Source organism: Candidatus Borrelia fainii, assembly GCF_027925085.1.
In the GTDB taxonomy this organism is placed as follows: domain Bacteria; phylum Spirochaetota; class Spirochaetia; order Borreliales; family Borreliaceae; genus Borrelia; species Borrelia turicatae.
In genome coordinates this window covers 807,397-865,067 of sequence record NZ_AP027070.1, presented here as the reverse complement: position 1 = coordinate 865,067, position 57,671 = coordinate 807,397, and the positions used below count along the sequence as shown (strand labels likewise).

Annotated in this window: 54 protein-coding genes (2 of these 54 only partly in view); 7 read left to right on the top strand and 47 right to left on the bottom strand. The window is 29.1% G+C overall.

Annotation, left to right across the window (positions count from 1 at the left end; translation table 11 throughout):
• The 11 genes from QMG63_RS04000 to murI all read right to left on the bottom strand — a co-directional run.
• Nucleotides 1–339 carry the 5' portion of a V-type ATP synthase subunit K gene (locus QMG63_RS04000; RefSeq protein ID WP_281861911.1) on the bottom strand. Its footprint begins 96 nt before the window's first position, so the window shows 339 of its 435 coding nt (coding positions 1–339); its start codon is at nucleotides 337–339; its stop codon lies off the left edge, out of view.
• A 14-nt stretch (nucleotides 340–353) separates the two neighbouring features.
• Nucleotides 354–2,174 (bottom strand): V-type ATP synthase subunit I, encoded by a 1,821-nt coding sequence (locus tag QMG63_RS03995; RefSeq protein ID WP_281861909.1) that lies wholly within the window; start codon nucleotides 2,172–2,174, stop codon nucleotides 354–356.
• 10 nt (nucleotides 2,175–2,184) lie between these two features.
• The gene (locus tag QMG63_RS03990) at nucleotides 2,185–2,781 is read right to left on the bottom strand and encodes a V-type ATP synthase subunit D (RefSeq protein ID WP_281861907.1); all 597 of its coding nucleotides are present in this window, start codon (nucleotides 2,779–2,781) and stop codon (nucleotides 2,185–2,187) included.
• The gene (locus QMG63_RS03985) at nucleotides 2,781–4,085 is read right to left on the bottom strand and encodes a V-type ATP synthase subunit B (RefSeq protein WP_281861905.1); all 1,305 of its coding nucleotides are present in this window, start codon (nucleotides 4,083–4,085) and stop codon (nucleotides 2,781–2,783) included. Before QMG63_RS03985 ends, QMG63_RS03990 begins: the two co-directional genes overlap by 1 nt.
• Nucleotides 4,086–5,825 (bottom strand): V-type ATP synthase subunit A, encoded by a 1,740-nt coding sequence (locus tag QMG63_RS03980; RefSeq protein ID WP_281861904.1) that lies wholly within the window; start codon nucleotides 5,823–5,825, stop codon nucleotides 4,086–4,088.
• Nucleotides 5,826–5,836: 11 nt separating this feature from the next.
• Entirely contained in the window at nucleotides 5,837–6,385 is a 549-nt protein-coding gene (locus tag QMG63_RS03975) for a DUF2764 family protein (protein ID WP_281861903.1), read from the bottom strand.
• 10 nt (nucleotides 6,386–6,395) lie between these two features.
• Nucleotides 6,396–6,992: a V-type ATP synthase subunit E gene (locus tag QMG63_RS03970; RefSeq protein WP_281861901.1), complete on the bottom strand. Its 597-nt coding sequence runs from the start codon at nucleotides 6,990–6,992 to the stop codon at nucleotides 6,396–6,398.
• Nucleotides 6,993–7,102: 110 nt separating this feature from the next.
• Nucleotides 7,103–7,498 (bottom strand): hypothetical protein, encoded by a 396-nt coding sequence (locus tag QMG63_RS03965; RefSeq protein ID WP_281861899.1) that lies wholly within the window; start codon nucleotides 7,496–7,498, stop codon nucleotides 7,103–7,105.
• Nucleotides 7,499–9,835, bottom strand: a complete 2,337-nt coding sequence (locus QMG63_RS03960) for an endonuclease MutS2 (RefSeq protein ID WP_281862116.1) — start codon at nucleotides 9,833–9,835, stop codon at nucleotides 7,499–7,501. It lies immediately after the preceding gene.
• Nucleotides 9,807–10,748, bottom strand: coding sequence for a ribosome small subunit-dependent GTPase A (rsgA, locus tag QMG63_RS03955; RefSeq protein WP_281861897.1), 942 nt, complete (start codon nucleotides 10,746–10,748; stop codon nucleotides 9,807–9,809). Before rsgA ends, QMG63_RS03960 begins: the two co-directional genes overlap by 29 nt.
• Nucleotides 10,745–11,509 carry a glutamate racemase gene (gene murI / locus QMG63_RS03950; RefSeq protein ID WP_281861895.1) on the bottom strand — a complete coding sequence of 255 codons (765 nt, stop codon included), beginning with the start codon at nucleotides 11,507–11,509 and terminating at the stop codon, nucleotides 10,745–10,747. Before murI ends, rsgA begins: the two co-directional genes overlap by 4 nt.
• A gap of 141 nt (nucleotides 11,510–11,650) precedes the next feature.
• On the opposite strand from murI, the gene asnS reads away from it, so the two are divergent.
• Entirely contained in the window at nucleotides 11,651–13,036 is a 1,386-nt protein-coding gene (gene asnS / locus QMG63_RS03945; RefSeq protein WP_281861894.1) for an asparagine--tRNA ligase, read from the top strand.
• A 23-nt stretch (nucleotides 13,037–13,059) separates the two neighbouring features.
• Nucleotides 13,060–13,602, top strand: coding sequence for a hypothetical protein (locus QMG63_RS03940; protein ID WP_281861892.1), 543 nt, complete (start codon nucleotides 13,060–13,062; stop codon nucleotides 13,600–13,602).
• Here QMG63_RS03940 and QMG63_RS03935 read toward each other — a convergent pair.
• The 7 genes from QMG63_RS03935 to QMG63_RS03905 form a co-directional block, all read right to left on the bottom strand.
• Entirely contained in the window at nucleotides 13,599–14,189 is a 591-nt protein-coding gene (locus QMG63_RS03935) for a phosphoribosyltransferase (RefSeq protein WP_281861891.1), read from the bottom strand. The genes QMG63_RS03940 and QMG63_RS03935 overlap by 4 nt on opposite strands.
• Before the next feature lie 366 nt (nucleotides 14,190–14,555).
• Nucleotides 14,556–15,998 carry a trypsin-like peptidase domain-containing protein gene (locus QMG63_RS03930; RefSeq protein ID WP_281861890.1) on the bottom strand — a complete coding sequence of 481 codons (1,443 nt, stop codon included), beginning with the start codon at nucleotides 15,996–15,998 and terminating at the stop codon, nucleotides 14,556–14,558.
• A 58-nt stretch (nucleotides 15,999–16,056) separates the two neighbouring features.
• The gene (gene map / locus QMG63_RS03925) at nucleotides 16,057–16,809 is read right to left on the bottom strand and encodes a type I methionyl aminopeptidase (protein ID WP_281861888.1); all 753 of its coding nucleotides are present in this window, start codon (nucleotides 16,807–16,809) and stop codon (nucleotides 16,057–16,059) included.
• A gap of 4 nt (nucleotides 16,810–16,813) precedes the next feature.
• Nucleotides 16,814–18,466 carry a tetratricopeptide repeat protein gene (locus QMG63_RS03920; RefSeq protein WP_281861886.1) on the bottom strand — a complete coding sequence of 551 codons (1,653 nt, stop codon included), beginning with the start codon at nucleotides 18,464–18,466 and terminating at the stop codon, nucleotides 16,814–16,816.
• On the bottom strand, nucleotides 18,453–18,887 hold the full coding sequence (gene nusB, locus QMG63_RS03915) for a transcription antitermination factor NusB (protein ID WP_281861885.1): 435 nt from the start codon (nucleotides 18,885–18,887) through the stop codon (nucleotides 18,453–18,455). Before nusB ends, QMG63_RS03920 begins: the two co-directional genes overlap by 14 nt.
• 26 nt (nucleotides 18,888–18,913) lie before the next feature.
• Nucleotides 18,914–19,924, bottom strand: a complete 1,011-nt coding sequence (locus QMG63_RS03910; RefSeq protein ID WP_281861883.1) for a peptidylprolyl isomerase — start codon at nucleotides 19,922–19,924, stop codon at nucleotides 18,914–18,916.
• Between the two features lie 94 nt (nucleotides 19,925–20,018).
• Complete coding sequence (locus QMG63_RS03905) at nucleotides 20,019–21,212, bottom strand: thiolase family protein (protein WP_281861882.1); 1,194 nt, start codon at nucleotides 21,210–21,212, stop codon at nucleotides 20,019–20,021.
• 176 nt (nucleotides 21,213–21,388) lie between these two features.
• Between QMG63_RS03905 and QMG63_RS03900 the strand changes: the two genes are divergently transcribed.
• The gene (locus tag QMG63_RS03900; protein ID WP_281861881.1) at nucleotides 21,389–22,744 is read left to right on the top strand and encodes a hypothetical protein; all 1,356 of its coding nucleotides are present in this window, start codon (nucleotides 21,389–21,391) and stop codon (nucleotides 22,742–22,744) included.
• A gap of 83 nt (nucleotides 22,745–22,827) precedes the next feature.
• Here QMG63_RS03900 and dnaB read toward each other — a convergent pair whose 3' ends face one another.
• From dnaB to QMG63_RS03870, 6 genes are all read right to left on the bottom strand, one after another.
• Entirely contained in the window at nucleotides 22,828–24,213 is a 1,386-nt protein-coding gene (gene dnaB, locus QMG63_RS03895; RefSeq protein ID WP_281861879.1) for a replicative DNA helicase, read from the bottom strand.
• 16 nt (nucleotides 24,214–24,229) lie between these two features.
• Complete coding sequence (gene rplI / locus QMG63_RS03890) at nucleotides 24,230–24,724, bottom strand: 50S ribosomal protein L9 (protein WP_281861877.1); 495 nt, start codon at nucleotides 24,722–24,724, stop codon at nucleotides 24,230–24,232.
• Nucleotides 24,725–24,733: 9 nt separating this feature from the next.
• Nucleotides 24,734–25,027: a 30S ribosomal protein S18 gene (gene rpsR / locus QMG63_RS03885; protein WP_281861875.1), complete on the bottom strand. Its 294-nt coding sequence runs from the start codon at nucleotides 25,025–25,027 to the stop codon at nucleotides 24,734–24,736.
• A 12-nt stretch (nucleotides 25,028–25,039) separates the two neighbouring features.
• Nucleotides 25,040–25,477, bottom strand: a complete 438-nt coding sequence (locus tag QMG63_RS03880; RefSeq protein ID WP_281861874.1) for a single-stranded DNA-binding protein — start codon at nucleotides 25,475–25,477, stop codon at nucleotides 25,040–25,042.
• A gap of 14 nt (nucleotides 25,478–25,491) precedes the next feature.
• Complete coding sequence (rpsF, locus tag QMG63_RS03875) at nucleotides 25,492–25,893, bottom strand: 30S ribosomal protein S6 (protein WP_281861872.1); 402 nt, start codon at nucleotides 25,891–25,893, stop codon at nucleotides 25,492–25,494.
• Between the two features lie 342 nt (nucleotides 25,894–26,235).
• Entirely contained in the window at nucleotides 26,236–27,930 is a 1,695-nt protein-coding gene (locus tag QMG63_RS03870; protein WP_281861871.1) for a PTS transporter subunit EIIC, read from the bottom strand.
• Nucleotides 27,931–28,173: 243 nt separating this feature from the next.
• On the opposite strand from QMG63_RS03870, the gene trhA reads away from it, so the two are divergent.
• Nucleotides 28,174–28,863 carry a PAQR family membrane homeostasis protein TrhA gene (gene trhA, locus QMG63_RS03865; protein WP_281861869.1) on the top strand — a complete coding sequence of 230 codons (690 nt, stop codon included), beginning with the start codon at nucleotides 28,174–28,176 and terminating at the stop codon, nucleotides 28,861–28,863.
• Between the two features lie 39 nt (nucleotides 28,864–28,902).
• Here the strand turns inward: trhA and rseP are convergent, their stop codons facing one another.
• Genes rseP through QMG63_RS03780 form a run of 17 tightly spaced genes read right to left on the bottom strand, consistent with a single transcriptional unit; the run spans nucleotide 28,903 to nucleotide 44,875 of the window.
• The gene (rseP, locus tag QMG63_RS03860) at nucleotides 28,903–30,183 is read right to left on the bottom strand and encodes an RIP metalloprotease RseP (RefSeq protein ID WP_281861868.1); all 1,281 of its coding nucleotides are present in this window, start codon (nucleotides 30,181–30,183) and stop codon (nucleotides 28,903–28,905) included.
• Between the two features lie 16 nt (nucleotides 30,184–30,199).
• A complete protein-coding gene (locus tag QMG63_RS03855) occupies nucleotides 30,200–31,105 on the bottom strand; it encodes a phosphatidate cytidylyltransferase (protein ID WP_281861865.1) in 906 nt (301 codons plus the stop codon).
• Nucleotides 31,053–31,745 carry a polyprenyl diphosphate synthase gene (gene uppS / locus QMG63_RS03850; RefSeq protein WP_281861862.1) on the bottom strand — a complete coding sequence of 231 codons (693 nt, stop codon included), beginning with the start codon at nucleotides 31,743–31,745 and terminating at the stop codon, nucleotides 31,053–31,055. The genes QMG63_RS03855 and uppS overlap by 53 nt, the downstream gene beginning before the upstream one ends.
• Before the next feature lie 4 nt (nucleotides 31,746–31,749).
• Nucleotides 31,750–32,304, bottom strand: a complete 555-nt coding sequence (frr, locus tag QMG63_RS03845) for a ribosome recycling factor (protein WP_281861860.1) — start codon at nucleotides 32,302–32,304, stop codon at nucleotides 31,750–31,752.
• Between the two features lie 36 nt (nucleotides 32,305–32,340).
• Nucleotides 32,341–33,177: a translation elongation factor Ts gene (gene tsf / locus QMG63_RS03840; protein WP_281861858.1), complete on the bottom strand. Its 837-nt coding sequence runs from the start codon at nucleotides 33,175–33,177 to the stop codon at nucleotides 32,341–32,343.
• A gap of 17 nt (nucleotides 33,178–33,194) precedes the next feature.
• Complete coding sequence (rpsB, locus tag QMG63_RS03835; RefSeq protein ID WP_281861857.1) at nucleotides 33,195–33,959, bottom strand: 30S ribosomal protein S2; 765 nt, start codon at nucleotides 33,957–33,959, stop codon at nucleotides 33,195–33,197.
• Nucleotides 33,960–33,994: 35 nt separating this feature from the next.
• Nucleotides 33,995–34,594, bottom strand: coding sequence for a Maf family protein (locus QMG63_RS03830; protein ID WP_281861855.1), 600 nt, complete (start codon nucleotides 34,592–34,594; stop codon nucleotides 33,995–33,997).
• Complete coding sequence (locus tag QMG63_RS03825; protein WP_281861853.1) at nucleotides 34,584–34,862, bottom strand: hypothetical protein; 279 nt, start codon at nucleotides 34,860–34,862, stop codon at nucleotides 34,584–34,586. The genes QMG63_RS03830 and QMG63_RS03825 overlap by 11 nt, the downstream gene beginning before the upstream one ends.
• 15 nt (nucleotides 34,863–34,877) lie before the next feature.
• Nucleotides 34,878–35,645 (bottom strand): hypothetical protein, encoded by a 768-nt coding sequence (locus tag QMG63_RS03820; RefSeq protein WP_281861852.1) that lies wholly within the window; start codon nucleotides 35,643–35,645, stop codon nucleotides 34,878–34,880.
• Nucleotides 35,646–35,669: 24 nt separating this feature from the next.
• Nucleotides 35,670–36,272, bottom strand: a complete 603-nt coding sequence (locus QMG63_RS03815) for a tetratricopeptide repeat protein (protein ID WP_281861849.1) — start codon at nucleotides 36,270–36,272, stop codon at nucleotides 35,670–35,672.
• Entirely contained in the window at nucleotides 36,265–37,929 is a 1,665-nt protein-coding gene (locus QMG63_RS03810) for a 30S ribosomal protein S1 (protein ID WP_281861848.1), read from the bottom strand. Before QMG63_RS03810 ends, QMG63_RS03815 begins: the two co-directional genes overlap by 8 nt.
• Nucleotides 37,930–37,942: 13 nt before the next feature.
• Nucleotides 37,943–38,599: a (d)CMP kinase gene (gene cmk / locus QMG63_RS03805; protein ID WP_281861846.1), complete on the bottom strand. Its 657-nt coding sequence runs from the start codon at nucleotides 38,597–38,599 to the stop codon at nucleotides 37,943–37,945.
• Entirely contained in the window at nucleotides 38,600–39,343 is a 744-nt protein-coding gene (locus QMG63_RS03800) for a pseudouridine synthase (RefSeq protein WP_425592803.1), read from the bottom strand. It lies immediately after the preceding gene.
• Entirely contained in the window at nucleotides 39,315–40,112 is a 798-nt protein-coding gene (locus QMG63_RS03795) for a hypothetical protein (RefSeq protein WP_281861844.1), read from the bottom strand. Before QMG63_RS03795 ends, QMG63_RS03800 begins: the two co-directional genes overlap by 29 nt.
• The gene (recA, locus tag QMG63_RS03790; RefSeq protein WP_281861842.1) at nucleotides 40,090–41,181 is read right to left on the bottom strand and encodes a recombinase RecA; all 1,092 of its coding nucleotides are present in this window, start codon (nucleotides 41,179–41,181) and stop codon (nucleotides 40,090–40,092) included. The genes QMG63_RS03795 and recA overlap by 23 nt, the downstream gene beginning before the upstream one ends.
• 10 nt (nucleotides 41,182–41,191) lie before the next feature.
• Nucleotides 41,192–43,894 carry a transcription elongation factor GreA gene (greA, locus tag QMG63_RS03785; protein ID WP_281861841.1) on the bottom strand — a complete coding sequence of 901 codons (2,703 nt, stop codon included), beginning with the start codon at nucleotides 43,892–43,894 and terminating at the stop codon, nucleotides 41,192–41,194.
• Between the two features lie 36 nt (nucleotides 43,895–43,930).
• Nucleotides 43,931–44,875 (bottom strand): tetratricopeptide repeat protein, encoded by a 945-nt coding sequence (locus QMG63_RS03780; protein WP_281861840.1) that lies wholly within the window; start codon nucleotides 44,873–44,875, stop codon nucleotides 43,931–43,933.
• Nucleotides 44,876–45,062: 187 nt separating this feature from the next.
• On the opposite strand from QMG63_RS03780, the gene QMG63_RS03775 reads away from it, so the two are divergent.
• Nucleotides 45,063–46,202, top strand: a complete 1,140-nt coding sequence (locus tag QMG63_RS03775) for a tetratricopeptide repeat protein (RefSeq protein ID WP_281862114.1) — start codon at nucleotides 45,063–45,065, stop codon at nucleotides 46,200–46,202.
• Between the two features lie 45 nt (nucleotides 46,203–46,247).
• Here the strand turns inward: QMG63_RS03775 and hisS are convergent, their stop codons facing one another.
• Nucleotides 46,248–47,618: a histidine--tRNA ligase gene (gene hisS / locus QMG63_RS03770; protein ID WP_281861838.1), complete on the bottom strand. Its 1,371-nt coding sequence runs from the start codon at nucleotides 47,616–47,618 to the stop codon at nucleotides 46,248–46,250.
• 142 nt (nucleotides 47,619–47,760) lie between these two features.
• Here hisS and QMG63_RS03765 point away from each other — a divergent pair, with 142 nt between their 5' ends.
• Nucleotides 47,761–49,638, top strand: coding sequence for a penicillin-binding protein (locus QMG63_RS03765; RefSeq protein ID WP_281861837.1), 1,878 nt, complete (start codon nucleotides 47,761–47,763; stop codon nucleotides 49,636–49,638).
• Between the two features lies 1 nt (nucleotide 49,639).
• On the opposite strand, the gene QMG63_RS03760 is transcribed toward QMG63_RS03765, so the two are convergent.
• From QMG63_RS03760 to QMG63_RS03740, 5 genes are all read right to left on the bottom strand, one after another.
• The gene (locus tag QMG63_RS03760; protein WP_281861835.1) at nucleotides 49,640–51,532 is read right to left on the bottom strand and encodes an AMP-binding protein; all 1,893 of its coding nucleotides are present in this window, start codon (nucleotides 51,530–51,532) and stop codon (nucleotides 49,640–49,642) included.
• A gap of 153 nt (nucleotides 51,533–51,685) precedes the next feature.
• Complete coding sequence (locus QMG63_RS03755) at nucleotides 51,686–51,979, bottom strand: PG0541 family transporter-associated protein (protein ID WP_281861833.1); 294 nt, start codon at nucleotides 51,977–51,979, stop codon at nucleotides 51,686–51,688.
• Nucleotides 51,980–52,084: 105 nt separating this feature from the next.
• Nucleotides 52,085–55,246 (bottom strand): efflux RND transporter permease subunit, encoded by a 3,162-nt coding sequence (locus QMG63_RS03750; RefSeq protein WP_281861831.1) that lies wholly within the window; start codon nucleotides 55,244–55,246, stop codon nucleotides 52,085–52,087.
• Nucleotides 55,247–55,260: 14 nt separating this feature from the next.
• A complete protein-coding gene (locus QMG63_RS03745) occupies nucleotides 55,261–56,238 on the bottom strand; it encodes an efflux RND transporter periplasmic adaptor subunit (RefSeq protein WP_281861829.1) in 978 nt (325 codons plus the stop codon).
• Nucleotides 56,239–56,250: 12 nt separating this feature from the next.
• Nucleotides 56,251–57,507, bottom strand: a complete 1,257-nt coding sequence (locus QMG63_RS03740) for a TolC family protein (protein WP_281861827.1) — start codon at nucleotides 57,505–57,507, stop codon at nucleotides 56,251–56,253.
• Between the two features lie 134 nt (nucleotides 57,508–57,641).
• On the opposite strand from QMG63_RS03740, the gene yidD reads away from it, so the two are divergent.
• On the top strand, nucleotides 57,642–57,671 hold the 5' end (the start) of the coding sequence (yidD, locus tag QMG63_RS03735) for a membrane protein insertion efficiency factor YidD (RefSeq protein ID WP_281861825.1). Its footprint extends 264 nt past the window's final position; the window shows 30 of its 294 coding nt (coding positions 1–30); its start codon is at nucleotides 57,642–57,644; its stop codon lies off the right edge, out of view.

The following is a 57,671-nucleotide window of genomic DNA, read 5'->3' as shown; positions in this document are numbered from 1 at the left end:
AGTTTCAACAAAAGCATCACAAGCTCCTGCTGCCGTTTTACCCTGTGCAAAAGCAGAAATAGAAATTGCAAGACCACCACCAAAACCAGCTCCAAACAATAACCAAGGATCTGCCTGTGTCATTATCTCTGCTAAAGTATTCATCAATATATAACCATATATTATTTGTGTCAAAGGTGCTGATACAAAAACAATTAATAAGAAAGGAGCTGGCTTACCTTGCATATAACATTTCTTCCATGCCCCAATAGCAGCACTTCCGGCAGCTCCCATACCCAAAGCTGAACCTATTGCAGCTATTGCTAAAGCCAAATTAACTCCTATTAAACCTATATTCATAATTCTCTCCTTAACTAATCTTTAATTTTTTTAAAAGGCCTATAAGAATACCCATTCCATTCTTGCCCCAAATGGTTTGAAAATTCAAGCATATTAAGTCTTACCCCATGAACAACAACAGATAACAAAGATAACGTTATATTCAAAATATGTCCAAAAAGTATCAAAATAATGCCACTTATTATAAGACCAATATTAGATGATTTTAATAAAGCTGCTGCCATACTATTAAAACTATCAGAAATTGCAAGTCCTGCAAGTCCAACAGCAAAAAGTCTAATATAAGATATTATATCTGCAAATCCTGAAACAGTAGCTAAAAACTGTTCTATTATTCCCCCGAAGCTCTTTAATACGCACATAAAGAAGTTTGAACCATCTTGTTTCTCAAAAATAAAGACAAGTATAACTCCACAACATATCATATTAAGAACAATGCTATGCATAGGAAACCTATCTTTGCCAAGTATTAAATTGAGAACAAGATAATAAAGCCCAGGCATTATAACAAGCCAACCAATTTGAGCAATTGAATGTATATATGGTTTTTCCTTCACTTTTTGAATAAAATTCCACATATGAGCTAATGATATTTGTAAAACACCTATTGTAAAACATATAAACATAATATTTTGCATACCATTCGTACCCGTCAAATACCCAAGCTTGAAAGACTTTAAAATAGGGAATAGCTCAAGAATAAAAGGATTACTACCAAACCAAGTACCAGTCATCGAACCATATATTATTGCTGATGTACTTAGATAAAATATTAAAGCATGAATAGATGTTAAAGGCTTACCTTTTATAAAATTCCTTAAACTAAGAAAAATGCCTACTAGTAAAAATAGTATTCCATAAGCCGCATCACCAATTATCATTCCAAAAAACATAAAGAAAAATAACATAAAAACACAACTAACATCTCTCTCTTTATAGCCAGGAATTGTATCTAAAACATCAAAAATAGGCTTAGCAAGCTTAGCAATTCCCTTTCTCTTTATATAAGTGGGAACAACATCATCATCTGGCTCTGCAAATTGTACCACAAATTTACCCTTAAGATTTTTAAGATCCTCCCGCTTATCTTCTGGAACGAATCCTGTAATATATACAAAATTATCACACGCTACATCCATGTCAGCCATAACTTGCTCAAACTCAACAATTTGATCATACTCTTTTATTTCATCTCTTAAAACATCCCTATATTTATTTAAAATCGATAATTGAGTTAACTTTTGATCTAAAATTTCATTAACAAATCTTAACTTATTCTCAATAAAATCAAGGTCAAACTCAAACTCATATTCCTCAGCTGTATCTATTGTTTGTCTAGAATAATTAATAGCTACAAAATAGGCCATACCTTTATAATTATTAATAAGAGCAACTTTAATTTCAGAGCATGCCAACAATTTTTTATATTCACCAATTCCAGACTTAAAAAATTGCACGTAAATATTACTTTCTCTCAATTTATTAACTAGTTCAAGAGAAAAATATCCCCAAAAGGATATAATATCTCTCTTATGAAGTAATAACCGCTGCATGTCCCTTAAATCTTTAATTTCAGAACCTAAACTAATTATGCTCTTTGCAACATCTAAAAAATTCTCATTTGAAGAGCTTAAAAGTTTTACTTCAGAATCATCCTCAAGTAAAGATAAAGCCTGAACAAAAATTCCCCTTTCCTCAATAACTTTTTCTAAAGATTCTGAAACTCTATTGCAAAAATTAATATGAACAACTCCCAATTCTCTTAAAATTTCGAGTGACTCTCTTTTATATTTCAATAAAGTCAAAATCAAAACTTTGCTCATTTTTACAATCATAAACACATCCCTATCTATTTTTAATCAAGCTAGCTTTAGCCATTTTACCTCTTACAACAGCTGCTGTTTGCTGATCACCAAGATAAATATTAATCTTTTTTATACTAATTTTTGCAGCAGGTATCATAACTTTTTCAAATAAATTTACCCTTTGAGAAGTAGTATTAAGTTCCAATCCCAATAACCTAATCTGCTCATCTAAAACCTCAAGTTTTGCATTTATCTGAATCACACTCTTAATAATCTCTATTCCACTATCTACCCAATAAGGAGTCAATAAAAGGTCATGCTTAATATCCTCAAATTCAACAAAGTCAAATACAGGAATATTGATACCTGCAATATTCGTAAAACTTCTTACTACCCTTTTAATTTGAATCCAATCTTGGAAAGTAAATTTTTCACCAAATAAAGAAATCCAAGATTTAATATCCCTCTTAAGCCTATCTTGTTCAAGCTTGCAAGCTTTTTTAAGAGCCTCAACTTTTCTAATTTCTAAATAAAGTTGTCGTTTCTTAAGCTGAAGAGTAGGCAAATACCTACTAAACATTTTAAGGCTATCTTTTTGTTTTTTAAGCTCATTCTTAGTTAACTTAACTTTAGGCATTATTCATCCTTTTTTTGAGGCCAATATTTCTCTAAAAGTTCTGTTCTAATTCCAGTTTCTTTAGGTTCAAAACAACTAAAGAGAATTTCCCACCCCAAATCTAAGGCCTCTTCTAAAGGAATATTAACAGATAAATCCATCAACTTACTTTCAAACATACCACTGTACTTAATAAGCTTCTCATCCCATTCTGTCATATTAAATCCCATAGCTTTTTTCTCTAAAGATTCCTTTGAAGATGCATAAAGCTTAATCATTGAATCCATAATCGTTCTATGATCATCTCTTGTTTTTCCGTTAACCATTTGCTTAAGTCTTGAAAGAGAACCAAAAGGTTCGATTCTACCTCCCTTTAAATAATATTGCCCTTCAGTAATATAACCCGTATTATCAGGAACTGGATGAGTAATATCATCTCCAGGCATTGTAGTAACTGCAAGTATAGTAATTGAACCTGCCCCTTCAAAATCAATAGCTTTCTCATATCTAGACGCAAGCTGAGAATACAAATCACCAGGATAACCTCTATTAGATGGAACTTGCTCCATAGTAATAGCAATTTCCTTCATAGCATCTGCAAAATTAGTCATATCAGTCAAAAGTACCAAAACCTTTTTCCCTTGCAAAGCAAATTTCTCGGCAACAGCAAGAGAAATATCAGGCACTGTTAAAGACTCAACAACAGGATCATTAGCTGTATTTACAAAAAAGATTGTTCTACTTAAAGCACCACCCTTTTCAAGAGAATCTTTAAACGTCAAATAATCATCATTCTTAAGTCCCATTCCCCCAAGAATAATCAAATCAACTTCCGCCTGAAGAGCTATTCTTACAAGAAGTTCATTATAAGGTTCACCAGATACAGAAAATATTGGTAATTTTTGAGACTCAACAAGAGTATTAAAAATATCTATCATTGGAATTCCTGTTCTAATCATGTTTCTTGGAACAATACGCTTTGCAGGATTAGCTGACGGCCCGCCAATTTCAATCAAATCATCATCAAGACGAGGCCCTCCATCTTTTGGATTACCAGCTCCATCAAAGATTCTACCAAGCAAATTCTCAGAAAATGTCACTTGCATTGGATGACCTAAAAACTTAACTTCATCTGCAGTTGAAATACCTATAGTCCCGTTATAAACCTGAAGGGAAACTTTATCTCTATCCAACTTAATAACCTCTGCTAAAGAACTTGCATCTTTTGACCTTACAATGGCAAGTTCTCCATATTTAACATTTTGTGCCATCACAGTTATTACATTCCCAACAATAGATTCTATCTTGCTATATACTCTCTTCATTTATGCACCTCGAAAATCCAACTTCTTAGAACGTACTAAATCCTTTAAAGTATTTTCTAACTTATTAAACTTTTCTTCTTTAAAGGGAGTAAGATTCATATCCAAAATATTTTGCCTTAGTTCATTTACAAAACTTCTTGCTTCCAATTTATTCTCAAATTTAAAATCCGATTGCAAAATATCGTAAAGTATATCAAACATATAATTTTGACGCTCAGGACTTACAGCAGTATCAACACTATCAAACGAATTTTGTTGTAAATAACATGCATCCAAAAGCTCAGACTTCAAATAAACTAAAAAATCACCAATACTTATACCTTCCTCACCAACAACTCTCATCATCTGATTTATCTCATTACCTTTTGCCAAAAAAGACCTCGCATATTCTGTCTTTTCAGATTCAATAACCCCTCTATACTTACTCCAAGACTCAAAAGGATTAATGGCTGGAAATTTTCTAGCATCTGACCTCTCTCTTGTAAGACCATGAAAAGCTCCTACAACCTTTAAAGTTGCTTGAGTTACTGGTTCTTCAAAATTACCTCCAGCAGGACTTACAGAACCGCCCACAGTTACAGAACCAACATTACCATCATTTAAAACAACAATACCTGCCCTTTCATAAAACGATGCAATAACAGATTCAAGATAAGCAGGAAATGCCTCTTCACCTGGTATTTCCTCAAGACGCCCTGACATCTCTCTCATAGCCTGAGCCCATCTTGAAGTTGAATCTGCCAGTAAAAGTATATCAAGACCCATTTGCCTATAATATTCACCAATAGTAATAGCTGTATACACTGATGCTTCGCGAGCAGCAACTGGCATAGAAGAGGTATTACAAATAATACATGTTCTCTCCATTAATGATTTACCTGTCCTTGGATCTATAAGCTCAGGAAATTCTTTAAGGGTTTCTACTACTTCACCTGCCCGCTCACCACAAGCAGCAATAATTACAACATCAACATTAGCATTACGACTTGTAACTTGTTGAAGAACTGTTTTTCCAGCACCAAAAGGTCCAGGAATACAAAATGTACCACCCTTTGCAACAGGGAAGAACGTATCTATTATTCTTGTTTGAGTTACCATAGGCTCACTAGGAATAAGTCTCTCTTTATAACTGGTAATTGGAACTTTAACAGGCCAATGAAATGACATAGTGATGATATGCCTACCCCCAGCATCATTTTCAATAACAGCAATTTTATCATCTACAGTATAATTGCCATCACTAACGATCTCCACAATTTTGTAAGAATCTTTTCTATAAAATGGAATCATAATTTTGTGCTTAATTGTACCTTCAATAACAAATCCAAGATAATTTCCTGCAACAACAATATCTCCAACCTTCGCAGTTGCATTAAAACTCCATTTTTTACTCCTATCAAGTGCACTTAAGTACAAGCCTCTCTCCAAAAAAAAACCACATTGAGCAGCAAGTTCTGACAATGGATTTTGAAGACCATCATACACCTGACTTAAAAGACCAGGACCAAGTTCAACGGTTAAAAGCTTATCCGTAAACTCTATATCATCTCCAACGGCAATTCCCTTAGTCATTTCAAACACTTGAGCATCAACTTCTCCATCTCTAATACGAATTATCTCAGCTTTTAAACTGCGTCCACCGGTTTTAATAAAAACAATCTCATTCATGGAAACTGTACCAACTATCTCAATAGTAACCAAATTTCCAATAACTCCCACTACTTTTCCTCTAGCTTCCATTCAAATTTCCTTTAAAAATTTTTACTCATTTGCATACTTAATTTTTGACAAATATCATCAAAATTCTTCTCGCCTATCTCTTCTATAAAGAGACTTCTTCTTGAAACTAACATTAACTTTAACAAATAAATTACCAATTTTTCAAAGTTAAAATCATTTCCCACTTCAAGTTCTGTCAAAAACTGCCATTTTAACATATCAAGTCCTAATTCTACCTCAAAAGGATTTTTCTTAAGACAAAGAGGTTTTAAAATTCCTAAATAATAACTAGAAAAATAAGAAGATTCTAAATACACATCCTTTGAAAATCCCAAATTCTCAGCTCTAATAGTTGCCAAAGTATATCTTATCATTTCTTCAAATTCAAGAAATTGATCAATTACCTTCAAATTCCCCCTATCGAATCTAGATTCTGACAAATCCTTTAGACAAAGAAAATCTTCCCTGCTTAAAGCAATCTCAATATTATCAAAAAAACCTGATATACTTCCCCCTCCCTTACCAACTTTTAAATCAAGATAAGGTAATGACGACATAACATAGTAATATGGACTTAACATACTACATCTCCTAAATCAACTTTATAACTTCTTTAAACCTTGGATTTAAACATTCAAAAAGAATATCAGCAACAGTTTCTGATGTAAAATCATAATACAAATTTCCATCTCTTTGTTGGATTTTAAAACCTTTACTTATGCCTTTAAAAGGTTTAATCTCAATTGCATCATCAAGCCTATTTCCTATCTTTGCTCTTAAAACAGATAATAAATTAGAAAAATCAGATTCATTAATCATTATATCTATCTTATCGTTCTTACTCCAAATATCTACAACCTTAATAATAAGGTCCTTCAAAAAATTATCATCATACACTCTAGAAATAGAATCCTTTAAAGCAGTCTTAAAAAGAGATTTAATATTTTCTTCAGTACCAATAATCAAATCCCTAACTGCTTGACGAGATGCCTCAAGAGAACGTCTTTTATACTCATTAGCTTCCGCTTCAGCTTGTATTTTTAAGTCATTAGCTTCCGCTTCAGCTTTTAAAACAATAGCCTTAGCATCCTTCTTTGCATTAAAAATAATCTCATTTGCTAATTTTTCAGCTTCCTCAAGTCCATCTTTTTTAATTTTATTTATCAGATCTTTAACTTCAAACTGCACTAGAACTCCTTAATATACAAAAAAAATAACTCAAAATACTTAATAAACAAATCTTTCAATAAAAAGTATAACAATAAATTTTTAATTATTAAAAGCCAAATTATTGAAAATCATACACCACTAAAAAAATCTCCTATAATTTTATAAACATTAATATCATGAACTATAGAAAGTTTTTTTCCTGGAAACCTTTCTTTAAGCTTTTCACCAAAAACCTTAATACCCCTTTCTATAACCATGTTACTAAATTCTACATCGACTATATCAAGAGTTATTATCTCAATAATAACTAAATATCCTCTTCCAAACTTAGAACCATATCCAAGGGTAAAAGAAGTAGTAACACGAAAAAGTCCATCTAAAAGTCCATTAGCTGACTTCCCTCTAGAGAGCCTACTTGGATGCACTTTATAAGAATTACCAAATTCATCTTCAAGAACACAATCAACATCAAGACAAATCTTAAACAATGCATTCTCAAATTCCTCAAATCTTGATATACCCATTTAAAATTCTACTATTGTTTTTCCAACTCCTCCATCACTTGGATGAGCAAAATAATATTTTTTAACAAATTTTACATCTCTTAAAAATGCATGTATTCCTTCCATAAGAAGACCTTCTCCTTTGCCATGAATAATCTCAAATTTACAAACATTCCTTAGTAACATATTATCTATTTTCCTATTTAAAAAATCTATAGCCTCAACCACTCTCATCCCCCTAATATCAACAGTTAAACTCAATTCATCATCTTGCATTTCAAAAGAAAAACTAAAATTTTTATCACTATCATTTTTAGACTCCTTATTATCCAATATTTTCTCTAAATTCAAAGATGAAACCGTAATATTAAAAACACCAGTATTTACAATAAACCCTTTTTTAGTAACACCTATTATTTCCCCTGAAGCATTTGACCCAGAAACTCGAACCTTATCACCCACCCTAAATTCAATTTTAGTGGCAATCTCTTGATTAAGCAATCTAACTCTAGCAGTTTTGGTAATTATATTATCTGTAATATTAGATATAAATTCCTTATTTTTAGTAGTACAAACATTGCCCTCTTTTATCTCTCTAACTAAATTTTCTAAAATTTTCCTTGAATTTTTTAAAAATTCTTTATGTTCATTTATCAATCTCTCTTCCAAATCTCTTTCTTTCAAGATAATATTATTCCGAATATTATTAATCTCAACTTCCTTAAGTTCAATAAGTTTAAGTTTACCTTTTAATTCCTCTTCAAGTAAATGAATTTCCTGCTCCTTTTTTGTAAGTCTTTCCAATATTTCATTAACTTCCGTCTTATTAGATGAATGAATCTCTTTCGCTCTAAGTACTATATTAGAATCAATAGAAGACTTACTTGCAACACTAAAAGCAAAGCTTTCACCTGGAACAGAAAATATTAAATTATAATTAGGTTCCATTTTGTCTAAATCCATCTGCATAGAAGCATTAACAACGAATTCATGAGTGTAGGCAAAATATTTAAGAGCATTGTAATGAGTCGAGATAATAACGTAAGAATTAAGGTTAATTAAATGCTCAAGAACAGCTACAGCTAATGCTTGTCCTTGTTCAATATCAGTACCCGAACAAAATTCATCAAATATTAACAGGCTATCTCTTGTTGCATACTTTAAAATATAAGCAATATTATTCATATGACTTGAAAAAGTTGAGAGTGAATTTGCAATTGATTGATCATCTCCAATATCAACTAAAATATTATCAAAAATCTTAAAAGTACTAGACTCATCAACTGGAACAGGAATTCCAAATTGGAACATAGCGCTCAAGAGAGCAACAGTTTTCAAAGTTGCCGTCTTACCACCAGCATTAGGACCTGTAATAACTACAATTTTATTGTTTAAAGGACAAAAATTTATAAATTTTGCATGCTGTATCAAAGGATGACGGGCATTGATAATATTAATATTACTATCAAATTTAGGAAACACTCCTTGATTTTTTATTCCATAAATTGCTCTGGCCTTTAGAGAATCATAATATAAAAATTTACTATAAAGAGCTTTTAAAAGAACAATATGTTTGCGAATCTCATCTGAGAGTTCTTGCAGAATTTTTAAAACTATACGCGTTTTTTTTAAACTTAAAAACCCTAATTTATTGTTATAATTCACTATATCATTTGGTTCAATATAAAATGTTTCACCAGATGATGAAATAGATATAATATTGCCCTTGATTTTATTTTTAAAATTAGATTTAAGTGCAATAGCATATTTGCCTGATTTATAATAAATAAGCGTAGAGGTTAAATATTGCGAATTTAAGCTTATTATCTGCTTGAGATGTTTTTCAATTTTTTTATCTAAATTTCTAATTTCAAAATCAATCTCATCATAATTTTTGACAACACCTCGCTTTATTTTAAGTTCATCAAGATCAATATACTTACATAAAATCTCTAATAAATGCTTTAAACTTGGATCTACAAATAATAATTCTTTTAAAATTTCAACTTCATTTTGAAGCTTAAATTCATTTCTCTCTAAAAAAAATATTATTCTTAAAACTTCCCTTAGAAAAAAAATAATATTCTTAATTTCCTCAATAGAAATTCTTGAGTTCTCTTTAAGAAGTAAAACAATAGAATCACTTATACTTTCAAGACAAGAATTTGGATATTCGTCATAAACTTCAATAAAATTTTTGATCAGTTTAACAAAAAAACATACCCGACTAACTTCTTCCTCGGTTTTCAATATTTGTTGATCACCTAGAAGGTTAACCGTATCTGAAACAGCTACATAAGAAGCAACTGAAGCTAATATTTGATAAAAATCAATTTTTTCCAAATATTTCTTTTGCATAATTCTTATATCTCTTAAGCTCATTTACAATCTTTAGATAACTATTGTATCTAACTTCTGAAATTCTAAATCCAATTTGATCCATTATAAAACAATTTGGCTCATTTGCATGCAAACAGGAATTAAATCTACAAAAATCATTCAAATCTTTAAATTCTCTAAAATAATCTCTAAGCTTAAGAGGTTCTAAACTTTCAATTCCAAATTCCTTTATTCCAGGAGTATCAATTACCACTCCATTATCAGAATGAAAAGCCATAGCATAAACTGTAGTATGTCTGCCTCGTGCATATTTATAAGATATTTCATTTATAGCCTGCGCTGCATTTAAATCCACCTCATTTATAAGTGAAGATTTTCCAACTCCAGACTGCCCGACAAAAGAAGCCCTTGAATTTTTAATAATTTCCTTTATTTCTTCAATTCCCTGCAAAGTGATAGCAGAAGTTTTAATAACCCTATAACCTAAATTTTCATAAATTTTAATAAAAGTATCAACTTTAATGCTCATACCCTTATCAACCTTATTTATCAAAATAATAGGAGTAATTCCTTGTTCTTCAGCAACTACTAATGCTCTATCAATAAATGAATTTTTAATCTCAGGAAGATTAGCAGAACTAACAATTAAAATATTATCTATATTTGAAACAATAATTTGCCTAAGAGCAGCCTTTTTATTATAACGCCAAAGAACACTTTTTCGTTTAAGTCTCTCTTTAATATATACCTTACCCTCATCATAAATATCTCCACAAACAAAATCACCAGGAACTAAGGGGCTATATTCTTTATCCTGGGTATTTAAAACTTTCCCCTTAATAACTCCTTCATAAATTTCATTGGTATTAACATTAACAATAGAATAAATATTGTTCACACCCCAGAGAACCTCAAATCTAAGATCGCTCAATTGATTATTCCTTTAAAATGCAAACCATATTTTTTACAAAAATTCTTATAGAAATACAAATTTTCATCTTGTGTTAAATAAAAATAACGTGTGAAACAATCATCATGACTTTCAATGATCTTTAATTCTTTAACAAGCTCATTAGTCACAAGTTCACGATTCTCATAAACAGGAATTCCTAAAAAATTTTCAATCATGTCTTTAATGTGCAAATAATGTGTACATCCTAAAAAAACTATATCCCGCCTACTAGCTTTAACCTCTAATTTTAAGAAATTTAAATATTTAAGGGCATCTTCCTTAAATCTATCTCCATATTCTACAAAATTCACAAGCTCACTTGCGGGTTTTAAAATTAAATCCCAATGACAATCTTTTTCTCTTTGAATAAATTTACTATTAATGGTAGCACGTGTTGCAATTAAAATAACCCTTTTATATGAAAGCTCTTCTACTAAACCAACTGAAGGCAAAGTATATATTACAGGAAAATTAAAATTTAATTTGTCATATACACTAATAGAAGCTGTATTACAAGCAATAACAATTGCAACAACATTATACATTTGTTCCAATTTCAAAATTAGTTCTAAAATCTCTTTTAAAAGAAAGTCTGAACTCTTCTCACCATAAGGAAAGTTCTTGTTATCTGCAATATAGACATAATTTCTCTTAACAAGCCTTCTGCTTATATACTCAAAATAAGAAAGTCCACCAACACCCGAATCAAAAATAACTATAACATTCTTTAAATTGCTCATAAGCCTTACTTAAATCTAAGTATAGAAATTAATTTATTCTCTTTCAATGACAATTGATAATATTTACAACCTAACAAACTTTTAAACTATCATAGTTTAAATTATAATTATCATTAATACCAAATTATAAAAGAGGAAAATATGCATAAGAGCATCAAAGAAATTTTAAATAATCCCATACTAGATAGCATAATCACAGTGAAAGGATGGATCCGCACAAAACGCAGTAATGGTAAGATCTCATTTGTGGAAATTAATGACGGCTCAAATATTAAAGGAATTCAAGCGATCATTGATGAAGAAGATCATCAATTTGAAAAAAAAGAATTTAAAAAGCTCACAACAGGTGCCAGTATATCATTAACCGGAATTTTAATCTTAAGTCCAGCAAAAGGACAAACCTATGAAATCAAAACAACAAATTTTAATATAATTGGAGAAGCGGATCAAGAAACATATCTTTTACAAAAGAAAAGGCACACCTTTGAATTTTTAAGAGAAATTCCTCATTTAAGAATTCGTACTAACACATTTGGGGCTGTAGCCAGAATTAGAAATCAAATTTCTTATAAAATTCATGAATATTTTCAAAAAAATGAATTTTTATACATACATACCCCAATTATTACATCAAATGACGGAGAAGGGGCCGGTGAAATATTTCGTGTATCTACCTTAGATTTTAATAACATAAAAAACGGAAAAGAAGTTGACTTTAAAAACGATTTTTTTGGTAAACAAGCATTCCTTACAGTAACTGGACAACTTCACGGTGAAGCTTATGCAATGGCTTTATCAAAAATATATACATTTGGACCGACATTTAGAGCAGAAAACTCTAACACAACACGCCATGCCTCAGAATTTTGGATGATTGAACCTGAAATGGCATTCTTTACACTTGAAGATAATATCAATTTAGCAGAAGATTTTCTTAAGTATATTTTAAAAGAGACTTTAAATAATTGTAATCAAGATATGGAATTTTTTGATAATTTCATTGAAAAAGGCCTAATCAAAAAAATTGAAGATGTAATAAATTCTAACTTTGAAGTTATTACATATACCCAAGCAATTAAAAAACTTGAAAATGCAACAAAAACATTTGAAATAAAACCTTACTGGGGAATGGATTTACAAACAGAACATGAAAGGTATTTAACAGAAGAAATCATCAAAAAACCTGCCATAGTTATTGATTATCCAAAAGAATTTAAAGCATTTTACATGAAAATGAATGAAGACGATAAAACTGTTAAAGGAATGGATATTTTAGTTCCACGCATTGGAGAAATAATTGGAGGTAGTGAAAGAGAAGATAATTTGGATAAGTTGAATAAAAGAATAAAAGAGCTAAATTTAGAAACAGAAACTCTTAATTGGTACTTAGATTTAAGGAGATTTGGATCAACTCCTCATTCTGGATTTGGACTTGGACTTGAAAGATTAATACAATATATAACAGGAATGGCCAATATTAGAGATGTCATCCCATTTCCAAGGACTCCTAAAACTCTTTATTTCTAATAAAAAGTTTTAGGGGGAAACAATTGCAAATAAAAATTTTATGTCAAATAACATTAATGTTATCAGCATTGATGTTATTTCCAAATATAGAAAAAGAAATCACAAGTAAAAAATCAAATTATCAATACAGTAGAGAAAAGCCTAAGATCAACAAATCCAATAAAATAAACTATCCACACAAAAAAGAAGATTATCATCATAACATTATAAGAAAAAAAGATCCAAATCTACAAATTGATAAAACTAATAAAAAGCAAGATGCACAAAAACCCATAAACAATATCGTAAAAATAAGAAAATCTAACAAAATATACTATCCTCAAAACAAAAACAACATACAAACATCCAAATCAAAGAAAAACATATGGTATAACATCAAAGTCTATTCAACTCATACAAAAGATATATTTAAAAAAATAAAAGCACTAAATAAAATAAATACACAAATAGAAAATAATTTTGCTTTAATTGGTCCAATCTCAGAAGATAATTTAGGAGAAATAACAAAGGCATTACAGATCATAGGGTATAATGAACTGGAATATATCAAAATCGAGCAAAACTAAAGTTTGCAAGACAAAAATTTTAAAATATCATTCAATTCATCATCTAAATTAAAAAAACTTAATTTATACTCATTTTCTGATAAGCCTATTAACTCATGATTACTGTAATGTATCCAAGTGTTTAGCTCATCTTCACTTGAATACTTATTAACATAATAATCAGGTTTATAATTCACATATCCACGTTCCTTATAATCATAAACAGCAATCTTAACATTTTGACTATCTATTCCTCTCTTTAAAACTTCTTCTCGCAAATGAATAATTGTACGACCAGTATCAAAAATATCATCAACAAATAAAACATTATCCCCTGCTCTTAAGTATTTTGGATCATAAGTCCATCCATCTATCATTATTTTTTTTTGCTTATTTGAAACATCATATGATCTTGCAACAACAGCAGCATAAAGAAGAGGTTTTTCTAGTTTAACAAATTTAAAGAATTCACTAATAATATTACCAAGATAAGCTCCTCCTCTTAAAGAGACATACATAATATCAGGAATAAATCCATTTTTATAAATTTTATAAGCAAGCTTAAGACCATTTATTCTTATCTCTTCATAAGAAACAAATTTTTTCATTAATATAACACCTCAAAACGCATAAAATTAAGATTTATCTAAATATTGACTATTTGCATTAAATTCAATATATTTGCTACTCTTGCAAGCGCCCAACATTACAAAAAAAATTCATATTACTCATATTTACTCATATTTAATTAAAAATAAAACTCATTGATATAAACAATACCTCTTTTCCTAAAACACTTAAATATAAATTCTTAGGTAGAATCACTTCCATTTAAATTTTAACCTCTTCACATAGACATTGCCTTATTAAAACTTGAAAAATTTTAAAATATAGGACAAAATTAACATCTTTAAGCTCTAAATAGGCTTAAAGATATCCATTCTTTAAGCCTAAACTAAAAATAAAGTTTATTACTAAAAAGATACTTTAAAAGTTTGACCATCTCTTAAAACAGTATAAGTATTTTTCCTATGTTCAACAGCATCATAAAAATCTCTTAAGCTTTTAATACTTTTTGAATTAACAACCATAATGATATCTCCTGTTGAAATTTTAGGATTTGTACCTAATGTTGGATCAACACTGTCTACCACAACTCCATTAGTCCAATTTCTTAAACCAAGTTGAGTCCTAACCTCCTTAGTTAAAGGATAAACAGTAAAACCTGGCATCAATTTTAGCTCTGAGATATATTCCTTCTCATTATTGATTTTTGGCTTAACATCAAGTTCTATTTCAATATTCTTTTTCTCTTTCCCTCTTAAAATTTCAACTTTAATTTTCTCTTTCGCATAAAAATCATTAATATACTGCTTAACATCGTAGAAAAAATTCATTGAAACATCATTGATCTTGCTAATTACATCACCTGCTTTAAGTCCTGCTCTAAAAGCAGATGTACCATCATAAACCCCCGCAATAATTGCTAATGATTCAAAATTATCCTCATAACCTAAGCTTTTAAGAAGTTCTGAGTCCTTACTTCTTAAACGATGCAAATCAACTCCCATCCAAGCCGATTCACTCTTCTTACCACTCATCAAAACATCGAAAATACTTTTAGCGTTATTAATAGGAACAGCAAAACCAAGTCCAAGATTACCCCCAGAAGGAGAAGCCGATATCCAAGTATTGATCCCAACAACTTCTCCCTTAATATTTACAAGAGGTCCCCCAGAATTACCACGATTAATAGCTGCATCTGTTTGAATAAATGAATTTCGTGCCTTCAAATTAGGATTAACCGAACGATGAAGACCACTTATAATACCTGCTGTAACTGAAAAACTAAAGTTATGGGGACTCCCAACAGCTATAACCCAATCCCCTATCTCAAGCATATCACTATCACCAAGTTCAGCTATTTCAATAGCTGCATCATTAGCCTCAAAACTAACGAGTGCAATATCTTTTTTATCATCCTTACCTACTAGTTTTGCTTTATAAGTTTTACTGTCATAAGTTCCAACTTCAAATTCAATCGCATTATCTACAACATGACTATTTGTAAGAACATAAAATAAATTTGTTTTCTTAGAATCTCTTCCAATAATTACTCCAGAACCACCCCATTGCGCCTTCTTTTCAAGATTAATACCTGGAACATCAAAAAAGAAGAATAAATGGAAAAGATCGCGTGTTTTAACTATTCCAGTAGCATAAATTTCCACAGTGGATGGTAAAATCTTTTTAGATACCTTTCTAAAAGAATCCTGAAGAGACTCGCCAGTATCACCTTTCTCCTGTGCAAAAACAATAGCATTTTTATCAGATCCTAAATAATGTATTCCAACAAAAAATCCAATAGTTAAAGCTAAAAAGCTTGCTAAAAATACGGAAATAAAATTTTTCTTCATTTTATACACCTCCATAATATAAAACCAAATCTTTTAAATAACACTTAATTAATATCTATCAAATCTTACTCAAAATCAAAGGCAAACCATCAACAACAGCAACAGTATGTTCAAAATGAGCAGAACAACTAAAATCAGATGTAAACACTGTCCAACCATCATTCTTAACAGAAACTTTATGGCCCCCTAAATTTACCATCGGCTCAATCGCTAAAACCATACCTTCTTGAATTCTAACATTTTTAAAAAAAGGCTCATAATAATTTGGCACATTTGGTTCTTCATGCAAAGCAAAACCAACCCCATGTCCTGTATAATCTCTAACAATTCCAAAACCAAATGGTTTAATATAATTTTCTATAGCTTTTGAGATATCTAAAACCCGATTACCAACCTTCATTTCATCAATTCCTCTATAAAGAGCAGCCTCTGTAACTTCTAATAATTTATTGACCCTAGAACTTACTTTACCCACCTTAAAAGTCTTAGCCATATCACTATAAAACCCATCTAAAATAACCCCACAATCAACACTAATAACATCGCCATCTTTAAGCTCTCTTGTTCCAGGAATTCCATGAATAACTTCTTCATTTATAGAAGCACAAATAGTTCCCTTAAATCCAGCATATCCCTTAAAAGCAGGTTTAGCCCCATTCTTAGAAATAAAATCACTAGCAATCAAATCAAGCGTTTTAGTGTTAATTCCAGGAACAATATTCCTTTCAATCTCTAAAAAAGTCTGGGCCAAAAGTCTTGCAGATTCCCTAATTTTCTCAATCTCTGTCCTAGACTTTAATCTTAATTTCAAATAATTAATTCCTCTCTTTAAGTATTTCTATCATATTCATATAAAGTTTACCTTCATTAGTTTCATAAAAAAAATTAGAAGTTAAAATAGCTTCTCGTCCCTTTTCAAATTCACCTAAATAAAGATAATTAATTCCACGCTTTAAATACACTTTTGCCATATCTTCACGTTCTCTTAAAGTAATTTTACTCTTATCATTAAGAGTGAAAGGCAAAAGAGAAACTGTCTTACTAAAATATTCTTCAGACTCTTTATAATTTTTTTGATACAATTTTAAAACCCCAAGATTATAATAAAAACCATATAAATATTTGCCCATTTGATTCTCAATCATCACTTTTTCCGCAACACCTAAATCTTTTTTAAGAAAAAAATAATAAAATTTATAGAAATAATACCAATCTTGAACTTCATCGACAGAATCATAAATCTTAAAAAATAAACCTAAATCTTTTAAATCAGAATAAAGAAGCAAATTCCAAGCCAAAAGCTGAGCAATATCAGTGCTATAATTTGATCTATAAAATAAACGCCATAAGAAAGACTTTTTAGCCTCATACTTTAAATTTGAATAATTCAACACAAAGTAAAGTTTAAAAAATAAAGGATTATCTACATACTTTTTTGCAATCTCATTTGCATTAAAATAATCATTGGCCTCAAAATAAATATTAGCCAAATAATAATTCACAATTTCATTTTCTTTAAAATTTTCATTAGCTTTGTTTAAATAAGCAATAGCACGCTTTAAATCATTCTCCTTCTTAGCAATACATGCTAGCCCAAGATATACCATCATACTATAATCAGGAAAATCGGTATAAAGTTTTAAATATTCAATCTTAGCATTATTAATATCACCCTTCTTCAAATAGGCGTCTGCTAGCAAAAACATCAAACTTGGGTCATTACTATTATTAAGCTTAAGATTTGCAATAGTAAAATCCAAATTATCAAGACCATAAGAAATATAGGCAAGTTCTTTAGAAAAATCCTTATCTTCCTTTATTTTCAAAAGTATTCTCTTAGCAGAATTTAAATCCTTTTTCTCTATATACAAAAGCATTGCATCAATTAAAAATGCATTATTTTGAAGATTTAAACCTATAGTCTCAAAAGCAAAGGCATCTCTTTCATGTTCTATTTTGATTAAAAAGCTTTTAATATCTTTTATATCATAGCCTAAAATTAAACTTTTAATAAAAGCCTCATCATACAAATGCTTATATTCCTTATATCCTAAAAGATACTGCTTTGCAATATCATAAGCCTCTAAAACAGCTCCCACCTTAAGTTTTGAATATACTTCAAGTGCCCTAAGCTTTAAATTTCCCGGCAAACTTTTAATACTTAAGTCCAAAATGTCCCTCATCAATAAATAATGTTTAATTTTCACAGAATAAAGCTTTGCCCTTTTAATAAGAGAAAGCCACTTATATTCAGTATCAGCATAATAAGAATAAAATCTTATTGCATTCTCAGCACTCTCCAAATTTTCACTTGAAAGATAACCATCAACTTCTACAAGAATCTTATTAAAATCTAGTTCGCCCTTTAACATATATAAAATGTATGGATTCAAGCTCAAACAAACAAAAATTGATATAAAAAGGACTAAAAATAAAATAAAGAATAACAACACCTTATTTGCTTTCAAATGAGCTCTCCATATTTTTCAACAAAGCATCGAGTATCCCATTAACAAATTTATAAGAATTTTTACTACCATACTTTTTGGCAATTAAAATAGCCTCATCTATTATAACTCTCTTGGGAACATCTAAATTTTGAAACTTAAGTGAATATACACTCATTCTCAATATGGCAAGATCAACCTTATCCATACGGTCTAAACGCCAATTAAGAGAAATATCACTAATCAATTTGTCAATAAATTCTAAATTATCATAAGTACCATTAACCAACACAGAATAAAATAATTTTAAATCCTCTCCTAATTCAAATCCATGATCTTCAAGATTAAAAATATCATAAATATTATCTTTTGCCTTACAATTAACATCAATACTGTAAATTTTTTGAAAAGCTAATACCCTAGCCTTGTGTCTCAAGTCCATAACCAATATTATAAATATCTTAATATTTATTTTAGACTAGAATCCAAAATTTGTATACTAGCAGACTTACTGAGTTTATCATAAATCTCTTGTTGTACTCTAGCAACAATTTGCTGCTGGTGAATATTAATCATATTATTTTTTATGGCATCCTTTACAGTCATATCAACATTAGGAGATATTTTATCTTGAAGACCTAAAAATCTCTGAGAATACATTTCAGTAACTTTAACTATATGAAAACCTTCTTTTGATGATATTGGCTGAGAAATGTCTCCTTTCTTAAGCATAAATACTTCTTTAATAAAATCTAATCCAAGAACATTTTGTGCATTCTGATCACCTCTTGCCAAGAATCCAAGATCACCATTTTTAACCTTAGAACTCTCATCATTTGAATATTTTTTTACGGCTTCCTCAAAGGTAACCTTTTTCGATTTTATCTGATTTACAATATCCTTTGCATTTGCAAGAACTTCCGATCTCTTTTTATCTTTTGAAGAAAAGAAAACATGACTAATCCTTGCTATATCAGGATTAACAAACTTAGTTTTATTAGCCTCATAATATTCAACTACTTCTTCTTCTCCTGGGATTTTTATTTCTGAAAATTTAGGCTGAGCCATCTTTAGAATTAGCTTTTGTGCAGAAAGAGACCTCTTCATTGAAGATAAAAGCTCATTCCAATTTGTACCCTGACTTTCTATCATTTGTTTAATTTGCTCATCTGTAAGATTTAAAAGTCCAAACTGAGCTCTAATTGTTTGCATAACTTCAACATCTTCAACCTTAATCCCTTGCTTTAAAGCCTCTTGACCAAAAAGGACATCGGCTATTAAAATCTGCAAAACTTGCTTCCTCTCAGCATTACTTAAATCTCTACCTTGTGTCTTTTTCAATGTATTTACCTTAGAATCAAATTCTGTCTTAGTAATAATTTCGTTATTATGTAAATTAATAATTACAACAGGAGTATTTTGAGCAAAAGTAGTTATCCCTACAACAAAAAACAACAGAAAACAAAAAACATTACCCATAAAAATCACCTTTATATCAATCCTTAAACTAAATCACTGCATAAAATTTTAACAAAACATTAAATTTAAATCTAGTTTAAAATAAGAATATCATTCACCTATATAAAAAGGCCGCTATACCCTGTCCACCTCCAATACAAAGAGAGGCAATTCCTTTTGATTTATTATTTATTTTAATAAGACGTGCAAGAGTTAACAAAATCCTAGCGCCACTAACTGAAAACGGATGCCCCAAGGCAATAGCCCCTCCATTAACATTGATAATACTATCTCTAACATCATATTTTTGACGTAAAGCTTTTAAAACACTTAAAGATTGTGCAGCAAAAGCTTCATTTGTTTCAATAAAATCAATTTCACTTGGAGTTAAGTTAAATGTCTCTATAATTTCTTCAATAGCAAGAAAAGCTCCAAATCCCATATGAAGAGGATTTAAGCCTACACTTTTAAAACCACCAACATAAGCTAAAGGTTGTAATCCCATTTTGCAAACAAAATCTTCACTTGCTAATATTAAAAAACAAGCCCCATCATCTAAACTAGAAGAATTGCCGGCAGTAACAGTACCTCCCTCCTTAAAGACGGGTTTTAAAGATGACAGTTTTTCCAAACTTAAACTATCACGTATCTCCTCATCACTACATATAACACTTTTAAGTCTTGTCTTTCTATCAAAAACTGATAAAGGATATATTTCATCATTAAAATATCCACTATCTCTTGCTGCTGTTGCCTTCATATGAGAATTATATGCAAACTGATCTTGCATTTCTCTTGTAATTTCATACATTTTAGCCAAATTTTCCGCTGTAAGTCCCATCACAGTACTACTTGGAGTATCAACTAAGGCATCTTTATATATTGAATCTTCTATTTTAAAGTCACCAAATTTCAAACCATCAAATCTAACACCTCTTGGCAAAAGATAAGGCGCATTACTTAAATCTTCTACACCACCAGCTAAAACAATTTCACTATTACCAAGAGCTATAGAATTAAACGCAAGTTCTAAAGATTTAAGTCCCGAGCCACAAACTTTGTTTACAGTAAAAGCAGGAGTAATTTCACATAAACCAGCCTTTAAAGCAATTTGTCTAGCAATATTTTGACCAAGCCCTGCAGAAATTACATTTCCAATAATAACCTCATCCACTTTATCAATATTATTTCTCCCAAGCAAAGCCTTAACAATATCTGAGGACAAATCAACAATACTCATTCCCTTTAAGGCACCCCCAAATTTAGTAATAGGGGATCTAAGTCCGTCAATAATTGCTATTTTTCTCATATACCCCTCCCCACAAAAAAACTAACCTTCAACTATATAATAACAAAATACAATTTAAAAAAATAGAATATAAAAGATATTATAAATGATTTGATAAAAATCATCATCAATATTAGTTATTAAATACACCAAAAACACAATGATATATTCGAACAAAAATGTTATATTAATTATGCATGTATTTAGCAAAACTTAACCTCAAAATGATAATTATAATGTTGGCAATTAATTCTTATGCTTATAACCATTTAACCAAATATCAAAATGATAAAATTGATAAATACCATTTTAACAATCTAAATGACGGCCTTGGATTTGCACTCTGTGATTTTTTTGATGATCTCAGAAGCGGTTCTTTAATATTTATTCACGAATCAAAATATAATTTCATGATAAATGCAGAAGCACACATGTTAACTTTTAGAGGAAATAAAGATTCTCCTACGCAATTAAGAACAAGAATTGATCTTTTAGAAATTGGATTTATGTACTATTTTCCATTTTCAATACAAACAAAAACACAATACTTTGGAAACATCGATATTGGTATTGGTATTAAAAATTTAATCTATGGAAACTGGGGTGGAGCTTTAATACAACAAGCAGTGCATTTTACCCTAAGACAATTTAGACCAATTCCTAAAAATTATGAAAATTACAATTACAGAGGTTTCTTAAGTACAGCAATCAATTATTCTTACATGAAATTTTTTAATCTTGAAAATTATATAGACTTATCTTATTTTGCAGACTATTTTTTCAAAACAAGCATTGCAATGGACTTTAGAAATAAATCTATAGGGATTGAAACTAAACTCTTTTATCAAACTCAAAGTAAAATAAATAATATAGAAACATATTCAAAAACACAAGAAGCAGAAACTGGAATTGGAGTTCAATACAGACTTCATTCTAAAAACTTTTTTACAATAAATAACCTTAATTTAAACAATTTTTCAAACAAGGAAAAATTTTTCAGTGTAGGAGGATTTGGCATAATTTTTACCGAAGAATACGACAATACCTCGGAATATAACTTATATCTCCTCAACCAAAATTTTTCTTTTGGATTTGACATTATGGTCCCATTCCAAACTAGAAATTTAATATATTACATAATAACACCCTCATTAAAATATTATTTTGCCATTGCAACAAATTATGATATTAATTTAGCTGAATTCAATAGCCGTACAAATAGATTTTCATCCGGATTGATCTATGAATTATTCACAAAAGATCGATTTATATTATACATATGTTCTGGAATATGCGTATCTTACAATCAAGATAAAAAAGATATAAAAGCCATTTACAGACCATTAAAAATAAAAGATACATTGCAAGCAGGACTTGAAATTGAACCTGGCATATCAATAGAAACACTTAAATACAATAAAGTAACATATAATGCAAAAATATTTACAAAAATTAATTATCACCCAATTGTTTATAACACAACAAATTATACTTTAGAGACACATAAAATAAATTTCAATTACCTTGGAATCGGTATAACAATAAACATCTAAATACGTCAAATTATATGAATGCAGCAAATAATATCTTGTCCAAAATCAAAGATGATAAAAACTCAAAACATCAACAAATAACATTAATAATCATTTTCATGTTCTTTATTCACAAATTTAACAACATGTGGCAAAAACAATATATCAGCTCTTCCTGTAGGCCCATTTCTATGTTTAGCAACAATAATTTTAGTATCGATAGCACTAATTACTCTCTCATCATCAGAGCTACTTCTTAAGTCCTTATCCCTATGAAGTAAAATAACAATATCTGCATCCTGCTCTAATGCACCTGATTCTCTTAAACTAGCAAGACTGGGTTCACGTCCCTCAGTATCTCTTGTAAGCTGTGAAAGGGCAACAATTGGAATCTTAAGTTCTCTTGCAAGCTCTTTGAGTGCTTTACTAATTGAGGCTACCTGCTCATGACGTGGAATATTTCTAGTTTCGAGGGAAATAAGGCTAATATAATCAACAAATAGTATATCTATATCCGAAAATCTCTTAAGCTTTCTAGCCTGAGTTGCAAGCGTTAACAAACTAATATTAGCAGTATCTTCAATATAAAATTCAGAATTACTAATATCATTCACAACATCATTGATTGCCTTAATTTCATGACCTGACAAAATACTATTTTGAATCTTAAAACTATCAATATTAGCTTGAGCTGCTATTATTCTTTTAATCAAAGCATCAGAAGTCATTTCAAGAGAAAAAAAACCTACTTTCCTCTTTTTATCATTCCTCAATGCAATACTTGATGCAATGTTAAGTGCAAAGGCAGTCTTACCAACACTAGGACGAGCACCAATAATAATAAAATCACTCTCTCTAAAACCTCCAATAAGACTATCAACCTTCTTAAAACCACTTGGAATACCAAAATTAACTTCTCGTTTTTTCATGCTTCTCTCATATATCTCAGCATGAACTCTCTCAGCAACAATTTTTGCATGATTAAGATTTTTACTAGAACAATCTAATTCAATTGAAAGAATATGCCTTTGTGCATCTTCCACAAATTGCTCAACTTTTTTTGTAGAATCATTAGCTAAATCATTTAGTTCTCTAGAAATTTTAGAAATATCTCTTCTAATACGATGTTCTTTAACAATCTTCGCATAAACATTTATAGTCTTATCAGTTGGAAGATACCCTGATAGAAAACTCAAATAATCCTGCAATCCTGTTAAAGCTTTAAAATTACTTAAAAGCTGTGATTTAGGTGTTAAAGAAGACACTTCTTCAAATACAGTTATTGGATCAATATTTTCTCTTTTTTCATAAAGAGAAATCATCGCTTTAAAAATCATCTCATGATTTTTACTATAAAAATCATCCGGTTTTAGATATAATAATGCCTCTTCCACCTTCCCCGGATTATAGAATATACTCGAAATAACTGCCTTTTCTGCGCCTTCGTTAAAAAGAAGTGTAGAGGCCGTACTTACTGAAGTAAAAGCCACAAACTATACCTCTTTTTCAAACTTCCTTTTCAACACTCTTAGACTTTTTAAGAGAATGTTTTTTCTCTTCCCTTTTTATCTCAACTTTAATGACAGAATTAATTCCCTCATAAAGCTTAATAGTTACATCATAAATTCCAAAAGTTTTTAATGTACCATGATGTATATCTATTCTTCTTCGCTCAATTTCAAAACCAAGCTTTAAAAGTTCATCAGCAATATTTAAGTTATTGATACTATGAAATAATTTTCCGCTATCATTAGACTGCATTACAAATTCCAAATTGATCTTATCAAGTTTTTCTTTAAGTTCAAGAGCGGCTTTTTTTCTCGTTTCTTGTCTCTTAAGTATTGATCTCCTTTTTTGATTAAAAATATCAATATTATGCTTATCCGAAAAAACAGCAAAACCTTTTGGCAATAAATAATTTCTAGCAAAACCGTCCTTTACATCAACAATATCACCTTCTTTTCCAAGATTAATAAAATCTTCTTTCAAAATTACTCTCATCATCTCTCCTTAATATTTTTTCACAAAAGGAAGTAAAGCCATATATCTAGCTTTCTTAACCTCTAATGCAAGACGCCTTTGGTGCTTAGCAGAAGTGCCTGTAATTCTCCTAGGCAATATTTTCCCTTGCTCTGTAATAAACTTCTTAAGGAAATCAAATTCTTTATAATCAGGAATTCTGTCCATATCACAAAATCTACATGTTTTTTTCTTAAAAAATCTAAAATTAGGGTTTTTTTTAAAACCATCTTGATGTCCATCAGTCCTTGAGTCTTTCTGATGGGAATCTATATCTTTATACATAAATTCAAACTCCTAAAAAGGTATATCTTCATTAAAACCGTCATCAAAACCAATATCCGTAAAAGAATCTGGCTTCTTATAACTTTCAAAACCAACATCATTAGCACCTTTAGTAGTAATAAGTGAACCAAACATCTGAATATCATCTACTAAAACACTACATCTGTTCTTCTTATCTCCAGTGCTTTTATCTTGCCAACTCTCATACCTTAAAGAACCACTAATCACAACTTGTTTTCCTTTCTTAAGAAAAGAACCAAGACTCTCAGCTCTCTTACCAAAGAGAGTACAATCAAAAAATTGAGCATAATCCATCCATTCGTCATTTTTTTTCACCCTTCTGTTATTAGCTAAACCAAATTTAAGAATAGCAATACCTGCCTCAGTATAAGTAAGCTCAGAATCTCTAGTAAGCCTACCAGATAATACTAAGGAATTAATATCGGCCATCTACTCCCCCCCCCTCAATCTACTTTTACATCAACATTAGAATTAAGCTCTGATGATTCTTTTTCTTTAATATCCCTATTATCCTTGAATTCTCTAAAATTTTTTCTCTTAACTTTTTTGACACTAACCTTTTTGTTAATCTTAACCAAGATCATATGTCTTAATAAATTTTTAATAAGTTTTAATTGAATTTCAAGCTCTTTCAAATTCTCACTATCCATCTTAAATTCTATTATTTCATATCTACCACGCAACTGCTTCCTAATAGGATATTCTAATGCCCTCTCTCCAAGAGAATTTTCAGCAAAATCACTAGCATTAAAAGCTGTTAACTGTTTTTTTACCTCTTCTAAAGCAACTTTATATTCAAGTTCTTCACTCTTAAACAAAAAACAAGCTTCATACTTTTTTATCATTATAACTCCTTACGGTCTTAATCGTACCATAAACCTTTTCAATTTATGGCAAAGGTTATCTCAATACTATAACAATTTATTTAAATAGTATATAAAAATACCTATTTTTTTTCAATATTGAGCAAAAAATCTTTTCAAAATACTCCTCACAGAACAATTAAAAATTCTACCCCCCCCCACTATCTTTAAAAATCATTCTATTAAAAGGTACCTTTTATATACCATACAATAAACTAGCTAAAAATATTAAGTTCTTAAAAAATCTCTTTAAAATAAAGTAAAAAAACAACTTATCTAACACAAATTCATAATTTTAAGTACATCTTCTAATCTAAATAAACTTTAATTATCCTCATCATCCTTATTGAGTTTGTAAACTTTCCCTGTCGAACCTTGCCTTTCAAGCTTATCATCTTCTTTCATTTCAATATATGCTTTAATACCATGTTTCACATTATCAGATGCAACAATGGCACTGGCCTTAAAAAGTTTTTCAGGGGAATAATTTTTAATCGCTTGTTTTATATAATAAACATTTGTTCCATAATCAATTTTAATTGCATTATCAATTGTAACAATATTTAAAGCACCTGTTTTTTTAAGAAAATCTTCTGATATAAGCTCAGGACTGAAAACTACAAACATTAAATTTGTTGAGACAACATTAAACTCTTGAATATTATCAAGACCTCCAAGACCTTGAGTTATAAGATGTGCAATGCCCATTCCTTCAACTTCCCCTTCACTACCAGCAAAAAATGGCTCACCAACACCAAAAATCTGAAAATCAAAATAATTATAAACCCATTTAAAAGTAAAATAATACAAAGCAAAAAATGCAAATCCTAATGGTAATAAATAAAGCCAATTTGTCTTGTCATGTCCCTGTAACACCCCAAACATTAGAAAATCAAAAAATCCAGCAGAAAAAGTTACACCAACTGCAATATCAAGTACATTAGCAATCAACAACCCAAACCCGGTATAAATGGCATGTATAAAATAAAGCAAAGGTGCAGTAAAAACAAATAAAAATTCTAAAGGCTCTGTAATTCCAGTCAAAAAAGCTGCAAAAGCACCTGAAAATAGCAAAGACACGATCTTACTCTTATCATCATGAATGATTCCTCTATAAACTCCCAATGCCGCCCCAGGAAGTCCAAACATAATAGAAAGATAAAATCCACTATTAAACCTGGAAATACTTGGGGAAAACCTAATAAGATACGGATCTGCTAATTGCGCATAAAATATATTCTGAATACCACCAACAACTTGACCATCAATAACTTCTGTTCCTCCCAACGAAGTAAAATTAAAAGGAAATGTAAGAATGGAATGAAGCCCTAAAGGAATAAGTAGTCTATTTAAAAATCCATAAAGAAAACTATTAAGATAGTTAAATTTAGCAATAAAAAATCCAAAAGAAGTAATTAATTCATTAAAATACGGCCAAATTAAAACAAATATTATCCCTAATAAAATACAAAAAGGAAAAACTACTATGGGAACAAAACGAAAACCAGAAAAAAAGTTTAAAGGCCCAGGCAACTCGATACAATAAAACTTATTATGCAAATATCCAACTAATAGCCCAACTGATAAAGACCCCAAAATACCTGTATTTAAAGTTTGAATGCCCAAAATATTTACTTGACCAACAGAAGACATTAAATTAGGCTCAACAAGTCTTGAAAACACATCAAGAAAATAATTTTCAGTAATATTAAAAATCAAATATCCAACAAGACCTGAGAGTGCAGCAGGACCCTTTTGAGCTCTAGCAACTCCAACAGTAATCCCTATAACAAAAAGTAATGGAATATTCAAAATAATAATATTACTGGTACTCTTAATAAGTCCCAAAACAAATTTAACAATAAAGTTATCAACATAAAACAAATTAGAAGGATTTAACAGTGCAGATCCAATTCCAAGCATTAAACAAAAAATTGTTACAATAGAAATTGGCAGTCTTACTGCACTAGAAAACTTTTGCAAATTAGCAAATCTAAAAACTTTTAAAAAATTGATCACTCTAGACCTCTCCATTCAAAAACTTAAAACAATATGCATTATATAGCTTTTTTACAAAAAGAGAGATATTAATAGAAAAAATTTAAGAAGAAAATTATGCAATAACATCAATTTAGCATTCTGTTTCATACTAAACTATTCTTGATCACTTGATTTATGTATTTTTTTAAACTAATATACCTAAAATAAATCAGAACAAATGCATGTTCTAAAAATAAAAAGCATACAAAAAAGAGTAGGTCTATGTTTGAAAAAGATAAAAAATACACATCATATAATGAGCCAATACCTAAAAATGAATTGTTTAGCTCAATATCTCACTTATTTGGCATTATTTTATCAATAATAGGAACAACAATTCTCATTACTCTATCAACTCATTCAAAAAAATATCTCCATGCAGTATTATTTCTTATCTATGGTTCATCAATGACATTACTATATACGATGAGTACTCTTTATCACATTTTTATAAAAGGAAGCAAAATAAAACAACTCTTTAGAAAATTTGATCATATCTCAATATTTATATTAATAGCAGGAACATACACTCCACCATGTCTAATTCTCATACCAAATACTTATGGAAAAACAATCCTCATAACCGTTTGGGGATTTGCTATTCTAGGAATTATTTTTAAATCAATATACGTAAACAGTCCTGGATGGCTTAACGGATGCATATTTATACTTATGGGATGGAGTATCATATTCGGAATCAGACTCATCTATAACATTCTCCCTATAAAAGGATTTTTATGGCTAGCACTTGGGGGTATTCTCTACACACTAGGGGGAATAGTTTACTCAACAAGCAAAAAACTTAATCCAATAGCAAATATGAGAATGCATGACTTTTTTCATATTTTAATCTTACTTGCATCTTTTTCTCATTTTTGGTTCATGTTCAAATATGTACTCCCTATTGATTAAACATCAGATAGGATCGCTTGAACAAGCAGCATAAATTGACTAAAGATTACGTAAATCATTAAAAAACCCTAATATAAAAAGACTTAACATCAACAAAATACCAAAAATATAAAAATAATAAATAACTTTTGCCCTAAATCGTTTTCCACGCAAGATTTCAATTAAACTAATAAGAATTTGACCTCCATCAAGCATTGGAATTACAACAAAAAACAAATTCATACCAGCAACAAGTAAATTTAAAACAGCAATAGTATTAAACCAAGATAATATTCCAACAGAAAAAGAATCAACAAAAATATTAATCATACCAATAGGTCCTGTGACATTTTTAGCATTATTCTTAAAATTAGTGAATAATGAAACAATGGAGTAAAGAATATGACCTAAAATATTTAAGACTTTATTAAAAGAATTTTTAATAGCAATGCCTAAATTATCTGACTTAACCACTCGCTTTAAACCAGGCAATAAATAAACTCCTAAACTTTTATTAGTATCTTGAAACATCAACCTAGAAGTTAAAATCTCTCCATTTCTCTCATAACTAATATCTACAACGTTAGAATCAAGCTTCTCAATCAAATTGTTTAACTCCACATTATTATTTAAAATAATATCATTAATGCTTATTATCTTATCATTAGGTCTAAGACCAGCAACTTCAGCTGAAGAATTTGTTTTAACTTTAGAAATAATAAGATTTATCCAAGGACCAATTTCCTTTAAAAGCTTATCTAAGCTTGTATAATCTTCAAAATTAATAGTCTTGCTGTCCCTTAAAACTATGAAAGTTACTCTTGAATCTTTTAAAGGAACAACCTTATTTAAATCGGAAAAATATCTTATATCATTATTATTAATACTTAAAATAACATCCCCATCTCTAAATTTACTTAAAACACTATTATTAATAACTACTATTTTATTAGAATAATCAGGATAAACAATACCTATCATTTCTATTGTAATAAAAACAATTAATGCAAAAATTAAATTAAAAAGAGGGCCTGCAAAATATATTAATATTTTCTTAAAATTAGAAATACCAAAAATAGAATCTCTATCCGCTTCAAGTTGTCTATTTAATCTAAGCTCATTTTCTAAATGTTCAGCTCCTTTAAGCTTACAATACCCTCCCAAAAAAATAGGAGAAAATCTATACTCTGTGTCTTTTATTTTAAATTTAAAAAGACTAGGGCCTATCCCTATAGAAAAAACTTCAACCTTAACTTTAAAAAGTTTTGCAAAGAATAAATGACCCAATTCATGAATGAATATTATAAAGGTAAATGCCAAAATACTAAGAAAAATATACATCAATTACTCCCAAAAATTACGACAAATATAAATAAAATATAGGACCTGTTAAAAGGTATGAATCAATTGAATCAAGAGCACCACCTCTACCAGGAATAATATTGCCAGAGTCTTTAACTCCTGCACTACGTTTAAGTCCAGATTCAAATAAATCACCAATAATAGTAAAAAATCCTATTAAGATACCAAAAATCATAGCTTCTCCATAAGTTAAATTTATAAACCCTAAACATACTACAACTATTGCAACAATAACAGAAAATAATATACCGCTTAAAAATCCCATTATCGTTTTATTGGGACTAATAATTGTAGGTCTATAACTATTTTTTCCCAAAAAATATCCAACAAGATAGGCAAAAGTATCATTACCACTAACCATAGAGAAAAGTATTAACAAAAGAATAGGTGCTCTTGGCAAAGTAGTAATAGCAACAACAAATGACATCAAAACACCTGGATATATGAGTATGAAAATTATCGAGGTTGCCTGCGATAAAAAATTAACAATTTCATTCTCTTTAATGAAAACCAAATTAACAATCCAGTTACTAAAAACTAAAGTTATAACCAAATAAAATATTATATTTATACCCAAATCAAAAACATTGAAATGTACATATGTCAAAATTGTAGGAGCTATCCCTAAAAAGAAAGATAAAGTACTAGAAATGGAAGAAGATTTAACCTTAAGCAAATCATTAACTTCCTTTGCAGCAACTCCACTAAACATAAAAATTAAAATATTAATAAATAAATAATTATTAAACTCTAAAAATATTAAAAACAAAACTAAAGGAACAAAAAACAAAAATGTCCCCAGTCGTGCAATAAATGCTAATTTTTTAGACCTAAGATTGAATAAACTTTTATCTCCCAAAATTCCTCTTCCTATTTTTAAAACATTCCAAGTCTTTATCATACTGTGAAACGGAATACTCTGGCCACAAAACACTTGAAAAAACAAATTCACAATAAGCAATTTTCCATAAAAGAAAATTACTTATTCTCATGTCTCCACCAGTACGAATTAAAAGATCAAGATCACAAAGTTCAGGATTATCCAAAAATTTAGAAAATACAATCTCATCTAAAGTCTCAAACTGTAAATCACTTCCCAAAATTTTCTTAGTAGCTCTAACTATTTCATTTCGACCACCATAATTAATTGCCAAATTTAAAACAAGCCCATCAAAATTTTTTGTAAAATCAATAGCATCAATGATTGACTTTTTTACTTCCTTACCTAAAGCTTCAACATCTCCTGATACTAATATTTTTATATTATTTGTACTATAAAATTCAAACTCAGCACTTAAATAATCGGCAATCAAAAACATCAAATGTTTTATTTCAGATTTTGTCCTATTCCAATTTTCTGTAGAAAAAACATAGAGAGATAAATATTTTATGCCTAATTTAAGAGAATATTTAACTATCTCTCTAGCTCTCTTTAAGCCTTCTTTATGTCCTTCAAACAATGAAAGACCTTTTTTTAAAGCCCATCTTCTATTTCCATCCATGATGATCCCAACATGCATTGGAAGGGAATTATTATTCATAAATTTAAACTTCCATTATTTCTTTTGTTTTTAAATCAAAAATCTCATCTATTTTCTTGATATAAGAATTAGTATCTCTTTGAATATCATCTAAAATCCGACGCAAATCATCTTCAGTAATTTGAGAATCTTTTTCTTGCTTCTTGGCCTTATTATTTAATTCCTGCCTTAAATTTCTGGCCGCAACCTTATATTCTTCCGCAATTTTTTTTGCCTGCTTGACTATTTCTTTACGTCTCTCAATAGTCAATACAGGTACTTTAATTCTAAGGACTGCCCCATCACTTGAAGGATTCATAGAAAGATCTGAATTAAGTATAGCCTGTTCTATTTTAGATAATAAGCTTTTATCCCAAGGCTGAATTACAATAAGCCTTGCTTCAGGAATACTAACATTGGCAACCCTAGTTAAAGGGGTCTTTTCTCCATAATAATCAACTAATACTTTATCAAAAAGAGAGCTATTTATCCTGCCCGTTCTTAAAGATTTATATTCACTCTCAAGAGATAAAAGCACTTTACTCATTTTTTCGTCCAATAAAGCCTTATATTCCTCCATTCAAGCCTCCTTAAAAATTAAAAAGATCACAAATAATTACCCAACACTTAAATATTTAAAATCTACTATCTCTATCTTGGTTAAAATTGATTTAGAAATCTCTTCAATCTTTTCTTTAACGATAAGTTTATCATCCTTTACAAATCCTTGTTCCAAAAGAGCAATTTCTCCCAAATGCTTTTTAAGCTTTCCAGATACTATCCCTTTAATTACAGCTTCAGGTTTTCCACTAGCTTCCATCTGCTTTGTAAAAACTTCCTCCTGCTCTTTAATATAATTAGGACAAATATCATTAACGCTTAAATAAAGCGGAGCAAAAGCTGCTACATGTAAAGCTAAATCCATTGCAAGATTATTTAAACTCTCAGCTTCCATTTTTAAAATATCATCTACCTTTAATTTAATAAACACACCTATCTTAGATTGCTCTCCATGAAGATAATTTTTTACAAGTTCATTAGATGCAATATTTGAAATATAAATCTTACTTACATGAATATTTTCCTTGATTGTGGCTGCTAAATTTTTAATTTCAAGTTCTTGCTGCTCATCCAAAGAATCTTTACCACTTTCAACCAATTGTTTTATCAAAGAATTTCCAAAAGTCACAAAATCACTATTCATAGCAACAAAATCTGTTTCACACGAAATAAGCAAAAGACCCACTCTCTCTTTATTTACATAAGAAAATACTCGTCCCTCCTTAGCATCCCTACCACTTCTCTTATTAGCAGATGCAATACCCATCTCTAGAAGTTTTTTCTTAGCCAACTCAAAATCACCACCAACAGCATCTAATGCCTTCTTACAATCACCAAATCCAGCTCCAGTTGCATCTCTAAGTTTTTTTACCTCTTTAGGACTAATACTCATATTATTCTCCTTAAATTCTATAATTCTTTTTTTTCATTCTTAACTTCAATTTCACTCATCAACTCTTCTTCATTCAAATTTTCAACTATCTGAATTCCAACCTCTTTATCACTCTCCAAAATAGCATCAGATATTATCTTAGTAAATAAAGCAACGGAACGAATTGCATCATCATTTCCAGGAATTGGACAGTCAATCACATCCGGATTACAATTTGTATCAACAACTGAAATTATAGGAATCCCAAGTTTTCTAGCCTCATTAATAACTATTTGTTCTCTTTTAGGATCAATAATGAAAACGGCACCAGGAAGCTCTTCCATATCTTTAATTCCCGTCAAATTCTTAGATAATTTTAACTTTTCCCGATTAAGTTGAGAAACTTCCTTTTTACTAATCATCTCAAAAGTTCCATCAACTTCCATTTTTTCTAATTTTTTTAATTTCTGAACTGATTTTTTAATAGTATTAAAGTTTGAAAGCATTCCACCAAGCCATCTATTGTTAACATAAGGCATATCACTTCTTCTAGCTTCTTGTTCAATTATCTCACTTGCTTGCTTCTTAGTACCAACAAACAAGACCTTTTTACCATTTTTTATAACACTTTGAACAAGTTCATAAGAATCTTTAATACCTTGCAAAGTTTTTTGCAAATCCAAAATATGGATTTCATTTCTCTCTGAAAAGATAAACCTTTTCATTCTTGGATCAAGCCTTTTTACCTGATGTCCAAAATGAACTCCAGCCTCTAAAAGACTTTTCATAGTAATAACAGCCAAAACAACCTCCTAAATCCTTCGCTTTTACTCACTACTTATATAGTGGAAATTACGTTTTCTCTAATAAGAATATCATAAAATAAACCAATTGGTAATCCTATGATATTTGAATAACTACCATTAATATATTCAATCAAGATATCTGCAACACCATTTTTAAGACTTATACCCCCAGCTTTACCTTTCCAATGCCCAAGTGCAATATAATGATAAACAATATCTGGGGTTAATTCCCTAAATTTAATAAATGAAACCTCACAAGCTTTAATTATTTTCTCTTTCCCTGGAATAAATACACAAAAACTAGTTTCAACCTCAATAAGTTTATGACTATATCCCATTATCTTACTAAAGGCTTCCTTTTCATCACTTAGTTTTCCAATATAAATCGAATCATTCTTTAACAAAGTATCAACAGTAATTAAACATTTATCCTTGCCATATTTCTCAATAGCACTAGTAAGTTTAAGAACCGCTATCCTCTTTGTAACACCAACTTCACCTGATTTCATTATTGAACCCTCATCAATATCAACACTAAGGGATAAAAATTTAATTTTCAAAGCCTCTAAAAACTCAGTCCTAGCAAAAGAATTTGATACAAGTGCAATCTCAAAATTTTCTTTATAAATCATTCTTACTTCTCTCAGCAAATCCTAATAAAGATATCAAAACTATTGAACCAATAACTGGGAACAAATAAAATAAAACATCCACTTGTCTATTATAATAATCAGAATAAAAAAGAGGTATAAAAAATAAAAATAAAACACTTCCTAAAAAACTTATCAAATAAATTATAAAAAACCCAAATCTCAATATACCCAAAAAGACAACAAAAAAACTTACCACAAAAGAAATAATAATATTAGTTAAAATTAAATGAAAAAAAAACGTTACCATGCCTCTCGCCTTTAACTAATTCGACAACTCAAAACCATGCAAAGTCCCTAAATTTACAACAACACTATATAAATCATCTTCAATAACATTACCTACTGCCATAACAAAAATTACTAAATTATATTTAGGAGAAACATCTTTTGTAAAAAAGCTATCGCTAATATGCTTAAGATCAAATGGCCTATTTGTACTGTTAGTAAGTTTAGATTTTTTCAAAGCTTCAGAAAACTCTATATACAAATCATTAACAACATAAGATCTATATACAGTCTTGATACTCCTAATAAGAGGTGCTGAAGAACTATTACCTTTCCTTATATTAATAAAAACCGAACCAGGGATACTTTTTCTCAAATTTTCAAAATTAAGTTCAAAATATAAAGGAAAATTTCCTTGAATCCAGTTTTTGTCTAATTTCAAAGTCGGTTTCCCTGAAAAACGATCACCATCCAAATTAATCTTATAAAATCCCCTTCTATTAAACTCATTAACATTATTAAAAATACTCTTTAAAGCATCAAAATCTTTTTGAACACTTTTTTCAAAATCCTTCAAATGGTAATTTGAGCCTTCTGGATAAAATTTATAATATATATCAAAACCCTTAACCCTAGAATTATGGTTCTTACCAAAATACCAAGAAGGCAATACAAAAGCAAGAGTATCTCTAGAAGCTCTACTATCAATAACCAAAGGAGAATCAATTATGACAATATCCTCAAGACCACAATTAACTACTAATAAAAAAACAATTAACAATATAATATTATTAAATATTTTCATACTAAAACAAAAAAACAAACTAAATCATCTAAGCTGAAAAAGCTTATTTTTGGCAATATTAACATACAAGTTATTTTCATAAGAAAAATTAGCAATCTTTGAGTATATATCAATAGCCAATTTTTTATCTCTAGTTTCAATTAACACTGCCTTACCAAGCAAGGCTCTAATTTTAATAAAATCCAATTTAGTCTGTTTAATTAAATTATCATATATAATTAAAGCATTATCCACCTGTCCCATTTTTTCGTAAATCACAGCTTTATTAAGATAGGCAAGTTCCCTTTCAATCCATTTTGAACCAATAACAATATTTAAATCCTCAAGAGCTTCTTTGTATAAACCTTTACTTTGAAAATAAGTAGATCGGGCAAGATAAAACCGTGAAAAAAATTCATAAGCAACATCATCTCTTTTATCTATAGATTCCTTTATCTTAGACTCTAATTCAAGTTTCTCTTCAGTATTTTTTGCTCTTAAATAAAGATTCAAATCTCTTTCAAGATTTTCTACTACTTCTCCTCCTGCCTTAACATAATCTACATCCATAGAACTATAAAAACAAACAACAATTCCCACAAAAACAATAACTGTAAAAATACCTATAAAAAATTTATTTCTAAACATCAGTATTCCTCTTTAACAGATTTGCAAATGGTTTATAAGATTCTTCATCATCTTCCTTAAACAAATAAGAAGAAATTTCTTCGCTTGATTTTTGCTCTTTATAAGCCCTATAAGAAAGCAAAACTAATTTGTTTTTAAAGTCAATATTGGTGATTATAACTTTAAGTTTGTCTCCAACATTCAAATTTTCAAAAGCCTCCAAACTAGACTCTTTTGTATCTCCAAGTTGTATTTTACTAATAAATCCCATTATTTTACCATAAACTCTTACCTGAAGTCCTTTTGACTTTTTCTCCACAATTTCAACTTCAAGAGCATCACCTTTCTTATAGCTCTTAGAAAAATCATCCCAAGGATTCTCTTCTAACTGTTTAATTCCCAATTTAATATTTTGCTTTTTTGCATCAAGTTCAATTACTTTCCCACTAATTGAACTTCCTAATTTAAAGTATTCCTCAGGATTAACTTCTTCAATCCAAGAAATATCAAATTTACTAATATATGCGTCTATACCTTCTTCAATGCTCACAAAAGCACCCGTCTTTGTAATATTTTTAACAACACCCTGAACAACTTTACCAACAGCACACCTTTGAGCCAAATTATTCCATGGATTTTCATTAACTTGCTTAATACCTAAAGATATTTTTTGATTTTCCTTGACTATCTCTAAAATCTTAACTTCTACGATTTGACCAACTTTAACTAATTCCTGAGGACTTTTTATAACCCTTACCCAAGAAAAATTACTTATATGAATAAATCCTGATATCTCACTATCAAGTTCAACTACAGCACCAAAAGGTAATATTTTGACAACTTTGCCCTTTACAATACTCTCAACCTTATATTTAGCTTCAACAAAATCCCAAGGATTTGTCTTTAAAGCCTTAAGAGATAACTCCATCTTTACTGCATTTACATTTAATTTAATGATTTTTAATCTTAACTTATCACCAACACGAATAAAATCTTCAATATTCTCAACACGATTAAATGCAATATTCCTTTTATGCAATACCCCTAAAACAAGATTTTTAACCTTTACAATAGCACTATAATCTGTAATTCTTTCAACAACACCATCAACTATATCCCCCTCATTATAAGAACTAATAAGTTCTTTTTTCTTTAAAAGTTCTCTCTCTCGCTCCAAAGTTCGTCTATCAAGAATAAGCCTAAGGCCACCACCGGTCTTATCTGCCTGAATAACATAAAACTCAACCACTAAACCTCTTTTTAATTTTTCATCTCTAAATTTAGAACTCAAATAAGATGGCATAAATCCAATAACATTTTCATTAATCTGAACTTTATAACCACTTGAAAGTTCAACTAAAATCTTGCCTTTAAGCACTTTTCTATTCGAAATATACTCATCAATCTTATCTTGCAAATTTAGAGAATCAAGCTTTGTAACACTAAGAACTAATCCTAATTCTCCTCCTACTTTTGTAACTATTGCATCAAGCTTATCTCCAATACTTGGAATGGTTTCAAATTCATCGATTTTAATAAAACCTTCAGACTTATAACCAATATCTACAAGCACATAATCTTTCATGATATTTATAACAACACCAGAAACACTACTACCTAGTTCTACTTTTTCAAGAACTTTTAGATAATTTTCTTGTAAATCTTCTTGATTTTCCATCCTCACCTCTCTATCACTTTTTTTTCAAATTAAACGTCTTTATGATAATATTACATACATCATCTAAGCATTTATAGCTTGTATCAATATAAAACACTTCCTTATCCAATTTCAATTTACCATACTCTTTATTTTGATCAATCTCATCCCGTCTCTCTAGTGCTTGCTCTAACTCATTTAAAGTTATATCATCACTCCTTTGATTATACCGTCTTAAAGCTCGCACTTTAACAGAAGCATCAAGATAAATCTTGACCTCAGCTTCTGGAAATACTACAGTAGTAATATCTCTACCCTCTATTATATAATTATCACCCTTTAATTTAACTATTTCTCTTAATTTTTTATTAACAATATTTCTAACACCTATATAAGAAGAATAAAGAGAAACTTGAAAATCTATTCTTTCATTTAAAATATGACTTATAACATTTGTACCATTAAGCAAAAAATCAACACCATTAAATTTGATATCATTTTGTGACACAAGTTCCAAAATTTTACTCTCACTAAGCAAATCATATTCGCTTAGTGAAAACTTCTGAGCAATCAAAGTTATTATCCTGTAAAAGTAGCCAGAGCTAATAAACTTAAAACCTAATCTTATCCCCAATGCTTTTGCAATAGAGCTTTTTCCCGAAGCTGATGGACCATCAATTGCTATTACCATTTAACATTCTCCCAAAATCTGTGTCTTGAATTTATTAATCTTAGCTAAAGACAAAACCTTAATTTGCCCTTCTTTTAAATCATCCAATTTAATATTACCTATTCTAATTCTGTGAATTTTCTTTAAAAAAATATTCTTACTTAAAAAAACTTTTCGAATCTCCCTGTTTTTACCTTCCGTTAAAACCAATTTAACAGAATTATTGTCAAGCATTACATAAGATTTTAACTTAAAAATTTCCCTTTCTATCTTTATTCCATGTTTAAAATCAATAAGCAAATTCTCATTAACAGCCCTTTTTGACTCAACAATATACTCTTTTTCAACCTTACTCTTTGGATGAACAATATTATTTGCAAACTGACCATCATTAGTAAAAAGTAAAAGCCCAGAACTTTTAAAATCAAGTCTACCAATTGAAAATAAACGTTCTTTAAACAAAGGTTGAACTAAAGATATTGCCAACTGTCTCCCCTCTGGATCAAAATTGGAACATAAATAATTTTTAGGTTTATGAAGGGCTATATAAATCTTATTTTCAACTTTACAATCTCTAAAAACAAATACTTGCTTTCTACACTCCACTCTATCACCTAAGAACACTTTATCTCCAAGATTTGCAAGAGTATTGTTTATTCTAACAGAATTCTTTTTTATAAGATCTTCACAAAACCTCCTAGAGCCCACACCTTTTTCTGCCAAAAAAACATGAACTCTAAGCCCTTTGCTGTTTGTACTCGTCAATACTTTTTCCCTTTCTTAAAACCAACTTATCATTTACGTAAACTAAATCTATAATATTTAACATTTTATATTCAAGAACTATTAAAAAGTAACAAAATCTCTCAAAAAAGTAAAACTTATCATCAAAATTTAATAAAAATTCAAAAATAACATTATCCTCCTTAGTTAAAAGAGCAATAATTTTTGTTTTTTTATCAAAAAATTTAGCGTCATATATACCTAAAATAACATTAGATCTAAATTTAATATTATGTAAAATATTATCATGCTTTTTACTTATCCTTCTGACTTTACTCTTAACCTTATTAATACCTACCATATAATTTTGAACATTATCCACACTTTCAAAAAAAACACTATTTTCTCTCAAAAAAGAAGATTTAGATACATTTAAACATTTCTCATCTTTTAAATTTTGAGTTGAGGATTTGGATTTTACATATTTTTCACTGAAATTTATTAATTTTTTAACCATCTCCCTTTCAACTAACTTCTTATCTTTTAGTTTTACTGGATAAAGAATTTGTGTCTTTAAATAAAGCAAACTGGTTGAAAAAGAATAAAACTTAATTAACTCTTTAACATCTATTTCAATACTCTCAGAAAATATCAAAAAATCTTCTATTATTTTATTTAAATTAAAAGTCTTTAAAATTTCTCTTTTATTTCTTATATAATCAAAGAAAATTTCTATTCCCCCTTTAAAATCATTACAAACAATTAAATAATCATCTAAATTTGTCATCCTATTCTTTATCTTTTTTAACATTAGGTGGTCCAATTTCAATAGAATCTGGACTTAGGCCTTCAAAAATTATCTTTCTAAGTTTAATCTCAAGTTCATTAGTAAGTTCTTTTTCTTTAATAAGATAAATAATAACACTTTCTCTACCTTGTCCTAATTTATCATCTCCTATAGAATACCAAGAACCTATTTTTTGTATCAACTTATATTTAATAGAAGCATCTAATATACTAGCTTCGCGTGAAATACCTTTCCCAAAATAAATCACAAGCTCGATCTTACGAAAAGGAGGTGCTACTTTATTTTTCACAACCTTAACTCTGACCTTATTCCCAACAATATCATCTGCAGAACTCCCCGTCACCTGTTCAATTTTTCTAACCTCAAGACGAAGAGAAGAATAAAATTTTAAAGCATTTCCTCCAGTAGTAGTTTCTGGATTGCCAAACATTACACCTATTTTCATTCTTAGTTGATTGATAAACATAATACAAGTCTTAGACTTTGAAAGTATACCCGTAATCTTTCTTAAAGCCTTGCTCATCAATCTTGCTTGAAGCCCAATCTGACAATCGCCCATCTCTCCATCAATCTCTGCTTGTGGCGTTAAGGCTGCAACAGAATCAACAACAATCAAATCAACTCCACCACTTCTAATTAAATATTCAGCAATCTCAAGAGCTTGTTCTCCAGTATCAGGTTGACTAAGCCAAAGTTCATCAATATTAACACCCAAAGCTTTTGCATAAACAGGATCAAGAGCATGTTCAGCATCAATAAAAGCTGCTATTCCACCATTTTTTTGAACTTCAGAAATTGCTTGAAGAGTTAAAGTGGTTTTTCCAGAAGATTCAGGACCAAAAATTTCTATTATTCGTCCCCTTGGATATCCTCCAACACCAATTGCCTCATCAAGCAAAATAGAACCACTAGGTATGCTCTCTATACCTTTACCCACAGGAGATTCCCCCATCTTAATAAGACTTCCTTTCCCAAAATCTTTCTCTATTTGAATCCTAACAAGCTCAATGGCCTTTTCTCTATTTAATCTATCATTTAAAGAATCATCTATTTTATCTTTTAATTTCGACATTTTACCTCTTCTAATTAATTTTGGCAGGTTCTATCTTTTTAACATAGTATTTAAAATGAGTATCATTTATTATAAAATCAAGATTATCACCTTCTTTTGCATCTAACAAATTTTCTCCAAAAGGAGATTTATACGATATAATACCTTCATCAGGATTTGACTCCCAAGGTCCAAATATCAAATAAGACTCTTCCCTTCTTGTATCTTTATTAATCATAGTAACTTTTGTTCCAAACCCAACAACAGAGCTTTGAAGTTCTTTAGTATCAATCACTTTTGCAACATCCATTTCTGACATAAGAGAATTTAATCTCTTTGTTAAAAACTGTTGTCTTTCCTTTGCAGAGTGATATTCTGCATTTTCTTTTAAATCACCAAGTTCACGGGCCTTACCAATTTCTTTAGAATTTTCAGGTATTTCTACATCCTTTAAATACTGCAATTCTTTTTGCTTTTTACTAAGAGAACTTAAAATAGTTAAAAATCCTATTTCAACTTTATCCCCTGAGGATTTCATTTTTTCATCTTCAAATTCAAGATCAATAAACACACTTCTTATTGCTGTTTTAATATGTAAAAGATCCTTTGGGGGAAAATCTCTTATATAAAAACAAGTCATATATATTCTTTTGGCAAGCTCTTCATCCATGACATTATTTAAAACAATACTAAGATAGTTATCCTTAATTAAAAGATTCATTACCATTTTATAAATTCTTTTGTTAGCTACAGAATTATTTTTATTATTAATCTTAACAACACTATCTGTTAAAATTTTGATCAAATTTATTAATAACTCTGAATCAGAATAATCTAAATCAAGTGAATACGAAGTATAATACTTCAAAATCCAAATATAAGCATCTTTATAGACTTTATAATTTTTTATAACATAGTTAAAAAGATGTGCTGTCTCTTTTATATCTTCTTTATAAAGAGAATCTATCAATTTTTTATTAACATAACAAGGAAAAAGCTGCTTATAATAAACAACCCAATCAACTAATTCATCCTTAATTAAAGATACTAACTCCTTTTTAATATCCGCATTCAAAATTGAATCAAAAAGATCAACTATATTCTTGGAATACTCCCTTAAGAGAATCTCCAAATTAATATCTTTTTCAAGATTAATCTTAAAAGCATCACCTCTTTCAGAATTTTTTAAAGATTTAAGTATTACATAAGAACTTATAATATAATGATCAACTTTTGCAAAGTTATTAACATAAATCAAAAAGTAATTAAGCATTTCTTCTTCAACATGCAAATCCTTTACAACACCACCAGCGGTACAATAGTGCATAAAAATTTCATATCTTTTATAAAAATCCTTTTCTACTTTAAATTTATCATAAATTTTTTCATTAAAATTAGAAGCTCGCTCGTTATATATATAACAATCGGCTTTTCCAGATGCCATAACAAAATGGGGATTATCTTTTAGAATTTGTTTAGCTTTTACACTCCAAGCATTCCACGCACTCTGAGTCATTAAACTTGGAACAAGTTCTCTTTTTATCCCTTTAAGATCAATTGACTTATAACTTTTAATAATTATCTTTAAGGCCCATTCAACATCTTTTTTCAAATTTTCTACAAGCTCTTCTTTTGACTTAATCGCCTTTAAAACTCGAATATCTTCTTTTTTAAGAGGAGATAGCGCAGACATAGCCATATCAAAACTAATAAAATGTCTTCGTTTAGAAACAAAATCAACTACAATGCCTTGTTCATTTACATCTTTAACTATTCCTACAAACCAGGTTTGATGATATACAAAATTACCCTTAGCAAAAAATAAATATTTCTCAAAATCAGAATAAACATCAATAAAATTTTTATCCAAATTTTCAAGATCAGACTTTTCAAGATACTCTTCAATATTTTTAACGTCTTTATATTTTTCTCTTAAAAAGATAACTAAATTTTCTCTCGCTTTTTGATTTTTATTATCAAGCTTTAAAATTCCCTTCAAAATTTCTATTGTCTCATCAATATTTTCACTTACAGAATAATGTTCATATAAATCTTCATAAAGAACAACAACCTTTTTAAATCCAAGCTCTTTTTCAACTTTCTGAAGTATAAGAAGAAAAGAATCAAAATCATCAGAAACATATCTGATCAATTTAGACCACACCTCTCTAATACCTGACATTTGTTTTTTATCGATAAAACGGTAAATAGCCTTTCTAAGGAAATATATTGATTTTTGCAAATCAATATTCTCATAATGCGTAGCAAGTTGCCTTACACATACAGTATCATCAACATCAGCTTCAACAATGCGCATCCAAATACCTGGAAGTTTATCATTTTCATTATTTTGCGAATATATCTTTGCAAGCGTATAGAGTGCATGCTTATTTTCAGAAGTTAAAAGCATCTTGTGACATATATGTTCAACAAGAGACCATTTCAAATTTTGTGAAAACAAGTCTACCACTGTAAGCAAACTCATATCATTAAGCGGCCTTCTACTATATATAAGCATCCCTGAAATATAAAGACCAGCAATACTTTTTTTGACATCCTTTAAATGTTTACTACAAATATCTAAAGCTTCTTCTGTTAAATTTTCAGAAATTATACTATCTATTAATTCATCCAATTCCCTTATCTTAGCAAGAGAATAATTATTAACAACTATCCTTGTCCATTTATCCTCCTGCAAGATATTATCTAATCTTTCTATAGTAATATTAGACATTCAACTCTCCTAATATCAATTTTGTTAAAAACCAATCTAATTAACATATTGCTGATATATTCCTATATCTATTTCCTTAATATAAGATAAAATTTCATCAATCCGAACACGATCTTCTTTTATCCTTACATAATGATCAATAAGCCAAAAATATTTATTAATAAGTCTTGGAAGTAATATGCTCTCATTTATTGATCTATAAGACTTCTCTTTAAGCTCATTACGCAAACTATAAACAGACTGCTTTAAATGACCAAGTTCAATAGGTCTTAATTCTCTTTTTATATTAAAAACACCATTTAGTGCTCCATAAACAGGTATCCACTCCTTAACAAGAGTATCAGAAATATTTCTATCGCCCTTAATAGCTTCTATTAATTTAAGTATCATCTCAGATTCAAGCGCATCTATATCTATCTTTTGGGGATTAATAAAAAAAGCCTCCCTAAATAATACCTTAGCCTCCTTAATTTCATCAATAAGGGCATAAGAATCAGCAAGTTCAGCAACTACATCTGCATTATCTTTTGCATCTCCTAAAATTTGCAAAAAAACAGTTATGGCTCTCTCATAATTACCCATTCCCTTGTAAGATTTAGCGATCTTTATTAAAATATCTAAATTCTCTGGCTGTAATTTATATATATTTTTATATATTTCCAAACATAATTGAAATACAAAATACTTAATTGAGTTACGACCTTGAATAAAATCAAAATTCATCTTTTTTAAATATCTTCTAGCAAAATTATTCCATTCTCTTATTAAAAACTCAGCCTTCTCATAGTCTTTATCTATTCGATCAAGACTTTCAACTTGACCATTCCAATATACAGAACTTTTTAAAGCCGTTAAAATCTCAATATTATCAAAATCAAAAGAATGTGCTTCTTCTGATTTCATTAAAGCTGTCTTAAAATCACCTTTTCTGAAACTTAAATAAATATCTTTGATTAATTCCGCGATTTTTTCTGATGACACATCCCTACCACTTTAAAATATGTATAAATTTCAAACGAGTTTATATAATTATAACATTAATAAATTTTTAGTCAAACCGGTCTTTTTAAAACAAAAAACAATATTCTATTTATTATTTTTTTAAGATAATATTTATATATAAAACATAAAAAAATAATATCATGAGGGTAACTTCAACTTTATGGCAATGGAACCTGATAAACTTATTAATAAATCTATTAGTTATTATAACTCTCACAAATATTCAGACGTAGTAAAACTTTTAGAAAAGGAAATTTTCCTTTATAAAAATTACTATTTTTATCATTATATTTTAGGAATGTCTTATCTTCGAATGGGAAATTTAGGAACTGCTCAAACATATCTAAAGAAAGCTTACACTTTAAATCCAACAGAACCAGATGTAAAGCAATCAATTGCAATACTATTAGCAGCTCAAGGCAAAGAAGATAAGGCTATACAAATATGGCTTAAAATGATAGAAGAGAATCAAGAAATACAACGATCAGAATTTTCCCTAGAAACCATTAGAAAAAACCCTATTCAAGGAGCACTATTCCTTAATAAAAACAAAATATACACCAAGTTATTTCCAGAAATTAAAGTAAAAACAGGACAAAATTTATCTAAATTAATAAGAATATTACTAACAATAGCAAGCCTTGCATTCTTATTGATAGCAATATTCTTACTCATACATTCAAAAAAAATAATTAAACTGACATTAAGTGACTCTAAGGTAAAAGAGAAAAAAACCATTAACAATATTGCGGCTTACATTGATGATATTAAAATAAATAACAAAGAAAAAATTGAAAACCATGAGGGACAATTTGTATTTATACTCACTGAAACTGAAATCAGAAATTCATTTCAAAAAATAAAAACTCACCTAAAGCAAGGCAAAGATAATTTTGCAAGAATTGAAATAAATAAAATATTAAATTCAAATGCATCAGAATCAATTAAACTTAAAGCTAAAAATCTTGCAAGTTTTATCTCAAGACCTAATTTTATTACATTCGACGATTATTTAGTTTTAAAAGAAATAAAAAAAAATCCATTAATTTACTCAAATGTATATGTCAAATGGGAAGGAATTGCAAACAATATTGAAAAAAAAGACAAAATAACTTATTTTGACTTTTATGTAGGATATAATAAAAATGCTCTTGAAGGCATCATAACAACAAAAACAACCTTTGATATTGATATCAATTTTAAAGATTATGTTGAAATACTAGGACAAATAAACTATGATTATAACACAAACATATTAACTCTAAATGCAATCACGATACGCAAGATAGAAAAACAAAAGAATTAATACTTAATAAGTAATCAAAAACACTAAAGTTTAAATACCTTTAAGTTAAAAAGGTGTACATAAAAATTTATCATTACCCTTAATAAACTTTATAGCTTCATCAAAAGACAATAACAATTCTTCCTTTTTAGTCAAGTCTCTCACTTTCAACTTATCTTCTCTATATTCATCTTGACCTACAAAAATTAAAAATCTTATAGCCTTATTAAGAGCATATTCTATTTGCACCTTAATATTTTTACCCTCTTTACTCTTAGGATATACTTCACAAGCAATATTATTTATCTTAGAATAATCATGTCTTCTAAATTTATCCGCAAGTTTATAATAATAATCTTGTAAATTATCGTCTATATTAACAATTAATACTCTAGAACTGGCCTTAACCACAAACAACTTGATATAATTAAATTTTTCAATTTCAATTATATCTTGAATTCTATCTATACCAAAAGATCCCCCAACTCCTGAAACTTTTTGCAAAGAGTTAGAAAATAAGGATAATAGATTATCATACCTTCCACCACTACAAATACTTCCCATATTAATGCCTATCATCGTAGCCTCAAATACAATTCCGGTATAATAATCAAGCCCACGAACTATCTTAAGATTAAAATTAAAAGCATCTTGAATTCCCAATGCACTAAGACGTACAAAAACATCCTCAATCCTCTTAACAGCATCATTATTCTCTAAAATACCTTTTAAGATCTCCAGTTTATTCCAAAAAGTCCCTTCTAAATTTATAAATTCCAATATCAAATCAACCTGCTCTTCGTTTATCTGTGCAAGCAAATTTTCTCTAACACTTTCAATCCCCATTTTATCTAATTTATCTATACTCCTTAAAATAAAAGCTGCTTTATCCTTTAATCCCAACTTATCAATATAAGCATTCAATATACCAATGTGAGAAAAATGAATGACAAATTTTCTATTAATACCTTCTATAAAATTTAAAAAAATCTCTTCAAGTCCACAATAAACAATAGATAAAATTTCAGCATCACTATAAAAAGTATCCTCACCTACTATATCAAAATCAAATTGCATAAACTCTCTATATCTACCCCTCTGAGTATTCTCACCTCTAAATACCTTGCCTATCTGAGATCTCCTAAAAGGGAATTTAAGCTTAGATCTATTAGAAGTCATAAATCTTACAAAAGGAACCGTTAAATCAAAACGCATAGAAACATCCCTATCTCCATTATCTTTAAACCGATAAATTTGTTTTTCTACCTCATCCCCACTTTTTCTTAAAAGAAATTCAGAATACTCAAGAATAGGAGTATCTATTAAATCAAAATTATATGAAACAAGAACACTATATATTTGTTTTATAATATGAGTACGAATTAACGCTTCTTTTGGCAAGTAATCTCTAAAACCCTTTAAAGTTCTAACATCCACTATATTTAAACCTCTATTAATTTCAAATTTAATCTTTTCATAATATAATATTATAAATATGAAAAAAAATTAATCAAACACTAATACTAAAATTATCAGCTGTCAAATATTTACTATAATATAAGGAGCATCTAAATATTTAATGCATAAAAAATTTGCTAACAGCTCAAGATTAAATTTCATACTCATGATTTTCCTAATAATAACGCTGTTAACCATTTATAAATATTTTGTGCTAATGTTCTCAAAAGAAATACAATATTTTTCTCAAAATATAAACCATATCTCAAGAAGGGGCAACATCTATGATAGAAATGGTAAAATCATAGCATTTTCTTCAAAATCACATTCGGTTGGAACGGATCCAAACAAAATAAAAAATATTGTAAATACATCAGAAACTCTTGGTGCAATATTGAAAATTGATCCTCAAATACTTAAAAAAAAACTGTCTTTGAAAAAAGGATTCATATATATAAAAAGAAAAATAACAAGAGAAGAATCTGAACTAATTAAAAGGATTCAATCAGAAGGAAGATTAAAAGACATCATACTTTATCCAGACTATACAAGAATTTATCCATTTAAAGAATTAACCAGCAATATTACAGGATTTGTAGGAACTGATAATATTGGACTTACAGGTATTGAACTTTCTCTAAACACCATATTGAATGAAGATCTCACAAAACAAAAATCTATAAATGAAAAATTAAGTACAAATAACATCTACTTGACAATAGACATAGATCTTCAAAAGAGCATAAACCAAATAGCTCAAAAATACTTTAAAGAAAACAAACCTGAAAATATGATTGCCATAGTAATGGATGCTAAGAATGGAGAAATTTTATCAATGCTTCAATTTCCACAATATGATTCTAATTATTATGCAAAATATCCTAAAGAAATATGGAACAATTTTGCCACATCCCTAACCTATGAACCTGGAAGTATTAATAAAATTTTTACAGTAGCCATTTTATTAGATAGTGGATTATTAAAATTAAATGAAAAATTCCTAGATAACGGTATATACCAAAAAAAATTTAAATCGGGAGAAGTCGTTACAATTAAAACTCTAAATCCTCCTTATGGCTATATTGATCCTAGTGGAATTTTAATTTACTCATCAAATGTAGGAATAGCGCATATTACAGACAAAGTAAGTAACGAATATTTCTATAATAAACTAATAGACTTTGGTTTTGGAAAAAGAGTAGGATTCCCTTTTCCCGGAGAAACAAAAGGTCTATTAACCCACCATTCAAAATGGTCCGGACGAAGTAAAGCTACAATTGGATTTGGACAAGAAATAGGAGTATCTGCCATTCAAATATTACAAGCTGCTAGCACATTAAGTAATGAAGGAATTATGTTAAAACCAAAAATCATAAAAAGAATAAGCAATGAAATGGAAAATACAATTCAAGAATTTCAAAAAGAAGAAATTAAAAAAGTAATATCTAATCATACAGCAAAAGAAGTTCTAAAAATGATGAGAGAAGTCGTAAATAAAGGAGGAATCCCAAAACTAAAGATAAAAAACTTAAGTATTTCAGCAAAAAGTGGAACTTCACAAGTAATTGATAAAAACACAGGTAAATATTCGGATGAAGATTACACGTCCTCAATACTAGTAATATATCCTACAGAAGATCCGAAATACATTATATATATTGTATACAGACATCCTAAAAAAATAATATATGGAACAAGAATTGCTGCACCAATGGCAAAAGAAATAATAGAATTGATTGAACATCGCAATAATAAAAATGAATACAATGAAATTAAAATTTCTTCAAAAATTAGCATAACAAAACCTATAATAAAATATGAAAAAACAGAAACACTGCCAAACCTTACAGGAGTCTCAAAAAGAGATTTACTGAAAATCTTAAAAAACTATACAAACATAAAAATCAAGATAAAAGGAAATGGTTTTGTATACAAACAATCTAAACCACCTAACACAAAATTAAAACATATAGACGAACTTGAAATAATCTTAAAATAATTCAAGAAAATAAATTCTTTATCTCATTTTTATAAAAACTTAAAATATAATTACGCTTAATATCCATCTTAATAGACATTTCTTTACCTACTTCAAATGGTTTTTCTAAAAGAACAAACCTCAATATTTGCTCAAAAGGCTTAAATCCATTGGCTCTATTAATAAGCTTTTTTATCTCATCATTAATAGCTTTAAGAACAATATTACTTGCAATAATCTGCCTCCTATTGTGAGCATCAAGAATTTTTTGACCCATACTTTCTAAATATTTATTTATTTCTTCAAAATTAGGAAGAATCAATGCACCTAAAAATTTTTGATCTTGACCCACAACAACAGCCTTTTCAATGAGTAAAGATTCTTCAAGTTTAACTTCAATTGGAGCAGGCTCAATATTCTCTCCATTATTTAAAACAATAGTATCTTTTTCTCGTCCTATGATCTCAACAACATTATCCTTTGATAACTTAACAATATCACCCGTATTCAAAAATCCATCAGCTCCAATAATCTGCCTTGTAGCATCTTCATCTTGATAATATCCAATCATAACTTGAGGACCTTTAATAAATAAAATCCCCTTACCTGGTGTTTTAAACTTATTGCCATTCTCATCCCTAATCTCAGCAACAGTTCCAGGCAATATCCTACCACAAGTACCAATTATTATCTTTTCATGTTCATTAGACGCAATACCAGGAGATGCTTCTGTTAATCCATAAGCATTCGCAAGCTCAATCCCAATGGAGTTAAAAAACCTAACAACAGATAAAGACATACTACCCCCACCAGTAATCCCAACAACAAAATTATTGCCTAAAACTTTCTTTACCTTTTTAAAGATAATTAAATCTCCCAAAACTTTAAGAGGAAATAAAAAAATTAAACCCAAAAGCCCCAAGATCTTTTTCATAGGAAATAATAAATCAAATCCATTATCAGGATACAATCCTAAAATTATTCTATAGCAGATATCATTTAAACATGCTGATTTAACAAAAATATTAAATAACAATCTTGACAAAAACGGCTTCTTGGCAACTTCTTTAAAGATATTTTGCTTTATTGCAATCCAAAGTCTAGGCACAGCTGCAATATAATGAGGATTAATATTTTTCATATCATCAAGCATGTTTCTTGGAACAATACTTGAAAATAAACAAGTCATACCTTTAAGAAAAATATTATAAGAAAATGACCTTTGAAATGAATGCCAAATTGGCAAAATACACATAAATATTTGCCCCTCACTAGTATTAATCATTCGACTAAAACTAGACACCTGATAAAGAAAATTAGCATGAGAAAGCATTACTCCTTTAGGATTTCCTGTAGTACCAGAAGTATATATTATTGTTGCCATATCATTAGAATTAATATTATTTGAAATTTTAATAATCTCTTCATCTTGACTTGACTTATCTCCAATTGAAATACACTCTTTATAAGTATAAATTTTAAAATTACCAAACTGTATTTTATCTTTTTCATCTAAGTCATCAATAATAACAATTATAGGATCAACTTTAAAGTTGATCTGCCCAACCAAATCAAGAAGATTTAAATTTTCCACTATTATTATACTGGGAAGCACATTATTAATAATTACTTCGGCTTCAAAAAGGGTAACATCAACTCCCTTTGGAACATCAACAGCACCTAGAGCCAAAATCGCAAAATCTATAACACTCCATTCAATTCTATTCTCAGAACAAATAAACACTTTATCCTGGTATCCCAAACCCATCTTTTTTAGAAATGCTGCAAATTTTAACACATTATTTTTTAAATCTTCATAAGTAACCTTGAAATAATCTTTGTTATTTCTATATATTTGTGCAACTCCATTGCCACGTTTTTTAGCAATTTCAAAAAATTTTTTTACTATTGACATATGAACCTACTACACATTCATAATAACGAATATTATAAATAAATTATAGCATCTTAAATAACAAAATCATAATTCAATTTTCATTAACTTAAATTCATCAATAGATAAAAAGTTTTATAAAAAAAACATGCATTACCAAAAATCAATAAAGATTTAGTTGCCTATAACAAAAAATTTAATTCCTTCAGTAGGATACTTTTGATCTAACATCTCAACAGCACTTTTTAATTTTTCTATAACAAATAAATTATCAGTATAAACCACAAGAATAAAATTTTCTTCAGGCCATATTTCATTACCTTGCTTCTCACCTGTTCTCCCTTTTCCTTGAACATTATATATCTTCGAATAATATATACATTCACCTAAATCTTTTTCTATCCTATGCATATGTTCATAAAGATCAAGCTCTAAAGATAGATTAGAAATTATTTCTACTCTATACACATATCCTCCTAATTTTAATCCTCATCAATAAAAACATCATCCAAACTATCATCAATCTTAACATTCCTTTAGCATTACTTTTAGAAATATCAATACTATTTGCATTTATATTTTATCTGAAGAGCCCCTATCACCAATTTTGTCAACAAAAATTACTGACTTAAAAGGAACAAAAGCTTTTATAGAAAGTTTATAAAAACTTTCAAAAATCATAGGAATAAAAAGCAAAGTCAAAAATGTACTAGCAACCATTCCACCAATAAAGGTAAAAGCAATTGGCTTTATAATATTACTCTCACTTGAACTTGAGAATGCAAGGGGAAAGAGTCCTATTATTGATGTTAAAGCAGACATCAAAATTGGCCTAAACCTGGAACGGCCGGCCTCAAGCACTGCATCTCTAAGATTAAAGCCCCTCTTAAGCAATAAATTAATATAATCTACCAATACAATACCCGTATTAACAACAACACCAATAAGAATAAGCATACCAATAGCAGTAAAAACAGAGACCTTTTCTCCCGATATAAAATAAAATAGTACAACACCTATCAAGGTTAATGGTATTGTAAAGAGAATAACAAATGGCTTTAAGAGAGATTCAAATTGTGCTGCCATTACTCCAAACACAAGCAAGACAGCCATAAACATTATCACCCCAAAGTGCTGCATACTACTTTTAAACTCACTGTATTCTCCTCCAAACTTAACCAACACCCCATCTCTTTGAGGAACCTTATTAGTTACAAAATCTACTACATTTGCTGTAATTAAAGCTAAATTTTCACCTGGAGCAATACCTGCTGTAAGCTTTACTACTAAAGACTGATTTTCTCTTGGAATCTCACCAATTCCTTTTGTCTTTTTAAGCCTAATTATTGAAGAAAAGGGAATTTGAACACCAGATGCATTTAAAATAGATATTTTATCTAAATCTTTAAAACTAGCAATATTGCCTCTATCAAGCCTAAGCAAAATATCATAACTTACTCCATCTTCAATGTAATTTCCTGCTGAAATTCCACCAATATTAGCCTTAATCTCTCTTGAGAGAGTTTCCATATTAATTCCATAAAAATAGGCCTTTTCTCTATCTATTTCTATATCAATTTGCATTTCTTCTCGTATATTAAGTCTAGGATTGACAAGAGTAGGAAATTTTTTCTTTAAAAGACTAACTAAAAATTCTCCATATTCTCTTGCATACTCAAAATTTGAAGCAATAATTTTAATCTCAATAGGAGAAGCACCAAAAGCACCTTCTTGCAAAGAAGCATTAGAATTAAAATCAGGATAAAGACTCTCAACACGTTTATAAACTCTATATCGAACATCCTCTTCATCCTCAACGAATTCTCCATCAACTTCTTCCTTTAAAGGTAATGCAACGTTAAAGGTAAAACCATTTGAATTTATTTCAGAAATAATACTTTTATAAACCTTAATTTCATTTTTTACAATCTCTAAAATTTTATCTGAATAAAATTTTGAAATTTCCAAACTTGTCTTACGAGGAAATTGAAAATCAAAACGCATTAAAGAAGAACGTTCATAGGGAAGAAAAGATACATTTAAAAGAGGAAATAACACTAAACTTAAAATAAAACTAAAGAAAATAATCAATGAACAAGTTAATTTCCAAGTTAAAACATAGTTTAGTAACTTAACATAAAATCTCTCTCCAACAAAATAAATACCATACAAAAAATCATCAATCCTTCTAATTAATTTATTTTTGATAGGTTTTTGAGAAGTAGTATAAAGCCCAACATAATAACTTGAAAGCACAGGTACTAAAAAAACTGCAACAAACAAAGAAGCTACTAAAGATATTACAATAGTAAAAGCAAAATCTCTAACAAAATCACCAATAACACCCAACTCAGCCTTAAAAATAAGCATAGGAGCAAATACACAAATCGATGTCAAGGTTGTAACCATAATTGGCAACATCATTTCTTGTGTCCCAAGAATAGCAGATGAAATAAGCTTGGCACCCTTCTGCCTATATTTATATATATTCTCTATTATAACAATAGAACAATCTACAAGCATACCAACACCCAAAGCAAGACCTGATAGACTCATAATATTTAGCGAAATATTTGCAAAATACATTAAACAAAAGGTAAGAACAATCGCTAATGGTATTGTAATACCAATAATAATTGTCACTCTAAAGCTTCTTAAAAAGAGAAAAATAATACATAATGCAAGTATTGCTCCAGAATAAGCCGAATTAGCAACAGAAGAAATAGCCTTTTTAATATGTTCAGCATCATCATAAGAAATGTCTAAAAATATATCTTTTGGAAGTGAAAGCTTGATTTTTTCAACCTCTGCATTTACTGCATCTGAAACAAAAACAGAATTTGCATCACTCTGTTTTTGTATAGATATCACAATAGAAGGTTTATCATTATAATATACATAATTCTCTACATCTTGAGCAACACTCTTAACACTTGCAATATCCCTCAGTCTGACCTGAACAAATGAATTATCACCTAAAGAATAAATACTTGGCTTTCTATAAGCAATAACCACGTTTTCCAAATCCTTAAGTGAATTAAATCTTCCAGATACTTGTGCTTGATATTCCAAATCATTACTTAATATGTTACCAACCGAAAATTCAACATTTTGAGAAGAAATAAACGGTACTATTTCTGATAAAGTAAGTCCATATGCCTCTAACCTATTTTGTGACACTTCAATTAAAATATGCTTACCTCCACCTCCAATAACTTGCACACGCCCAACACCATTAAGTCTCTCCAATCTAGGTTTAAGAATACTATCTGCATACCTTTTAAGTTCTAAGACCGGTCTATCTGCATACATAACAAACGATATTATTGGCGAAGAGCCTAAACTTCCTCTATAAATCCCAGATATATTTGCTTCTTTTGGTAAACTTCTTTTTGAAATCTCAAGTGCATCTCTAATTTCATTTAAAGCCAAATCTAAATTAGTTCCATGATAAAACTGAAGATTAATACTGCTATGTCCCTTAAAAGAACTACTAGTTATTGTCTTTATGTTCTTGACTAAGGATAGATTACCTTCTATAAGACTTGTCACTTTTTCTTCCACTTCTTTTGCGGAACTTCCTAAATACTGAGTAGAAATAGTGATATAACTGTCCCCAATGTTGGGAAGCAAATCTATCTTTAATCTTGAAAAAGTATAAATACTAAGCATCATCAATAATGAAAACAACATTAACATTGTTATTGGTTTGCCAACAACTTTTTTTACTAACATACCTAACCTCAAAATCAAACATTGTCTTCAACATCAAGCCCATCTAGAATATCTACTATATCTACATAAGCTCCATTAGAAAGAGAAGAAATACCTTCAATTACAATTAAATCACCCTCATTAATACCATCCCGAATAGACATAATATTATCTATTTCAAAATCTATTAAAGGAAATATCCTTTCAACTGTTTTTGTATCTGGATTTAATCTAAATACACAAAATTTACCTTCTCTTTCAACAAAAGCATGACTTGGAATCTTGATAACATTTTCTAAATGATTAGTAATAAGTTTGATCTTGGCAAACATACCAATAATCATTTTTTTTGTATTATCCCCTATAGGCTTAAGACATATTGCAACAGAACGACTTTTAAAGTCCAAAACAGGAGATACTTCTGAAATCTTAGCTTTAAATTTTTCATTAGGATAAGATTCAAGCTCAATAATTGCATCATTGCCAACTTTAACATCTAAAATATATTTCTCAGAAACATAAGTTTTAATCTGAATTACATCCATTTTACCTATTAACGCAATACTTGCTTGACTCCCAACTGTTTCTCCAATTTTGGAATTAATAGCTAAAACATATCCTGAAATCGGGGCTCTTACTGGACTTTTTAAATAAAGAAAACCTGGTTTTGAGGGATCAAGTGTCGCGATAATTTGTCCCTTTTTTACATAAGTTCCAAGTTTCATATTAAGAGATACTATTTTACCTGTAATATTAGGAAATACCTCAACTTTAACTTTGGTATCTACATCACCATTTAAAGAAATATAATTACTCAAAACACCCCGTCGAACTTTCATCGCAACAACTGGAAACCTATAAGGCTCATTAGTAAAATTATTGGTAGTATTATTGGCATTAATATCTCCTTGTACTTCACTCTCAGGCCCCTCATTACATGAAAGGACAAACAATAAAACTAAAAACAACAAATAATATTTAAAACCATCCCCCATATTAAAAATCAAATTCATAAAAAACCCTTATCAATCCAACTTATTTATTAAATCTTTATACTCAAGTATTGCATTAGCATAATTTAGTTTATCTTGTATAAATTGTAAATCACTCTGCTTATAGAAAGTTTCAATGTCATTTAATTTAATAAGATCTATAGTACCCACATTAAAAGCATCAAAAGCTACTTGATAATTCTTCTTAGACATTTCCAAATTTGTTTTGGAGTTATCTAAAATAGACTTATATAGTCTTACACTTTTGCGTTTTTGAATAATATTAGATTTAAATTCACGAATCTTACTTTCAATTTTGTTTTCTAAGAATTTTAACCGATAATCTCGTTCCCATATCTCTGTAAAACTTTTCGAAAATGGAAAAACCTCGGTGAAGCTATAAGTTAAACCCAAAGAAAAATACAACCCTTGCTTAAATGAACCACTTAAACCATCACTAAAAGAAATGCTTCCAGGATTATAAGACACTGAAAACGAAAATTTCGGCAAAAAGGCATCTAACCAAAGACTCTCAAGAGTAGTTTTCATAATTTTAGTCAAATTATTTAAGTCCCTCACTTCTAAATACCCGTCAATATTTATAACTTCATCAAACAATGAAATGTCTAAAATTTCATCTGATAATTCTCCTATAGTCTCAAAATCTTGCAGAACATCCAATCCTAATAATAATTTAAATTTTTCTTTTGTCTCTTCAAACTTAATAATCTGTTCATCTAAACTAGGTTGAAATTTACTATGATTAAGCTTAGCATTAAGATAATCTATCTCAGAAATAAGTCCATTATGATAAGAAATTTTTACTTGCTCAAATTTAAGTTTGCTATTTTCAAACTGACTTTTCAACACTTCTAAAACACTTTTAAAAGCTAAAAGCTCATTATACATTTTAAGAACATTCAACTTAATATTCTTAATGACTTTTTCTCTGCCTATCTTAGCAGCCTCATAATTAAAAATGGTAAGTCTAATGTTATTAACGATAGATGGAGATATTGAAAGATCAGCAGCAGCACTAAAATTCCAGTTCCAATGTCCCATCCCTTCTACATTAGGCATAAAAGAATTTTGCCTTGAAAAATTTGAAGAAAATACCAAATTTGGAATCAAAAGATTCCAAAAATTATCTTTATATAATTTTTTTATCTTTTCTCTATACTCAGCATCTCTAGATTCCAAATTGTTCTCTAAAGCCATACGAACAGCATCTTCAACAGATATTTTAATAACTTCTGCATAAGAAGAAAAAGATAAAATAAAAATTAACATTAACCTCTTAATATTTGCTCCTATAAATAAGTACAATAAAATACCTACGTCTTAATATATTGAAATTTAACAATACTAATAATAATTAACATAATAACATGATAATAATATAATAATGTAATATTATTACACTCATGCATATTTTTAAAAAGCTTTTTATAATA

Excerpts from the sequence above, each read along its gene's own strand:
- rseP (WP_281861868.1), bottom strand. The coding sequence starts at position 30,183 with ATGTATATTTTTCTTAGTATTTTGGCATTTACCTTTATAATATTCATT.
- QMG63_RS03795 (WP_281861844.1), bottom strand. The coding sequence starts at position 40,112 with ATGTTAAAAAAGATAAAGAATAGGATGACAAATTTAGATGATTATTTA.
- trhA (WP_281861869.1), top strand. The coding sequence starts at position 28,174 with ATGTTTGAAAAAGATAAAAAATACACATCATATAATGAGCCAATACCT.
- rpsF (WP_281861872.1), bottom strand. The coding sequence starts at position 25,893 with ATGATAAAAAAGTATGAAGCTTGTTTTTTGTTTAAGAGTGAAGAACTT.
- QMG63_RS03960 (WP_281862116.1), bottom strand. The coding sequence starts at position 9,835 with ATGCAAAAGAAATATTTGGAAAAAATTGATTTTTATCAAATATTAGCT.
- QMG63_RS03745 (WP_281861829.1), bottom strand. The coding sequence starts at position 56,238 with ATGAATTTGATTTTTAATATGGGGGATGGTTTTAAATATTATTTGTTG.
- QMG63_RS03985 (WP_281861905.1), bottom strand. The coding sequence starts at position 4,085 with ATGAAGAGAGTATATAGCAAGATAGAATCTATTGTTGGGAATGTAATA.
- QMG63_RS03965 (WP_281861899.1), bottom strand. The coding sequence starts at position 7,498 with ATGGGTATATCAAGATTTGAGGAATTTGAGAATGCATTGTTTAAGATT.
- QMG63_RS03775 (WP_281862114.1), top strand. The coding sequence starts at position 45,063 with ATGGAACCTGATAAACTTATTAATAAATCTATTAGTTATTATAACTCT.
- murI (WP_281861895.1), bottom strand. The coding sequence starts at position 11,509 with ATGAGCAATTTAAAGAATGTTATAGTTATTTTTGATTCGGGTGTTGGT.
- greA (WP_281861841.1), bottom strand. The coding sequence starts at position 43,894 with ATGTCTAATATTACTATAGAAAGATTAGATAATATCTTGCAGGAGGAT.
- QMG63_RS03820 (WP_281861852.1), bottom strand. The coding sequence starts at position 35,645 with ATGAAAATATTTAATAATATTATATTGTTAATTGTTTTTTTATTAGTA.
- QMG63_RS03980 (WP_281861904.1), bottom strand. The coding sequence starts at position 5,825 with ATGGAAGCTAGAGGAAAAGTAGTGGGAGTTATTGGAAATTTGGTTACT.
- QMG63_RS03930 (WP_281861890.1), bottom strand. The coding sequence starts at position 15,998 with ATGAAGAAAAATTTTATTTCCGTATTTTTAGCAAGCTTTTTAGCTTTA.
- rplI (WP_281861877.1), bottom strand. The coding sequence starts at position 24,724 with ATGAGAGTAATTTTGAAAGAAGATTTTATTAATCTTGGAAAAGAAGGT.
- cmk (WP_281861846.1), bottom strand. The coding sequence starts at position 38,599 with ATGGTAATAGCAATTGATGGTCCATCAGCTTCGGGAAAAAGCTCTATT.
- QMG63_RS03855 (WP_281861865.1), bottom strand. The coding sequence starts at position 31,105 with ATGATAAAGACTTGGAATGTTTTAAAAATAGGAAGAGGAATTTTGGGA.
- QMG63_RS03760 (WP_281861835.1), bottom strand. The coding sequence starts at position 51,532 with ATGTCAATAGTAAAAAAATTTTTTGAAATTGCTAAAAAACGTGGCAAT.
- QMG63_RS03810 (WP_281861848.1), bottom strand. The coding sequence starts at position 37,929 with ATGGAAAATCAAGAAGATTTACAAGAAAATTATCTAAAAGTTCTTGAA.
- QMG63_RS03740 (WP_281861827.1), bottom strand. The coding sequence starts at position 57,507 with ATGTTAATTTTTATTTTATCTTTTTCTTCTTATGCAGAAGTTATTAAA.
- rpsR (WP_281861875.1), bottom strand. The coding sequence starts at position 25,027 with ATGTATAAAGATATAGATTCCCATCAGAAAGACTCAAGGACTGATGGA.
- QMG63_RS03830 (WP_281861855.1), bottom strand. The coding sequence starts at position 34,594 with ATGATTTATAAAGAAAATTTTGAGATTGCACTTGTATCAAATTCTTTT.
- QMG63_RS03910 (WP_281861883.1), bottom strand. The coding sequence starts at position 19,924 with ATGGGTAATGTTTTTTGTTTTCTGTTGTTTTTTGTTGTAGGGATAACT.
- QMG63_RS03750 (WP_281861831.1), bottom strand. The coding sequence starts at position 55,246 with ATGTTAGTAAAAAAAGTTGTTGGCAAACCAATAACAATGTTAATGTTG.
- QMG63_RS03825 (WP_281861853.1), bottom strand. The coding sequence starts at position 34,862 with ATGGTAACGTTTTTTTTTCATTTAATTTTAACTAATATTATTATTTCT.
- QMG63_RS03935 (WP_281861891.1), bottom strand. The coding sequence starts at position 14,189 with ATGAAAAAATTTGTTTCTTATGAAGAGATAAGAATAAATGGTCTTAAG.
- QMG63_RS03815 (WP_281861849.1), bottom strand. The coding sequence starts at position 36,272 with ATGTTTAGAAATAAATTTTTTATAGGTATTTTTACAGTTATTGTTTTT.
- tsf (WP_281861858.1), bottom strand. The coding sequence starts at position 33,177 with ATGAGTATTAGTCCTAAAGAGGTAAAAAAACTTAGAGATGCAACTGGA.
- recA (WP_281861842.1), bottom strand. The coding sequence starts at position 41,181 with ATGTCGAAATTAAAAGATAAAATAGATGATTCTTTAAATGATAGATTA.
- asnS (WP_281861894.1), top strand. The coding sequence starts at position 11,651 with ATGCATAAGAGCATCAAAGAAATTTTAAATAATCCCATACTAGATAGC.
- QMG63_RS03905 (WP_281861882.1), bottom strand. The coding sequence starts at position 21,212 with ATGAGAAAAATAGCAATTATTGACGGACTTAGATCCCCTATTACTAAA.
- QMG63_RS03995 (WP_281861909.1), bottom strand. The coding sequence starts at position 2,174 with ATGATTGTAAAAATGAGCAAAGTTTTGATTTTGACTTTATTGAAATAT.
- nusB (WP_281861885.1), bottom strand. The coding sequence starts at position 18,887 with ATGGACTTGAGACACAAGGCTAGGGTATTAGCTTTTCAAAAAATTTAC.
- QMG63_RS03765 (WP_281861837.1), top strand. The coding sequence starts at position 47,761 with ATGCATAAAAAATTTGCTAACAGCTCAAGATTAAATTTCATACTCATG.
- frr (WP_281861860.1), bottom strand. The coding sequence starts at position 32,304 with ATGGAGGAATATAAGGCTTTATTGGACGAAAAAATGAGTAAAGTGCTT.
- QMG63_RS03975 (WP_281861903.1), bottom strand. The coding sequence starts at position 6,385 with ATGTTAAGTCCATATTACTATGTTATGTCGTCATTACCTTATCTTGAT.
- QMG63_RS03880 (WP_281861874.1), bottom strand. The coding sequence starts at position 25,477 with ATGGCCGATATTAATTCCTTAGTATTATCTGGTAGGCTTACTAGAGAT.
- QMG63_RS03990 (WP_281861907.1), bottom strand. The coding sequence starts at position 2,781 with ATGCCTAAAGTTAAGTTAACTAAGAATGAGCTTAAAAAACAAAAAGAT.
- QMG63_RS03900 (WP_281861881.1), top strand. The coding sequence starts at position 21,389 with ATGTATTTAGCAAAACTTAACCTCAAAATGATAATTATAATGTTGGCA.
- uppS (WP_281861862.1), bottom strand. The coding sequence starts at position 31,745 with ATGAATAATAATTCCCTTCCAATGCATGTTGGGATCATCATGGATGGA.